At 68.7% G+C, this 45847-nt stretch carries 43 protein-coding genes (1 of these 43 running past the window's edge); 25 read left to right on the top strand and 18 right to left on the bottom strand.

Annotated elements, in window-relative coordinates:
* The 3 genes from KDK95_RS05960 to KDK95_RS05950 form a co-directional block, all read left to right on the top strand.
* Positions 1–1241: MFS transporter (locus tag KDK95_RS05960; RefSeq protein ID WP_212517003.1), on the top strand; the 1241-nt coding region annotated here is incomplete at its 5' end.
* Positions 1241–2566, top strand: coding sequence for an ATP-grasp domain-containing protein (locus KDK95_RS05955; RefSeq protein WP_212517002.1), 1326 nt, complete (start codon positions 1241–1243; stop codon positions 2564–2566). The genes KDK95_RS05960 and KDK95_RS05955, both read left to right, overlap by 1 nt.
* A 233-nt stretch (positions 2567–2799) precedes the next feature.
* Positions 2800–3609, top strand: coding sequence for an IclR family transcriptional regulator (locus KDK95_RS05950; RefSeq protein ID WP_212517001.1), 810 nt, complete (start codon positions 2800–2802; stop codon positions 3607–3609).
* An 86-nt stretch (positions 3610–3695) separates the two neighbouring features.
* Here the strand turns inward: KDK95_RS05950 and KDK95_RS05945 are convergent, their stop codons facing one another.
* From KDK95_RS05945 to KDK95_RS38135, 17 genes are all read right to left on the bottom strand, one after another.
* The gene (locus KDK95_RS05945) at positions 3696–4283 is read right to left on the bottom strand and encodes a hypothetical protein (protein WP_212517000.1); all 588 of its coding nucleotides are present in this window, start codon (positions 4281–4283) and stop codon (positions 3696–3698) included.
* A 193-nt stretch (positions 4284–4476) separates the two neighbouring features.
* Positions 4477–5451, bottom strand: coding sequence for an NUDIX domain-containing protein (locus KDK95_RS05940; protein WP_212516999.1), 975 nt, complete (start codon positions 5449–5451; stop codon positions 4477–4479).
* 325 nt (positions 5452–5776) lie between these two features.
* Entirely contained in the window at positions 5777–6166 is a 390-nt protein-coding gene (locus KDK95_RS05935; RefSeq protein ID WP_212516998.1) for a hypothetical protein, read from the bottom strand.
* A 30-nt stretch (positions 6167–6196) separates the two neighbouring features.
* Positions 6197–7792 carry a restriction endonuclease fold toxin-2 domain-containing protein gene (locus tag KDK95_RS37605; protein ID WP_212516997.1) on the bottom strand — a complete coding sequence of 532 codons (1596 nt, stop codon included), beginning with the start codon at positions 7790–7792 and terminating at the stop codon, positions 6197–6199.
* A gap of 119 nt (positions 7793–7911) precedes the next feature.
* Positions 7912–9057 carry a hypothetical protein gene (locus tag KDK95_RS05925; protein ID WP_212516996.1) on the bottom strand — a complete coding sequence of 382 codons (1146 nt, stop codon included), beginning with the start codon at positions 9055–9057 and terminating at the stop codon, positions 7912–7914.
* Positions 9054–10391, bottom strand: a complete 1338-nt coding sequence (locus tag KDK95_RS05920; RefSeq protein WP_372463269.1) for a helix-turn-helix domain-containing protein — start codon at positions 10389–10391, stop codon at positions 9054–9056. The genes KDK95_RS05925 and KDK95_RS05920 overlap by 4 nt, the downstream gene beginning before the upstream one ends.
* A 183-nt stretch (positions 10392–10574) precedes the next feature.
* Positions 10575–11483 carry an aminoglycoside phosphotransferase family protein gene (locus KDK95_RS05915; protein ID WP_212516994.1) on the bottom strand — a complete coding sequence of 303 codons (909 nt, stop codon included), beginning with the start codon at positions 11481–11483 and terminating at the stop codon, positions 10575–10577.
* Entirely contained in the window at positions 11480–12160 is a 681-nt protein-coding gene (locus KDK95_RS05910; RefSeq protein ID WP_212516993.1) for a 3'-5' exonuclease, read from the bottom strand. Before KDK95_RS05910 ends, KDK95_RS05915 begins: the two co-directional genes overlap by 4 nt.
* On the bottom strand, positions 12157–13437 hold the full coding sequence (fxlM, locus tag KDK95_RS05905) for a methyltransferase, FxLD system (protein WP_212516992.1): 1281 nt from the start codon (positions 13435–13437) through the stop codon (positions 12157–12159). Before fxlM ends, KDK95_RS05910 begins: the two co-directional genes overlap by 4 nt.
* A 121-nt stretch (positions 13438–13558) precedes the next feature.
* Positions 13559–15232, bottom strand: coding sequence for an NUDIX domain-containing protein (locus KDK95_RS05900; RefSeq protein ID WP_212516991.1), 1674 nt, complete (start codon positions 15230–15232; stop codon positions 13559–13561).
* On the bottom strand, positions 15229–15909 hold the full coding sequence (locus tag KDK95_RS05895) for a 2'-5' RNA ligase family protein (RefSeq protein ID WP_212516990.1): 681 nt from the start codon (positions 15907–15909) through the stop codon (positions 15229–15231). Before KDK95_RS05895 ends, KDK95_RS05900 begins: the two co-directional genes overlap by 4 nt.
* 155 nt (positions 15910–16064) lie before the next feature.
* A complete protein-coding gene (locus KDK95_RS05890; RefSeq protein ID WP_212516989.1) occupies positions 16065–16991 on the bottom strand; it encodes a GNAT family N-acetyltransferase in 927 nt (308 codons plus the stop codon).
* A gap of 179 nt (positions 16992–17170) precedes the next feature.
* Complete coding sequence (locus KDK95_RS05885) at positions 17171–18703, bottom strand: amino acid permease (protein WP_212516988.1); 1533 nt, start codon at positions 18701–18703, stop codon at positions 17171–17173.
* A gap of 109 nt (positions 18704–18812) precedes the next feature.
* Positions 18813–19985, bottom strand: a complete 1173-nt coding sequence (locus KDK95_RS05880; RefSeq protein WP_212516987.1) for a hypothetical protein — start codon at positions 19983–19985, stop codon at positions 18813–18815.
* Entirely contained in the window at positions 19978–20646 is a 669-nt protein-coding gene (locus KDK95_RS38140) for a helix-turn-helix domain-containing protein (protein ID WP_212516986.1), read from the bottom strand. Before KDK95_RS38140 ends, KDK95_RS05880 begins: the two co-directional genes overlap by 8 nt.
* 629 nt (positions 20647–21275) lie before the next feature.
* Positions 21276–21560, bottom strand: a complete 285-nt coding sequence (locus KDK95_RS05870) for a hypothetical protein (protein ID WP_212516985.1) — start codon at positions 21558–21560, stop codon at positions 21276–21278.
* A gap of 113 nt (positions 21561–21673) precedes the next feature.
* Complete coding sequence (locus KDK95_RS38135) at positions 21674–22888, bottom strand: helix-turn-helix domain-containing protein (RefSeq protein WP_212516984.1); 1215 nt, start codon at positions 22886–22888, stop codon at positions 21674–21676.
* Between the two features lie 101 nt (positions 22889–22989).
* On the opposite strand from KDK95_RS38135, the gene KDK95_RS05860 reads away from it, so the two are divergent.
* The 3 genes from KDK95_RS05860 to KDK95_RS05850 are packed head-to-tail and all read left to right on the top strand — an operon-like array spanning position 22990 to position 26130.
* On the top strand, positions 22990–23652 hold the full coding sequence (locus tag KDK95_RS05860) for an HAD family hydrolase (protein WP_249160391.1): 663 nt from the start codon (positions 22990–22992) through the stop codon (positions 23650–23652).
* A 20-nt stretch (positions 23653–23672) separates the two neighbouring features.
* Positions 23673–25193 (top strand): helix-turn-helix transcriptional regulator, encoded by a 1521-nt coding sequence (locus tag KDK95_RS05855; protein ID WP_212516982.1) that lies wholly within the window; start codon positions 23673–23675, stop codon positions 25191–25193.
* Between the two features lie 40 nt (positions 25194–25233).
* Positions 25234–26130 carry a phosphotransferase family protein gene (locus KDK95_RS05850; RefSeq protein ID WP_212516981.1) on the top strand — a complete coding sequence of 299 codons (897 nt, stop codon included), beginning with the start codon at positions 25234–25236 and terminating at the stop codon, positions 26128–26130.
* Positions 26131–26258: 128 nt separating this feature from the next.
* Here the strand turns inward: KDK95_RS05850 and KDK95_RS05845 are convergent, their stop codons facing one another.
* Positions 26259–27020 carry an XRE family transcriptional regulator gene (locus KDK95_RS05845; RefSeq protein WP_212516980.1) on the bottom strand — a complete coding sequence of 254 codons (762 nt, stop codon included), beginning with the start codon at positions 27018–27020 and terminating at the stop codon, positions 26259–26261.
* Between the two features lie 601 nt (positions 27021–27621).
* Here KDK95_RS05845 and KDK95_RS05840 point away from each other — a divergent pair.
* The 19 genes from KDK95_RS05840 to KDK95_RS05750 all read left to right on the top strand — a co-directional run.
* Positions 27622–28059 (top strand): NUDIX hydrolase, encoded by a 438-nt coding sequence (locus tag KDK95_RS05840; protein ID WP_212516979.1) that lies wholly within the window; start codon positions 27622–27624, stop codon positions 28057–28059.
* A 52-nt stretch (positions 28060–28111) separates the two neighbouring features.
* Positions 28112–29974 carry a radical SAM/SPASM domain-containing protein gene (locus KDK95_RS05835; RefSeq protein WP_212516978.1) on the top strand — a complete coding sequence of 621 codons (1863 nt, stop codon included), beginning with the start codon at positions 28112–28114 and terminating at the stop codon, positions 29972–29974.
* On the top strand, positions 29971–30594 hold the full coding sequence (locus KDK95_RS05830) for a hypothetical protein (RefSeq protein ID WP_212516977.1): 624 nt from the start codon (positions 29971–29973) through the stop codon (positions 30592–30594). Before KDK95_RS05835 ends, KDK95_RS05830 begins: the two co-directional genes overlap by 4 nt.
* Complete coding sequence (locus KDK95_RS05825) at positions 30591–31319, top strand: 2OG-Fe(II) oxygenase (RefSeq protein WP_212516976.1); 729 nt, start codon at positions 30591–30593, stop codon at positions 31317–31319. Before KDK95_RS05830 ends, KDK95_RS05825 begins: the two co-directional genes overlap by 4 nt.
* Before the next feature lie 35 nt (positions 31320–31354).
* Complete coding sequence (locus tag KDK95_RS05820) at positions 31355–31987, top strand: nucleoside/nucleotide kinase family protein (protein WP_212516975.1); 633 nt, start codon at positions 31355–31357, stop codon at positions 31985–31987.
* Entirely contained in the window at positions 31977–32834 is an 858-nt protein-coding gene (locus KDK95_RS05815; RefSeq protein ID WP_212516974.1) for a protein kinase domain-containing protein, read from the top strand. Before KDK95_RS05820 ends, KDK95_RS05815 begins: the two co-directional genes overlap by 11 nt.
* A 116-nt stretch (positions 32835–32950) precedes the next feature.
* Positions 32951–33115, top strand: coding sequence for a hypothetical protein (locus KDK95_RS05810; RefSeq protein WP_212516973.1), 165 nt, complete (start codon positions 32951–32953; stop codon positions 33113–33115).
* An 88-nt stretch (positions 33116–33203) separates the two neighbouring features.
* Complete coding sequence (locus tag KDK95_RS05805; RefSeq protein ID WP_212516972.1) at positions 33204–34133, top strand: aKG-HExxH-type peptide beta-hydroxylase; 930 nt, start codon at positions 33204–33206, stop codon at positions 34131–34133.
* Entirely contained in the window at positions 34130–35413 is a 1284-nt protein-coding gene (locus KDK95_RS05800) for a serine hydrolase domain-containing protein (RefSeq protein WP_212516971.1), read from the top strand. The genes KDK95_RS05805 and KDK95_RS05800 overlap by 4 nt, the downstream gene beginning before the upstream one ends.
* Positions 35414–35640: 227 nt before the next feature.
* On the top strand, positions 35641–36996 hold the full coding sequence (locus KDK95_RS05795; RefSeq protein ID WP_212516970.1) for a radical SAM family protein: 1356 nt from the start codon (positions 35641–35643) through the stop codon (positions 36994–36996).
* Positions 36993–38012, top strand: a complete 1020-nt coding sequence (locus KDK95_RS05790) for an aminotransferase class I/II-fold pyridoxal phosphate-dependent enzyme (protein ID WP_212516969.1) — start codon at positions 36993–36995, stop codon at positions 38010–38012. Before KDK95_RS05795 ends, KDK95_RS05790 begins: the two co-directional genes overlap by 4 nt.
* 1023 nt (positions 38013–39035) lie before the next feature.
* Positions 39036–40256, top strand: coding sequence for a cytochrome P450 (locus tag KDK95_RS05785; RefSeq protein ID WP_212516968.1), 1221 nt, complete (start codon positions 39036–39038; stop codon positions 40254–40256).
* Entirely contained in the window at positions 40253–40765 is a 513-nt protein-coding gene (locus KDK95_RS05780) for a dCTP deaminase (protein ID WP_212516967.1), read from the top strand. The genes KDK95_RS05785 and KDK95_RS05780 overlap by 4 nt, the downstream gene beginning before the upstream one ends.
* The gene (gene dcd, locus KDK95_RS05775) at positions 40746–41285 is read left to right on the top strand and encodes a dCTP deaminase (protein WP_212516966.1); all 540 of its coding nucleotides are present in this window, start codon (positions 40746–40748) and stop codon (positions 41283–41285) included. Before KDK95_RS05780 ends, dcd begins: the two co-directional genes overlap by 20 nt.
* A complete protein-coding gene (locus KDK95_RS05770; protein ID WP_212516965.1) occupies positions 41278–41925 on the top strand; it encodes a YqcI/YcgG family protein in 648 nt (215 codons plus the stop codon). The genes dcd and KDK95_RS05770 overlap by 8 nt, the downstream gene beginning before the upstream one ends.
* Complete coding sequence (locus KDK95_RS05765; protein WP_212516964.1) at positions 41922–43694, top strand: amino acid--tRNA ligase-related protein; 1773 nt, start codon at positions 41922–41924, stop codon at positions 43692–43694. The genes KDK95_RS05770 and KDK95_RS05765 overlap by 4 nt, the downstream gene beginning before the upstream one ends.
* 6 nt (positions 43695–43700) lie before the next feature.
* On the top strand, positions 43701–44543 hold the full coding sequence (locus tag KDK95_RS05760) for a class I SAM-dependent methyltransferase (RefSeq protein ID WP_212516963.1): 843 nt from the start codon (positions 43701–43703) through the stop codon (positions 44541–44543).
* Positions 44540–45397: a class I SAM-dependent methyltransferase gene (locus tag KDK95_RS05755; RefSeq protein ID WP_212516962.1), complete on the top strand. Its 858-nt coding sequence runs from the start codon at positions 44540–44542 to the stop codon at positions 45395–45397. The genes KDK95_RS05760 and KDK95_RS05755 overlap by 4 nt, the downstream gene beginning before the upstream one ends.
* Positions 45398–45415: 18 nt before the next feature.
* Positions 45416–45847, top strand: the 5' portion of a protein-coding gene (locus tag KDK95_RS05750) for an AAA family ATPase (protein WP_212516961.1). 129 nt of this gene lie beyond the right edge of the window; 432 of the gene's 561 nt are visible here — the first part of the coding sequence; the start codon lies at positions 45416–45418; its stop codon lies off the right edge, out of view.

Here is a 45847-nt window from a genome sequence, read left to right as displayed (position 1 = left end):
GCGGCAGCGCCGCACGGAGCGGCGTCGTCGGCCCGGCGCGGAGCGCGGCGCGCGCGATGCCGGCGCTGACCGCCACCTTCTACCTGGGCCAGGGCCTCTACACCGTCAGCCTCCTGTACCTGACCGGGCCGCGCCACCTTCCGGTCGGCGCCGTCGGCGCCTGCCTGAGCGCTGCCGGTGTCACCGGATTGGTGTGCGCGGTCCCGATCGGGAAGCTCGCCGACCGTGTCTGCCCCCAGCGCGTGCTGTGCGCCGCGCTCGCCGTCATGGCCGCGGCGGCGATCGCCGTGCTGACCGCCGTCGACACGGTGGCCGGCGCGCTGATCGCCGGCTGCCTCTACGCGATCGCCTGGCAGAGCGCGTATACCGCCCGGGCGGCGCTGGTCGCCGCGCTCGCCCCGCACGCCCCGGCCGAACTCGCGGCCCGGCTCTACCGCATGGGCAACCTCGGGTTCGGCGCGTCGATGCCGCTGGACGGCGTGGTCCTGTCCGTCGGGACGGTCGGGGCCTACCGGTGGGCGCTCGCGGGCGCGGCGGGCTGCTTCGCGCTCGCGGCTTCGCTGGCCGCGACCGTGCCCGCTGTAGACGCGGTGCCGCCCCCGGGGTCGCAGCAGCCTGCCGGCGCCAAGCCGTGGCGCGATCGCCGATATCTGACCGTCACGGCCCTGTACGCGCTCACCTCGGTTCAACTGGCGCTGTTCGAGTTCGCGCTGCCGCTGTGGGTGGTGCGCGTCGGCGCGCCACGGTGGATGGTCGGGGCCAGCGCGCTGCTGTCCACCCTGACCGTCGTGGCGCTGCAGCCCGCCGCCAGCCGCAAGGTCACCGGCGTGCGCCGGGCCGGGCTGGCGATGGCCGCGGCCGGCCTCGCGACCGGCGCGGCCTGCCTGCTGCTGGCCGCCGCCGACCACCGCGGCCCCGCCGGCGCCGCGGCCCTCGTCGCCCTCGGCGCGGTCGTGCTCGCGGTCGCCGAAGTCAGCCAGGTCGTCGGATCGATGACCCTCAGCTACGCCCTCGCGCCCGACGGCGCCCACGGCGCGTATCAAGGCCTGTTCAGCACGGGCCAGGGCCTGGCCGTCGCGGCCGGCCCGCTCCTGCTCGCGCACACGGTGCTCGCGCACGGCTTCGCCGGATGGGCCGCGCTCGGCATCGCGCTGGCCGCCGCGGGCCTGGCCGTCCCCCCGGCCGCCGCACTGCCCCGCACCACCCCGCCGCTCCGCAAGATCCGACCTGGGAGAATCTGATGACCACGAACACCGCCGAGCCCTCCTCGAAGCTTCTCGCCCCACGCACGGCGCGTGCCGGGCAGCGCGCGCGCACCGGCCGGGTCGCGGTCGTCGACCCGTTCTCCACCGCCACCGACCTGGCGGGCGCCTTCGCGCGCCGCGGGTGGGGCGCGGTAGCGGTCCTGTCCGGGCCGCCGCCGGCCGGGCTGCACGCCGAGATGCGCGCGAGCGACTACCTCGACGTACTCACCCCCGACCCGAGCGATCTCGAGGCGGCCGCGCGGCACCTGCGGACCCTCGAGGTCACCCACGTCGTGGCCGGCAGCGAGAGCGGGGTGATCCTCGCCGACGCGCTCGCGCGCCTTATCGGGGTGCCCGGCAACGACCCGGCCACCAGCTTCGCGCGCCGCGACAAGTTCGCCATGTCGCTCGCGCTGCGCAACGCGCGCGTTCCGGGCCTGCGCGGGGTGTGCGCCGGCACCGTCGCCGAGGCAGTGGCGGCTGCGCGCGGCATCGGGTCCTGGCCGGTGGTGCTCAAACCGCGCTCGTCCGCCGGCAGCGACAACGTGCTGTTCGCCGCCGACCCCGACGAGGTCGCGGGCCACGCGTCGGCCGTGCTCGGCACGCGCGACATCTTCGGCGAGGTCATCGACTCGCTACTGGTTCAGCAGTGCCTGATCGGCGAGCAGTACGCGTGCAACACCGTCAGCCGCGGCGGGCGCCACCGCGTCGTCGAGATCTGGCACGACCGGCGCACCCGGCTGCCCGACGGCCGGCTGATCTACGACCGGATGGACCTGCTCGACCCGCGTGACACCCACGTCGCGATCATCGCCCGCTACGTGCTGCGCTGCCTCGACGCCCTGGGCATCGAGCACGGCCCCGCCCACTCCGAGGTCATGCTCACCGAGGTCGGCCCGATCCTGATCGAGACCGGAGCGCGCCTGCAAGGAGGCGACTCGGTGGAGCTGATGCGCCGTACGAACGGGACGTCCCAGACCGACGCCCTGGTCGAGGCCACGCTCGGCTCGGCGCGCGAGCACGCCGAGCGCGCGCACCAGCCCTACTACTACCGGCGGCCGGTGACCCAACTGCTCCTGCAGTGCCCGGCCGACGGGGTGATCGGCCCGGCCGAGGTGGTCGAGGAACTGATGGCCGTTCCGGGGGTGGCCGGCGCGGTCCACCCCCTCGTGCCGGGCACCGCGGTTCGCCGCACCGCTGACCTGCTCAGCTCCCCCGGAACCCTCTACCTCGCCGCCGAGAATCCCGGCGAGCTCGAGCAGGCCTACGCCGCCGTGCGGAAACTCGAGTCGGCCGGGCTGTACGTTCCGTCAGAACCCTGACCGGCTCGATGCGGATAGCCGCGCCGGCCCGGGCGAGCCCGGGAGCCGGCGCGGCCACCGAAAGAACCCTCACATCCGCAGCCGTCGGCAACCGGGGCCGGGCCGCGCGCGGCGGCACGCAGTTTAGACCGTAACGGGTTGAAAGCAACCAAGGGACTGACCTAGTGTCGGATCGCGGGAGGTCGCACTGCACGTGACGGGCGGGTCCCGCGCAATCACGGGGAGGTCCGAGGGTGGGCGCAGTTCAGCTGACTTCGATGGCGGGGGCTCCGGCGTGGGCTCACACGGAGGCCTCCGCGCGCGCCTTCCAGGTGCTGGCCGGTCTGGACAGCCTCGGGCCGGGCACCCACGAACTTCGCGAGATCAGCGAGACCGTTCCGCAGCTGCATCCGAGCACCCTCGTTCGCGTGCTGATGACCGGGACGGAGACCGACACGTTCCGGCGGCAGGGCCGCGGCGTGTACGAGTTCGGGACCTGGCACGAGCCCGGTGCCCGATTCGCGCCCGCAGGCGCGGGCGGGAAGCTCGAGGGAGCGGCCAGGCTCGCCCTCGACGCCCTGTGCGAGCAGACCGCGGCGATCGTCATGCTGCACGGGACCTGGACGAGGGGCACGATCCGGTATTTCAGCGAACGCGCATCGACCGGCGGACGGCGCGAGCTCGACGTGCTGCTCGCCGAGCGCGGCGTGGCACGGCGCGGAGCCACCTCGCTGCTGCTCGGCGCGCCCGGACATGCGATCCTCGCCTGGCTCGCGCCGCACGTCGCCGAGCAGATCCGGCGCGGATCGCCGCTCGCGCCGTACGGCGCGCTGTGGTCGGAGCCGCTGCGCGAGGATCTCGCCCAGATCGTCAATCGCGGCTATGCGCGCACGGTCAGCCCGGACGGGTGGGAGACACTCGCCACTCCCCTGCTCTCGGCCGCGCACGTCATGGGAGCCCTCTCGCTCACCTTCCCGGCCGGCCAGCCGCCGCAGCGGCACGCGGAACTGGCACGGGCCTTGCAGGCAACCGGGCCGTTCGTGCAGACGCTGCTCGAGAGCTAGTTCCGGCTCGTGGCCCGGCGCCGTGGCAAGGCCGACAAGCCCGGCCCCGGATCGCGTGTTCCGCGCGACGCGACGGGCCCTGACGCTTACGCCTCGCCGTGTAGGGCGAGGTAGCGTGTGAGCGCGCCGCAGACCTCGTGCGCGAGGAACATGACGGCCTCTGTCAGACGCAGCCCCATTTCCTCAAGGTCGGCGTGCGCCAGGCTGCGACCTTCAGCAACGGCTCGGCTCACCCCGAGGCCGTTCGGCGCCGCGTCGAGCGCGAGCAGCCTTTCGAGCATCTCGTTGGCCTTCTGCGCTGACTCCCCGGCGGCATGAGGAACCCTGCGTAGGAGGGTGTTGAGATGCCGTGTCAGCGATCCGAGGGTGGTGTACGCGGACATCCGGGCTTCGAGGATGCCCGGGTCGACTTCGGCGCCGCGAGCCCCGTCGCTGCGCATGCACCGTGCGGCGAGACGGATTGCATCCTTGACCGCCAGTTCCGCGCTGGTGCGGTAGGTGTCGATGGTGGGCCAGGCCAGCGCCTCACGCGGGTGTGCGCGCCAGTGCTCGGTAAGTGCGCCGGCGGCCTCGAGGTAGGCGAGCGAGCTGCGCGCAGAATATGACGCGGTGTCACTCGGGTTGCCGGTGCCCGCGGCGGACTCGGTGTGAAGCAAGACCTGATTAGTCGCCATCGTCCAATGGTCCCACTATCGTTCCTGCTGATCCAGGGCTTTGTGAATGCTCCGACACAGAACCGCCGTGCCTTCGCCACCCGACAGCGTGGTGCGAAAAGGATTTCGCGTCGCGCGGACGCAGCCTGACGGCGGATTCGAAGATGTCAACCGTGGTGTTGTCTCGCTCCCTTGCAGCGTTGCGTTGGGCCCGTCAGAAGGTTTCCGTAAGAGCGCTGTGCAGCGTGCTGGCCAGCTCGGCAGGCTCAAGCGGGCCGTCGATGTGGTCGAGGGCCTCGAGAATCATCACGGCGTGCATGCGCGTGTCGGGCAGGCAGTCCTCGCGCGATGCGAGCTGCGCGGCGCCGAGCCAGTGCGGTTCGCATTCACCGTCGCCGTGCGCGGCGCCGAGGGGGACGGCGAGGAATTCGAGGTCGATGTGCACGTGGCGGATTGCGCACTTGCCGTCGGGGCTCGCCGGGCCGCTCACGGTCCACCACGGCGCGGCAAGCACCTGGTGGGGGTAGCCCTCCGGAAGGCGGGGTGTCGGCGGGGCGACGAGGACGACGTCCAGGCCGGCTTCCTCACGGGTCTCACGGACTGCGGCGTCCGCCGGCGTCTCGTACCGCTCCTGCTCGACGTGCCCCCCGGGGATGGTCAGGGCGCCGAGTCGCTCGTGCCAGATCAGCAGGACCTGCCATCCCTCGGGCGCGTGGCGCACGACGAACACGGACGCGGTCTGGTGCCGCACCGCTCCAGGCGCCCCCTCGCCTCCAGTCGCCCCGGCCGACGCCCGAGACGTCATGACTTCGACCTTCAGACGGCTGCGATCCTCGAAATAAACTGCGTAATATCCGGGTTCGTAGTCGTACCCGGCGGGTCCGCCGTACAGCGGCTCGATGCCGCGGGGCCTGAGAAACTCGGCGACGAACGCGTCCACCGCCGCCGGGGACTCCACGCGCACGGCGAGGTGGCCGAGACCGGTGTTCCGGCGGTGGAAGCCCGCCTGCTCGAAGCCGGGCTTGGTCGCCGTGACGCAGACGGTCACGGCTCCGACCGCGTCGAAGTGGTTGCCGTCCGGCCGGATCTCGAAGCCGAGGTGGCGAAACATCTCCTGCCAGAACGCGAAGTCCCGCTCGGGCAGGTTGAGACCGACGTGGTCGATATGCGCGGCGGCATGCGTGTTCAAGGCGACCTCCACTTTCCACGACCATCGCCCGCGTACCGGGATGATCGACGCAATCCGAACTCCAGTTCGAGGGAACACTACGCCGGACGGGGGACACGGCTGGCGACCGACGCGCCGCAATCCCCGCGGCCAGTGCGCTCGTGTGGGCTTTTCTGCCTGGACATCAGCTTCGGCCGCCGCCGACCGTACCGTTCGTCTGACGAGGTTCAAGACAAGCCGGGCCGGCTGCCAGAGCGGCGCGCTCCGAAGCAGGTCCGCCAGGTGCGACCGGCAGGGCGGTGAGGCTTAGTCCGAGCGGCTCGGCACGGCGTCGAGCCTTGCTTCCTTACTCGGGTGCGATCTGTTCGAGGATCTGCTGGATCTGAACGGGACTCGGGTCCGCGGGCAGCGGTGTGATCGCTTCCGGATTGGATTCGCGCATGGCCACGGCCGGGGTGCCAGAAGGCAGGAGGCTGAGGAGCCAGGCGATGGTCGGCGCCCAGTCCTCGGCGTCGCCGTCGTTGAGGATGAGCGGTCCGCCGCCGTAGTAGGAGCCGGTGCGCCGGGAGCCGTCGAGGACGATGTCGAAGTCGAGGTAGTCCTGCCCGAGGGCAGGAGCGTTGCGGATCCAGCCGTTCATGCCGGGGAAGCGCTCTTGCAGGTGCTGGTCGAGGGTGTCGATGTCCAGCGGCCAGCGGGCGCCTTCGGGGGCGTTGACGAAGAAGGTGTCGAGCATGGGCGGTCTCGTTCCTGGTGGTCCGGTCCTCTAGGGAACATACCGGACGTTGCTGGTGACGTGCTGTTCGGCGAGCAGGTATTGCCAGTAGCCGACGGTCTCCGGGTCGTTGGTGTCGAGTTCGAGGAACTGGGCGTGGTTGTTGGGGTTGGCGATCGCCTGCTGGTAGCGGCCGAGTTCGCTCGAGTCCTTCGCGGTGAGCATGGTGGTGGCGAACGAGTTCTCCTGCAGGCCTTGCAGGGTGCGGGGGCTGCAGCCGAGGTTGCGTACGTTCTTCGCGTCGATGATCGCGCCGTCGGCGGGCCGATATCCGTCGGCCCACACGTTCGAGCCGTCCGCGCCGGTCAGGTTGCGCTCGGGTTCGCCGGCCACGCGGACCTGGTAGGCCTGGTCGGCGGCGGTGCCGTAGTTCGCCGGGCGCTGGGGCATCGTCTGGATCCATGCCGCCGCGGCCTTCTGCTGCGCCGCGGTGTAGAGGGGGTAGGCGGGCGGGTTGGCCGGCGGGATCGGGCCGACGAGGCCGCCGCCACCTGCGGCGGTGCCGGTCGCCCCGGCCCCTGTGCTGCCCGATCCGGTGGCGGCGCTCGCGCTGGTGGAGCCGGCCAGGGCTGTTGCGGCGACGATGCCCCCGGTGACCACGAGTTTCGCGGCGAGCTGCGCGACGATCTGCTCGGCCTCCTGGACCGCGGCGACGGCCGCGGAGCTGGCCTCGCCGGCCTCGAGCGCTTCCGCAGCGGCGCCGGCCTCGGAGGCGATCGCCCCGTCGGCGACGCCGGCGCCTTCGTCGGATCCGCCGAAGGTGAAGACCGACAGCAGGATCCCGCCGACGGTCACCAGTCCGGCCGCGGTCGCCAGGCCCTCGATCACGTGCTTACAGTGGTCGATCGCGTCCGCGTAGCTTTCGCACTGCTTGCCCAGGAGCCGGCAGGCGGCGGAGAGGTTCTCGAGCAGCGGCAGGCTCGGGGACAGGTCGGTGCCGCCGTGCGGATTGGGGGTGTAGACGGTGGCCGCGTATTTCTGGAAGGCGGTGAACGCGGCGCCGGAGCACTCGTAGATCACCGGCAGGGCGTGCTGGCCGGCGTTGGTCTGGGCCTCGTCGATCAGGTGCGCCGCGCTCGCCCACACCTGCGCCGCTGAGCGCAGCCGGCCGGTGTCGCCCTGGGGCCAGAACCGGCCGATCACCGGGATCGAGCTGTGCTGACCTTCGCCGACGGCCTCAGGGAGTTTCGCGGCGGCGCCGGTCGGCTCGCACTCGGAGGTATCCGGGCTCAGTCCGGAGGAGACGTCGATGCTCGAGCCGAGCGACTTGCTGATCTGGTTCTCGGTCTCCAGGTAGTTCACGGCCATCGTCAGCAGCCGCGAGGAGATCGCGGCCATGCCCTGGCCGGCCTTGTCGATCCCGGCGATCACCGATTGGGCGGCCGGCTGGTAGCTTGCGGCGAACGCGTGCCCGGCCTTGTCGCCTCCGGCCATCCCGCCGGTTCCCGAGAGGTCTCCGGCCAGACCGGTGGCGATCTCGAAGACGAACTCCTTCGTCGCCAGGAAGCCGGTCGAGGCGGAGAAGACGAGGTCGGGGTCGACCGCGTAGCCTCCCCCGCCGTCGAACGGCATCGCGATGTGGTTCACAGTTTCCCTCCCATGCCCAGCGCACCCCGTCGCTGCGACTATCAGTGATATCGGTATCAGCTCTCTGTGTCCAACGGCCGGGGCTGGGGTCGACCATGCTCGACGGTGCCGGGCGCGAACTATGCGGTCGCGTCGGCGTGCGGCGTCCACAGCGCCGGCCGCGGGTCGTCGGTGGCCAGGAACGCGCCGTCGGCGCCGAGCTCGACGGCCGGACTCGTGCAGTGGACGAGGACCGCGTCCGGGAGGCCGACGGCGTCGCATGCCGCGCTCAGCGCGGCCGGGACGTTGTAGTTCTCGAGTCCGACCCGATAGACGAGAGCGCTGGTGCGGCAGCTCGTCTCGCGCCGCAGCCCGCCCAGCGAGGGCGGTGTGCGCCGTTCGATCCGCACGCCGATCTCTTCGGCCGCAGCAGCGGTGAACGCCTGGAACAGTCCGGCTTCGATGACGCGGTCCGCGAAACGCGGCAGCCCGTCGTCGGCGCCGCTGTCTCGCCCGATCTCGATCAGGCAGGCGCGCAGCTGCTGCGCCCAGTACTGGGCAGCGGCGTGGATCGCGCGCGGGTCGATCGCAGTGGCCTGGAACATCGGATGCCGCGGCCCGAGGACCGCCAGGTTCGCGCCCCTCGGGCCGAGAAGGGCGGTGATCCGGCGCCGGGTCAGGCGCCGACGTTCGAACAGGGATTGGGCCAGCGTGAGAACCGCGTCCCGGTTCTCCTCCAGGAAGCCTTGCACGTGGAAGTGGATGTGGTCGGCGTGTACGGCCCGCCCGGTCCAGGAATGCGGGGCGCGAGCGCCGGCGCCGCACAGCAGCAGCGCCGGGGGCGCGAACCGGTCCGGCAGTGTGATCAGGCCCTCGACGCCGAGAACCCAGCACGCCGTGATCCTCAATGGGTCGCGCAGGTAGCGGCGCGCGAGGTAGGCCTCGGCCGCCGTGGGGCCGGCGAGCGCGAACGCCGTGTGCTCCGCCGCACTCGAGTCGGGCGCCGCATCCCGTGCGACCCGCCAGCCTCCCGCACCGATGGCGAGTTCGCGCAGCGTGTGGCCGCGCGCGTGCAGCACCGCGGCCGATCCGGCCGCCGACAAAGCCCTGATCCATTGCATGTCGCGGCGTCCGAGAGCCTCTTCGATCTCCCGAGCCGTGGTCCGGTCCGGCAGCTCGGGTCGCGCGGCGGGCGAGGCGAACAGCACCCGCCCGTCATCGTCGACGCTCGTGGCCCACTCTCCCGCGACCACCCACCGCTCGTGCGCATCGCGTGCTGCGGTCATTCGCTCGCCTGCGCCGCCGCCGGGTCGGCGGACTCGCTGAGATCGCTGGATGCGGCGGTGCGGGCGGTGGCCTCGATCTCGGCCAGAGTGCGAGCGGTGCGCGCCTCGTCGCCGATCTCGGCGTAGATCCCGTGCGCCTCGTACAAGAGCGCGAGCGCGACGCGCAGGTGGCCGCGCCGTGCCTGGATCCGGGCGCTTTCGATCAGCGGGCCGGGCAGGAACATCGGTATCCCGGCCGAGACGGCCGCTTCCACGCCCTGCTCGGCGCAGTGCGCGGCTCGTTCGAGGTCTCCCGCGCCGTACCAGGCGAGCGCGAGGTCCTGGAGGGCGTTGGCGATGTACGGGTCGCGTCCGGCGGCGCGCAGCCGGGCGATGGCGCTCTCCAGTTCGGCCGCGGCGCGCGCGTGCTCGCCCTCCGCGGCGTGCACGGCGCCCAGGTTGAGCAGCGCGAAGGTCTCGAACTGCTCATCGCCGAGGTTCCCCGCCATCTCCAGCGCCCAGTCGAACACCTCGGCGGCCTCGCGCCAGGCCCGCTCGCGTAGGAAGATCAGCCCGATGGCGTTGAGCGAGCGCAGCACTCCGAGCACGTCGCCGCCGGTGGCGCGGATCGTGAGCGCGCGCTGCTGGTGCTCGAGGGCTGCTGCCCGGTTGCCGGAGGTCAGTTCGAGTTTCCCGGCGAGCTCCTCGAGCATCGCCTGTGCCGGACGGTGCTGGCCGCGCCGCGCCGCGGCCAGGCCGCACTGGTGGATTCCGCGCCAGCCGTGCCACGGGCCGGTGAAGCAGGTCAATCCGAGCACCAGCAGCGCCAGGCGCCACGCGAGGTGGTCCTCCCCGAGTTCGTAGGCGCTCTCGACGTCGGATGCCAGCGCTTCGCGTTCGCCGGTGAACCAGGCCAGCGCCTCTGTGCGGCCGGCGGGTAGGTGCGGTGGCCGGTCGGGGTCGGGCGGGATCTGCTCGCCGTTCGGCAGCACCTCGGCACCGAGCAGGCGCGCGGCCTGCCCGGCCGACTCCAGCCGCCACGCGAGTACCGCGGTGCGCCCGCGCGCGCTCAGCAGGGCCGGCCGCACCGGGCAACGGCCCGGTCCCGCCTGGTAGCGGGTCGAATCCGCCTTGTCGGGCGCCGCCAGGCCGAGGCGGGCAAGGTGCTGCAGATGCCGGAGCGTGACGGCGCTGGGAAGATCGGCATGCGCGGCGATCTCCGGCACCGGCGCCGGCGCCTGAAGGGCTGCGAGCACCGCCAGAGTCCGGCGGGCCGGGGCGAGCAGCGGCACGATGCCGGGCAACTCGATCCCCGTCTCCCACACGGGGGCCGCTTCCGGTATATCCGTGGTCATGGACACGACCTGTGTTCCTCTCCTGGTTCTGATCGTTCGACGTCGTAGACCCGCCGGCCCCGGCCCGTCAGGCCGAGACGCCGAGCCTGGGCGGCGAACCGGCCAAGCGGTGGGAACCGCCCGGCCCTGGGGCCTGCTCGAAGGCCGCGAGGGCGCCGTGGCCGGCGTCCGCAGGGTCTGTGCTCACCGGGGCGGATCCGGTTCGAGGTCGGTGAACCGGGCGTCGGTCAGGGCGGCGCGGGCGCGGGCGACGATCTCGTGGTCGCCGTTCGGGATGCCCCAGGCGAGCGCGGAGACCGAGTCGAGCACCACCCACGCGCGCAGCGCGAGCGTCTCGACCGGGTCGAGCTCGCGCCCGTAGCCGTCGTAGAACGCGTCGCGCAGCTGCGGGCGGCCGGTGAAGATCCCTGCTTCGAGCCGGACCAGGTCGCGCACGGGCGGGGCGATCCCGGCCTTCTCGAAGTCGATCAGTGCGAGCGTGCCGGATACGCGATCGAGCAGCAGGTTGCGCGGCTGGATGTCTCCGTGGGTCGGCACGCCCCGAAGACCCGGGGCGGCTTCGGCCAGCAGTTGCGCGGCGCGGCGCGCCAGGGTCCGCTGGCCGGCGTCGAGCTCGGCGGCGGCTTTGGCCAGCTGCTGCTCCGCGCGGTCCAGCAGACGCTCCAGCAGCGCGGTCTCGGCCGCGGGCGGCTCGGCTGAGTGCAGCAGTGCGAGCAGGCGCCCGGCCTGCCGGTAGGCCCGCGCCTCCAGAACGGGTTCGATCTCGCCCAGCATCGGCGCGCCGGGCAGGAACGAGACGATCACCGCGCGCAACGCGCGGTCGGCTGCCTCCAGGATCGGCGCCCGGCCCGGCCCGAGAGCGGGGGCCCATCGGTACCCGGCCACTTCCATGCCGTAGAACCGGTCGTTGATCAGGCGCTTGAGGATGTGGTCGACGCCGTGCGCGTCGCGGATCCGGTAGACCTCAGAGCCCTCATACGGCCAGGAGAGATCCGCGACCAGCGTGCAGGACCCCACGGCGGTGGCGGCGAATGCGGCCAGGTCGGCGGGCACCGCCGTCGCGACGGCGGGAACCGGCTCAGGGGTGTTCATGCGGCCGGTACCTCGATTTGCGTCTGCTCCCCGGCCTCTGGCCGATGGGCGGGAGCGCGTCCGGCTGCGCGTTCAAGGCCTGCCAGGTCGCTCCAGCGCCCGGCGCGCTGCCCGTCGGCCAGCAGCCGCAGGAAGATCTGCGCGGTCAGCGCGACGTCCGGGCCCGCACGGTGCCGGTCGGGCGGGATGGGCACCTCGTAGTGCGCGAGCACGGCGTCGAGCCGGAAGGAGTCACGGCGGCCGAGCACGGCCCGGGCCATCGCGACGGTGTCGATCAGGGGTGTCGCGGCGAGGGTCGGGCAGTGGGCGCGCTGGGCGCGCAGCAGCAGCGCCTCGGTGCCCGCGCCGTGCGCCACCAGCCGGTAGTCGGGCATGGACAGGCGCCGGTCCAGCTCGCCGAGCACCTGCGCGGCGCCGCGGGCGTTTTCGAGCATCTCCTCGGTGATCCCGGTGATGCGCGTGTTCGTCTCGGGGATCGGGGTGCCTTCGGGCGGGCGGATCAGGGAAGCGAAGCGGGCGGACTCGTACCAGTGCCCGCCGATCCAGCGCAGCGCGAGGGCGGCGACCTCGACCGGCTCCGGGGTGCGCCCGGCCGGGGTGACCGCCTCAAAGTCGATCACCACCAGGCCGCAGGGCAGGTGCGGGCCGGGCCCCTGAATCCTTCGGCTGCCGTTCACGACGCCGACCGGATACTCGGGGCCGACTCGTGCGCGCCGCCCGCGGGGGCGGAAGGCTCGGGGTAGCACAGCACGAGCGTGCTGCGCGTCTTCGCCAGCAGGTGCCGGCGCGACCCGGGCACCACGCTCTGTGCGGCGAAGGCGATGGTCACCTGCGGCTGGAGACGTTCGGCTCGCAGCTCCCGGTCCCAGGCGCGCACGAGGTCGCGCAGCTTTGCGGCGGCGTTGGCCGCGTCAGGGCCCAGGCCGCACGCGACCAGTTCGAACCTCGCCGCGTCCCCCTCTCCGTGCTGACGGACCGTCATGTACGCGATGGTGCCGCCGCCGTAGGCGAAGACGGGGAACCCGGCCTGCGGGTCGGGAAGATCCCGTCCGGCGCCCGGACTGGCGAACACCAGGGACGCGGTCGAGGGCAGCACCGCGGCGAGGTAGAGCTGCAGCGAGTCGTACGGCTCCTGCCGCGCGACGCTCACCCCGCTGCCCGCCGTCACGGGGTCGTTGTCCAGCACGGTGCGCAGCAGTCCGGCATCGACGGGTCCGCCTTCGTCGAAGTGCAGGGTCGCAGCGTCGTCGAGCCCGAGGGCGAACGCCTTGCGGGCGCCGGCTCCCTGCATCGGGACGAACCCGCCGTAGATCATCTTCCGGCTCACCAGGTCGGCCCCATCGCGCTCGAACGCGATGATCCGCTGCTGGCCGCGCATCACCAAGGGCAGCACGATCCGCCCGCCCTCGGCCAGTTGCGCGACCCACGCCGGCGCCACCTCCCACGCCGCGACCGTCACGATGACCCGGTCATACGGCGCGAACGCGGGCACCCCGTGCTCGGCGTCGGCGAGCACGAGCTCGACCCCGCCGATCCCGGCCGCCGCAAGGCCGGCCGCGGCGCGCTCGATCGCCTCGGGGTCGATGTCCACGCTCACCACCCGCCCGGCCGGTCCCACGAGTCTGCTCAGCAGAGCGGCGTTGTATCCGCCGCTGCCTACCTCCAGCACCCGCATGCCGTCCTCGATCCCGGCGGCCTCGATCATCTCGGCCTGGATCCAGGGCGCGGAGACCGAGCTCAGGCACACCCCGTGCTCGTCGGTGCGGTAGCGCACGACCTCGTCGACCGCGTAGGCGGCCGTGAGGTTCGCGCCCGGGGTGAACAGGTGCCGGGGCACCTCGCGCATCGCGGCCGCGAGCCGCGCCGAGGTGAGCGAGCCGTGGGCCAGGAGCTGGTCGACCATCGACGTCCTCAGCTCCGGTGCGCCTTGTTCCACCGCGGGTTCCTGGGTCATGGCTGGTGCTCTTTCTCTCGGTGGTCGACGGCGAGATCCGTCTGCTGGCAACGAGTCGGACTCGGCCCCGGTTGCGCGGCGCGCGAAGCGCGGAAGGCCGGGCCCGGGCGCCGGTTGCCGGTCACAGCAGGACGTCCCAGGTCGGGGAGACGTCGGCGAGCTCGGGGTCTCCGTTGTCGCGGTAGGAGGCGGCGGCCGGCCGGTCGGCGGGCAGCCCGAGCTCGAGCGCCGCCTGCTCGGCCGCGCGGGTCTGCGCCTGTGCGTGCGGGCCCCAGTCCAGCAGGCGGGCGGCGTGCCGGATGTCGCACAGGTACCGGCGGTAGGGCGCGCGGGCGGTGGTGAGCTTCGGGTCGGTATCGGGGGCGATCGGGAGGTAGCCGAGGAGCGGGGCGACGTACCGGGCCTGAGCCAGCCCGTTCGGCAGCCGCGGGTCGCTGTAGGTGACCTGGAAACCGATCAGCCGCGCTTGGCGCTGGTCGATCAGGATCTGGCTCTCCTCGAACGCCTCCCTGGCCGCGGTGCAAAGCCAGTCCCGGTCTTCCGGTTCCGGGCTGCCGGCGGGCAGGCCGAACGCTCCGCCGCGCTCGATCCGGTGCTGGAGCACGACCCGGCCGTCGCGGTCGAACGCCCACACCCCGGCCTGGGTGACCGGCACGCCCGCCGGCGGCTGCTCGCTCGCGAGCCACTCCCACTCGGGCTGCCGGCCGACGCGGTATCCGTGTTCGAGCAAGACCGCGCCCGTCACATCGGCCAGGACGGTGTCGATCACTCGGGCGGTGCGGGGGGTGACGAGCCTGTGGAGCTTGTCGGGGTCGGCGAACACGAGCCGGGCGCCGTCCGCCGAACCGGTCTTGAGCGCGTGCGCGGGCTGCCCGGGCTCCACGGTCCCGGCGTCGAAGAGGTATTGCATGCTGGCCGTGTCCGGGTCGCGGTCGAGTGCGAGCAGGCGCTCTGCCCCGAGGGCGGTGCCGAACAGCTCCTGCGCGTGCCGTACGGCCGCCGCGAACGGCTGCTCGCGCGGCCCGACCGGCGTGCGCGGCAGGCTCAACGTCCCGCACGGGTCCCGTTCGAGGGCGACGGCTCCCTCCCGGCCGCGTGCCAGCAGCATGACCGCCGGGCCGTGCGGCTCGGCCGGCTGCGGCTGCCCGCTGCCTTGCTCTCCGAGGAATTCGAGCTCGAGAGCCACGTAGTCCTGCTCGTCGCGGCCGGGGTAGTCGGTGCTGAGGTTCTGCGCGAGTTCCTCGGTCCCGGTCCCGGGCAACGCCCGGGCGGGATCGATGGCCGCGGCGAGCGCGAGTACGCCGGGAAAGCGGTGTACGTCGGCGACGCGGAACCACGCGGCCCGCCCATCCCCGCCGACGGGTCTTATGTGCAGCACGGTGCCGCGGGCGAGCTGCCCCGGCAGGCCGTCGGCGGGCCGGAGCGCGAGGTCCCGGATGCGCCCGACGTACCCGCCGTACTCCTCGGGCGCTGTTTCCAGGACCGCGGGGTCTTCGAGGAACATCACCGTCTTGCCGAGTCTCATCGCGCGCGCGATCTCCTGGCCGGTGCCCGGCCCGGTGTACCCGCCGACGTTGGCGACCACGACGATGTCCGCGGCTTCGATCTTGCGCAGGTGCAGGGCGACCAGGCGGGCGCAGTCGAGCGGGCTGATCTCGCCGGCGTGCGGTACCGGGGCGAGCACGCTCGCGCCGGCCAGCCCGAGGCGCCGCTCCAGCTCGAGTACGTGTTCGCCCGCGCGTGTGGACGCGCAGATGCACACGGTCGCGCCGTTGAGCGCGTCATACCTGATCATGCGTCACTTCCTTGCGTAGAGGAGGCGGGCGCGGCCGGGTTCGGTTCGCGAAGCGGTCGGGTCACGCGCAGTGGAACCGAGAGGGTGGGCGGCGCGAGCCGGTAGCCGTGCAGCGGGGCGTTCTGCCGGACCTGGACCAGGTGGACCGCGTCGATCAGCACCTCGGCGCGCTCGCCGGCCGCGGCCGCGCGCAGCACGGCTTCGATCTCCGCCGATGCGCAGTGCCCTGCTCCGTGGGCGACGGTCAGGTGCGGACGTTTCTGCATCGGGCCGAGGCCGTCGGCGTCGAGGACTGCACCGAGGCCGGCTCGAAGACGTTCGGTCAGTTCGAGCCATCGCGGGTGGGGCTCGAGTTCGAAGGCCACGCTGCCGGTCCCGGAGTGAGCGGGGCCGACGGGCATGGCGAACGGCGCGAGGCCGGCCAGTTGCTCGGCGAGCACCGCGGCGATCTCGCGCAGCATCCGCCGGGCCGGGACATCGGGTCGCTCCAGCGGGCAGATGCCGATGTTCAGGTCGTCGTCGGCGACCTCGGCCAGCGGGAACGGGGCGAGCGCCTTGCGGGCGCGGTCGAGCAGCGGTTGCAGGCCGGGATCACGCTGCGGCCGGGGAAGCAGGCATATGCGCCAGCGGACGCTGCCTTCCGGCCAGACCTGGTCTGCGGCCGGGAACGGGATCATGAACTTGCCTCCTCGGTCGAAGCTCGGGGATCGGTGTTGGGCCCCGCGCCCCGGGGGTGATGGACATCAGGAGCCGGAGACTCGTGTCGGTAGAGTCGCCGTTCGCCCCGGGGCGCGGGAGTCGGAGGGCTGCGGCGCGTGCGCGGCGGGTCGGGTCAGCCCCAGGCGAGGGAGGCGATCGAGTAGCAGTGCGCGAGAGCCGCCGGGCGCACCGGGTGGGAGTACATGCGGATCGTGTGCGAGGCGCGCAACAGGCCCCGCTCGCGCGCGAGCTCGCATCCGGAGGTGTTCGGCTCGGGGACGTTGAGCACGACGTCCTCGCCCTCGAGCGGCGAGGTCAGCGCGTCGAAGAGGGCGCCCGCGGCTTGCGGCGTCTCGGCGATCAGCGGCCCGATCCGGTAGCCGGAGCGGCTCGGCCGGATCGCACCGAACCCGACCACCTGGCCCCTGCGGTCCTCGTAGACCAGGGTGCGGGTGCCGCTCGCGGCGCACCACACCGCCAGGAACGCCGAGCGCTCGAACGGCGAGCACAAAGCGTCGAGTCCCGCCGCGGCCGCGCTGTCGCCCGCCTCGAGCGGGCGGATCCCTCGGGCGTCGGCGATCCGGCCGGCCCGGATGGTGCCGTGGTAGCCGATCGTGGTGTGCGCGGGGGTGAACCCGGCCGCCTCGTAGGTCCCGACCCGGTCCGGGACCGCGTCGAGGGCGACGACGCGGGATCCTGCGTGCGGCAGGGCCGCGCGCCAGGTCGCCAGGCCGAACCCGCGTCCGCGGTAGTCGGGGTGGACCAGGTAGTTGCCGAGGACCGCGTACAGGCCGCTGACCTGCAGAACGGAGATCGCGGAGATCGGGGTTGCGTCGAGCAGCCCGATCACCAGGGCTCCGGGGTCGAGTGCGAGGATCGCGCTCGCGTCGCCGAACCCCGGGTCCCAGCCCTCGCGGCTCATCCAGTTTTCGATCTCGGTCCAGTCGCTGCGGCTCGGGTGCAGTTGCAGGGTGAATCGGTCTGTTTCGATCGCCTGCTCGGCGCTCAGGCCGGCGTGGTCGGCGGCCAGGGTGGTGGGCATCGCAGTACTCGCTCTCATCTGTGCACGATCTGAAAACGGTGGGGTCCGGGCCCTGCCCCGCCGAGGGGGGATGCCCGGCGGGGCAGGGCTGCGCCGGCTCGCCCGCTCCCACAAGCGGGCGGTTGGGCGCCGTCCGCCCGGTGGCTGGTGCGGGCTTCGCGCATGCGCGCGGCCACCGGGCGGGGCTCAGGGGCCTGTCACAGCTCGGCCTCGATCGCGGCGATCTCCTCGGCGGTGAACTGCCGGGTCCCGGTGTAGCTGCGCCGTCCGCCGATTCCGTACCACGCCAGCACGAGCACGAGGGTCACGGCCAGGCCGACCGGAGCCCAGTTGAAGTCGTGCAGCGTGATCGGCCAGGTCGTCGGCAGCAGCGCCGCGAGCCCGAACACCGTGACGAACCCCACCGAGATCGCCCCGATCAGCTTCGGGCGGCGCAGCGTGAACGGTCCGGGGGTGAACCGGTCCCCGGCCTTGATCCGCAGGAACACCGGGATGATGTACGCGCCGAACAGGCCGGCCGAGGCCAGCGCGGTCAGCCCGAGGAACGCGTAGTAGGACCAGAACGTGCTCAGGCCGAGCACGGCCATCCAGAAGATCGCGAACCAGGTCGCGAACACCGGGCTACGGAACCGGCGCCAGGTCGAGTGCAGGTACCTGCTCAGCGGGTAGACCGAGTCGCGCCCGGCGCCGAAGAACTGCCTGCTCGTCGCAGTGACGCAGGCGAACAGGCAGAACGCGGTCCCCACGAGCAGGCCCGGGATCAGGACGGTCGCCATCCAGTTTGGCAGGGCGTCGACCATGATCGAGGCCGGGGCGACGCCGAACTGCCCGGCCGCCTCCCCGTTGTAGTCCTTGATCGCGAAGGTGAGCGCGAGGATCAGCGCGAGCCCGAGGAGCCAGGTCAGCCACGCCGAGCGGACCATGGCCTTCGGCGCGTTGACGGTCGCGCGCTGGGTCTCCTCCGACATGTGCCCGGGGGCGTCGAGGCCGGTCATGGTGTAGAGCAGGGTGAGCGGGGCCAGCAGCAGCGCGTAGCCCATGTGCGACTGGCCCGTGTCGTTGACCAGCTTCGTGAACGCGAACGACGCCGACTGGTGGTGCGCGGGCACGAACGCGAGCGCGGCCACGATCGCGACGGTGACCAGGACGTGCACCCACACGCTGACCTCGTTGAGCCACATCACCAGCCGCACCGCGAACGAGTTCACCAGGCCCGCGAGCACCAGCAGCCCGAGGAACATCGCGAACGTCTCGTGCAGGGTCGGGGACCAGCCGGTCTTGAAGCCGATGTACGCACCGAGGAACAGCGCCATCGAATACGCGGCGCCGGCCGTGCCGGCGATCTGGCCGATCCCGTTGACCCACGCCGTGACCCAGGAGGCGATCTTGTGGTGCTTGGTGGCGAGCTTGTCGCTCCAGAAGTACAGGGCGCCGGAGGCCGGGTAGGCCGAGCAGATCTCCGCCATCGAGTACGGCACGCACAGCACCAGCGGGCCGCCGATCAGCCACGCCCAGATCAGCGCGGCCGGGCCGCCGGTGACCATGGCGAAGGCGAACATCGCCGGCACGCCGGTGAGCACGCTGGTGGTCGAAAGCGGCACGGCGAACGCCCCGAACCCGGTCATCCGCCGGTTGAGCTCCTGCGGAATCCCCAGCTCGTGCAGCGTCTCCCGGTCGGCGGCGGCGACCGCGTCCGCCGGGGCCCCGGTGGTTTCTATCGATGTTGACATCAGTGATCCTTGAAGGTGTCGTTGGAAGAGGCGGGCTTGGTAGAGGGCAGATGGTCGATGAAGGGCAGGTGGCAGTTCCGTGCGGCCTGGAGCCGCGGGGAGCTCGGGCCTAGGGCTCGGCGCTGGGGCCGGCCCGCAGCGTGGTCGGGGAGGTAACCGGCAGGTGGCTCTCGGCGGAGCATTCGGCGATGGCGGCGGCCAGCACGGTGGCCGGGTCGCCGTCGAGCTTCCACGGGTAGGCGGTGGCCAGCGGCAGCAGGTGCCGCAGTACGCCGCCGGCGCGGCTGTACTCGCCGCCGAGCTGCAGCCCGCGCGCCAGCAGCGAGACGTCGGCGATCGGCACGTATTCCTCCGGCCCGGAGCGGTGAACGAACCAGAGCGCGTGCAGGTCCGTCAGCTCGCCTACCATCGCGCGGCGCGGGACCCGCGGTGCTGCCTCCGCCTCCTGGGTCATCGCTTCGATCGAGCGCATCAGCCGTTTGCGTCGCTCTTGCAGATCGAAGTCCGCGGTGTAGCCGTCGATGCCGCCGCCGGTCTTGAGCCGTTCGTCCAGGCCCGCGACCAGCTTGCGCAGGCCGTTGATCCGCTCGTACCGGTCGAGGTCTGCTGCCTCCGCTTCCTCGCCCGTGAGCGGGTATTCGAGGAACGCGGCCAGCGGCAGCAGCCGCAGCGGGCTGGCCAGGGGACTGCGCGCGGCCAGGCTGAGGGCGACCTGGGTCGGCGCCGCGGCCGTGCGGCTCGTCCCGAAGTAGGTCAGAAGGTGCCGGGCTGTTTCGCGGTTGTGGGGATCTCGCGGCCAGATCTCCTGCTCGACCAGTCCCCACGGTCCGGGAAGGCCGCCGAGTTCCGGCAGCGCATCCGAGGGCGGCACCTGCTGGCATTCGAATCGGGCCAGGCTGAGCGTGATCACGTACGGGGTCGGGTCCTCGGGCCGCGCGAGGGCGCACCGGCCGGCCAGATCGAGGGTCTGGTCCAGCAGCTTCCGCGCTCGCGCATGCCGCTTCCGGTAGGCCGCCGCGGCGTGCACCGCGGCCACGCGCGCGGCCAGCAGCAGGGCGTCGGGATCCTTAGGCTCCTCGCGCAGCCACTGCTCCGCCACGTCCGTCCGCGCGGCCAGGGATCCGAGCACCGCGCTTGCGTAGCCGCGGCGCGCGTGCTGTCCGGCGTCACGGGTCTCGGCCAGCACGAGCCGCGCCGCGCCGAGCAGCCCGGCCTGCACATCCGTGCACGCCGCGTCGAGGCGATGATCACGCCATGCCACGGTCCAAACGAAGTCAGACACGACCAGCCGCCCGTCCTGCGATGCCAGCGGCAACGCGGGCGGAGGAACCGGTGCGGACATCACGTGCCAGTGTGCAGGTCGGTCTCCCACGCGCCCCAGGCCTTAGTCCAGCAGGTAGGCGCGAGCGCGATCGCGGGTCCGACAGCACACGGCCAGCGAGCGAAAGCCGATGCCACGCCGGCAGCGTCCTTCCAGGGGCAATGGTCCGTCGAGAATCACGGCGCCAGACAAAGTCTGCGCATCCATGTATTGAATTAGATGCGGCGTGCCGGTTGGCTTGCACCGTCAAACTGCCGCCGGAAGCTAAATCCTGAGCGCAGCGAGTCCGCAGCGCGAACGAGCAAAGGCTACCCACGCACAGACCCGAGGCGTTTCCACGCTGGATCCGCTGTGCCTTGGTTGCACAACCCGAGTCGGCTCTGCGCCATGTGCTGGTCAGCACTCCGTTGGCGCTGAACAGCGTGTCGCATGCCTCGGCCAGATCACGGGGCAGCAGTCGAACGCCGGTCTCAGCACGGCTGAGAGTCGACTTCGAGGTATAGATCTTCGCCGCGAGCTCGGGCTGGGACAACCCAGCCTCAATCCGCAGGTGGCGCAACACCGCACCGAACCGGTGTACTGCAGAAGAATCAGGTGTCAAAGGCTTGAGCCGAGCGACCATCAGACACCTACCAGCTCAACTACGGCCGCTTGTACACGTGCAGCCAGCCAAACAACAGCCGCGCTCATACCGCAACCGTCGACGTCGGGCCCGATGCCACACACAGACAACTCGTCATGACGCACCGAGCCGCGCGCTCCGGGCCGTAGCGCGGACGTGTGAGTACACGCCGGTGTCCGGCGCCGACTCTGAATCGTCGGTCCGCTCATCGCGAAACTCCCCTAAGACGATCTGCGAAGTGGACTACCTGTCCGAGCGGCCTTCGACCGATTTGTGGGTGCCGAATCGCCGCACACAGAATCCAACAGGCGGATGGCGAGCTAACCCAGGGCATCGACCGGACAAGCATCGGACAGCCATCAGACATCGACGCCGCTGACCTGCTTCTATCTGTATTCATGCCCTGCTTCAGCCGATCATGCAGGTTGGAGGCCTTGACGGCCGGCTCGTGTCGATCTGGAAGCTGTACGCGCAGCCGGTGGAGCGTGCCCTCGTCCATTCGCGAGGCTTACGGCCTTCGGCATCGCTTTCGCCGAGCGGTCCGCGCAGGCCCGGTCGCACGCGTCTCAAAGAATCCATGCCTCGAATCGGATTCACATCGACCCGAGCGGGCCTCAGCAAGCTGGTCGTCATGGCTGGCCATCCGCATCCGAGGGAGCCTGCGACAGCGCGCCGATCTGATCTCGCTGCTGTTCCTGCGGACCATCGGCTTCCGCCTCGCAGAGCGCGTCGACGAGCCGTTCTCCGTCCGAGGCACCGATCACCCCAACGTCGATGACCGGCTCGCCCATGGCATCTACGCCAGCAAAGCCGCGTTTAGCTACGATGCCCATTCGGCCAAGAGCGCGCTCGAGGCGGAGATGCACGCGCGAGGCGCGAACAATCGGCGCTTCAGACTCTTCGGCATTCGGCATCTGCGTCTCCCGGGCTCGGCGTGGACGAGAGCAGATTCTCGCTACGCGCGCGCACAGAAATACAGAAACCTGATACTTCGCGTCCTACTAAGCAAAGAAGCGGTCAAGTGGGGCTAGTGCCCGCGGCTTAGCCCCAGCCATGCTCCAAGGCTCATCGCCTCCTGGGAGCGGCGCGGCAGCCGGTCGAGTATGGACTCGACCATCGGCTTGACCAGCGGGTGCGCCCGGGTATGAAGGGGAGCGATCCGCCGCGCCTCTAACAAGGAAGCAACCGCGCTGCCGTATGCGCCGACCCACACCTCTGCCCGCGCCCGGTCGATCAGGAAGTGGCTCGATCGCTCCGCCGGCAGATCTGCTGGCAGGCGCCAGCTCGAAGCCGCTGCTAAAGCACCGGGGCCGTCTCCGAGTTCGACGCGCGCGGCCAGCTCATGGATCTGAAGCTGGGAGGGCCCAAAATAGGTGTAGAGCAGCGCTCTATCACGGCCCACCACTCCGGCGGCGCCGCGGGCGATACTGAGGTGTGCATCGGCTGCGTTGGCATTTCCGCCCTTGGCTGCGAGGACGGCGGCGCGAGCGTGCAGCGCACCGTACACGCTCGCTGTGCGCACATCAACCGCCGCGTCCATCGCCAGCGCTTCCGCCGCACGCGAGAGTAGGCGCACTCCGGCGGCCGGTACATCGCTGTCGAAAAAGCCCTGCGCCCGCACATACACCGCGGTGGCCTCCATCAGCGGGTCGTTACATCGCGCTGCCGCCCATCCGATCCGCTCAATCACGCTCGTGGACAGGTCTAGGTGACCGCTTTTGTACACCAATGCGTCTGCGCACCGGTATGCAGCCGAGAGCAGCCAGAATGCCCTCTCCCTGTCCTGGCCGCTGAGCGTGTGCGCCGCGTAGCATACTTCTTCGATCAGTGGTGCGATCACATCTGCTAGCTGGCCGTAGCGCGCCTCGAGCCGCATGCGGCACGCCTCGTCCACCGCGTCACCAAGCTCGTTGAGTCCCCGCGGCGGACTCTCAGGCTCACGTGGGCAGTCGTAGGTCATCACAACTCGCCTGATCTCAGGCAGGGCGGCCTCGACCGCGCGCACCGGTCCCCCGCCCACGCCGTCGGCATCGTTCCCGAGGAGCGCGAGCGGATCGACGCTCAAGGCCCGTGCCACCGCCACTGTGAAGGACCATGACGGCCGCTGCGCCCCACGCTCAACTTGGCGGATCGTGGAAACGGACGCGCCGCGGCCCGCGTGCACCGCCAAGTCCTCTTGGGTCCAGCCACGAAGTTTTCGCAACGCCCGCAGGGACGAGGCTATTTGATCGAGCGTTTCCACAGCCCCTCCGCAGAAGCTCTGCACCTGCTGACACGACGTTACCCGCTCGTATACGCCACCAGTATCCTCGGGATCTCGACCCCGAGACGAGGATGGGACCGATGGAGACTGAAGTGTGCGCTGTGGTTTTCGATGTCGGAGAGACGCTAATGAACGACAGCACCTTCTGGGGCTCCTGGGCCGACTGGCTGGATGTCCCACGCCACACGCTTTCCGCCCTCGTCGGAGCCGTCACAGCTCAGGGCCGAGACAACGCCGACGCACTCGCGCTGGTGAAACCAGGCTTCGACCTCATCGCAGAGCGCGCAGCGCGCGAGGCGGCCGGCCATGGTGAGTCCATCACCGAGGCAGACCTCTACCCCGATGCCCGCCCCGCGCTCGGGGCCCTGCGCGAAGCTGGACTGTGGGTCGGAATCGCTGGCAACCAGACCGAACGCGCAGGACACCTTCTACGTGCACTCGAGTTGCCCGTCGACGCCGTGGCCACCTCCGGCGAATGGCGGGTCGCCAAGCCGGACCCACGATTCTTCGAGCGAGTGTGCACCTGGGCGGGTTGCCGGGCCGAGCAGATCGTCTACGTCGGCGACCACCCGGAAAACGACATCATTGCCGCGCGCAACGCCGGCTTACACGCAGCCCACATCCGGCGAGGGCCCTGGGGCTATCAGCATGCGGACGACCCGGCTCTGCAAGCAGCAGCCACCTGGCGCATCGACTCGCTCACCGAACTACCCGCACTCCTGTCGCGTTCGAGTAGAAAATAAGCCCGATCACGGCGCCCCCGATGGCCAGCCGAATCCTCGCCGAGATTGCCAACAGTTCGCGCCGATCGAGCCCGACCGCTACAAGCGGTATCAGCATCTCTTTACCAAGCCTTGGCATTGGCGCGCGTGGTGCGCGTGGTGACGAAGCAATCGCAAGCGGTAGCCTACTCGGGGCTGATGGCCTGCCGATGGGGATGCGTCTCGAAGCGCAGCCAGCTGCGGGGGACGGAGGGCGGATGAGTAAGGGTCGGCGGGAAGCGCTCGCAAAGAGAAGGCGCGCGTGCGGGATCTCCCAGGAGGAACTTGCGGCTCTCCTAAACGTTGATCCGAGAACCGTGGGCCGCTGGGAAGCTGGCGCCGCCGAACCCCAGCCGTGGCTCCGGCCGCACCTTGCCCGGATCCTCGCCCTGACGCTCGAAGAACTCGACAGCATCCTCATCGCTGCCGATGAAGAGCCCATCGCGGGGCATCTCGTAGTCTTCCCAGCCGATCCGGTTCAAGGGCCATATCGCTTTGGAGTGAGGCCTGCCGAGGGCGTTGCCAGCGCGCTAGCTGTGTCGATTCGCCAGAACGACCCATCTGCAGTGCTCGCCGACGCGGAGTACGTCCGAGCGCTCGCAGAACGGTCCTTGGTATCCGCATCCGCTTCCCACGAGTGGATCGACCAGCACGCAGACGTCTTCGAATGGCGCAAGCGCGAATACTGCAGAAATCCGCCCCTGAAGATGCTTGCTCTGCTACTTGGGGAGTGCCGGGAGGTCCAGGAGGTCGCAAGCCATCACCATCCAGCCGCCATCCAGCGGCGCCTGTCCGCACTCACCTCGAACTACGCCACCCTCATCGCCGATGCACTCATGAAAGTGGGCGAACAGCGCCACGCCAGCAACTGGTATTCCACCGCGACCGCTGCGGCCGACGATACGGGAGATGCCCTGCTGCGCGCCCAAGCCAGAGCGCAAGCGGCGATGCTGCCTTACTACTATGGTCGCGTCGCTGAAGCCCTTCGCCTTACCCGCGAGGCCCAAATGATCGCCCGCGGACGCACAGGCTCCCCGGTCGCTCTCGCCGCCGCCGGCGAAGCACGTGCTCTTGCCCGCCTAGGAAACTCGCACGACGCCGAGGACGCACTGCGCCGCTGTCAAGAGGCCTTCGAACACGTCGGCGAGCCCGACGACGAAGTCGCCTTCCGCTTCACCGAGCGCCGCCTGATGCTCTACCTATCCGGCACCCTTACCAACCTTGGCGAAACCCGGCGAGCCTCTGAGATCCAACACGGCGCGCAAATGCGCTACGGTGCCGACGGCGGCATCGACCCAGTCCTGATCGACCTCGACCAGGCCATCTGCCTTGTCCTCGATGGCGCGCCGGCCGATGGTTGCCAACTTGCTCAGGAAGTCTTGAGCTCTCTGCCTGAACAACAGCGGACAGGCGTGGTCCTGGCCCGTACCAGTGACTTGCTCGCAGTCGTCCCTGATGGACACAGCTCCAACGGGGCAGTAACCCAACTGCGCGAGACGCTGGCGCTGCTTCCCGGCAACTGACTCTCGCCCATCGCCAACGCGCTCTGCGAGACTCGCTAGTGTGAACCGACAAGCGGACGCCTTCAACTCCGCCACGACCCCGCCAATTCTTGAAACCGCCTGCCTTAGCGCCGGCTTCGATTCCTCCGGCGCCCGGCTGCTGCGGCACCACACAAACGCTGTCTACCTTCTGCCGCAGCCCGGGGCCGTCGTCAAGATCACTAGGCGCGGAACGAGACTGCCGCGTATCCGCCGTACGCTGGAACTCGCCGGCGAGCTCGTCGCACTCCACGTTCCCGTCACCGGGCCCTACCCCGGCATCGTCCAGCCGATGACCGTCCATGGCCACCACGTGACCTTTTGGACGGCCATCGATCCTGTTCGTGCCCCGCATGCGGCGGACCTTGCCTATCCCCTGCACCAACTGCACAACACCCGCATCCCAACCGGACTAGACCTTCAGCGGCTCGATCCGTTCGCGGCCGTTAGCCGGTCCCTCGCGCGTACCAGCCTCCTCGACGACGAAGAGCGAGACTTTCTCACCGACTATGCAGGCCGTCTGGCCAAGGAGTACGAGCGACTGGAATATGCCGGATCTGCACGCCTAATCCACGGCGATGCTCACCACAGCAACGCTCTGGTCAGCGCGGGAGGCCCCGTACTTGCGGACCTCGAATCAGCTTGCATGGGCCACGTGGAGTGGGACCTGACCACTCTTGCAGTGCACTGTGAAAGGTTTGGCCATCCCTCGAGCGAGTACGACGAGTTCGCCGACTGCTACGGTCGCGATATTCGCAACTGGCCTGGCTACACGACCCTCAAGGCCGTCAGGGAACTGCGCATGATCACTACTAATTCCTGGAAGGCCCAAGCCGACACGCCGGCTGCGCATGAGGTGCACCGTCGCATCGACGGACTCCGCGCTGGCGTACTGGACCAACCATGGAATCTTCTCTGAGCGCCACCAGGAGGTCGCCCACGAGCCGCCCTTCAGGTCGCCGAGGATGCGCTCTTCTATGACGAGCGACTGCTCGCACGACTGAGAGTGTGGTCGCGGGGGCGAATGGTCGGCAATTATACTTGATCCTAGCCAAGAGGGATACCTTCGTCAGCATTCAGCCGTCTTGCCGACTTCCATACCCCCTCGAAACTCTCATTGTACAAATCAAACCAGCCCCCCTCTTCGCCGTAGCGCAGGTGCAGTAGCGGATTGGCGCTCGCGGGTTGCCCCCAGACATGAGGATTGATCAGGGCCTGACTGTCGAATCGGAACAGCGAAGCATAGAGGGTTGCCCCGTGAAGGCGGACTTCGCACCCCTCTGTGCTTAGAAGGTCGAGATAGTAGGTCAGCGACGCCTTAATCTTCATCGAGAGCGTGCCGTGCAGCTTCTCCTCGGTGTCGCGGATCGCGACGGCGTGACTCGCCGGGTCTCCAAAGCACAGGCGGATGCGAACGCCCTCTGCGGCGCGGCGCGCTAGCGTCGCAGCGATTCGGGGGACGACCTGAGCGAAGAACGAGCCGGAGTACACCAGAAGATCGATGTTCTCTTCCGCCCCTTCGAGGAGAGAAATCCAGGTTTCCCGCGGAACGCAGGCTCGATTCGGGTAGGTGGCGATCAACTCCACAGCCTGGTACCGGTAGGCCGCTGGGCCAGTGTGCTCGTCGGGCCAGAGTTCGACCTCTTTCACACCAAGGGCAGCGGCGGCGAGGGCGCGCTGCCTGGCCCGGGGTCGGCGGCCGGGGTTGATCCAGCGCTCGACGGTCTTGCGGTCCACCTGGCAGGCCTCGGCGAGGCGCGTGGCCTCCACGCCCCGCTCCCGCATCACTCGCCGCAGTCGATCGTTCACGCTGGTATTGAAGCGAGTCGGCGATCCACCGGCCAAGGCCGCGAAGTTGCAACCTGCGATCGTCGATTGTCCAGGCTCTCGAAGCGAGGCAACCTCGGGGTGCCTACGCTGTAAGGAGCGCGCGTAGACCGGCAGCCGCGAGACACGGGGCCGCGCGCCCACGTCTTGGAGCAAACCTCTGCAACTTGCCAAGCTCAGCATCAGTCAAGGGCTGGCAAGGACGCTCCAGGGACACTCGGAGGCGTTGAGAGCGTGACGCGGACGTCCTCGGAGTCGTCGAGCAGACCCTTATCATCAGCCTCTTTCAAGCCGCACCACCGCTGCAGTACAGGTTGACCTCGGGCATTTCGGAATGGTGCTTCGGCCGCCGAAGGTCAGCCCGCAGCCCATAGGTACAGCAAGGGACGTGATGGGGACGCCTAACGGACGCTTAGGGACACTTAAAAGGCCGCCAGTCAGCGGTTACAGCGTCCCATGCTCCGGGGTGATGATCGGTGTGGCGGCCAGGCGAAGGACGCTGGGATCCGCAAGACTCGGCGTGTCACCGCGTCGCCCGCCGGGCCGACGCGATCCGTTGATCGATGGAAAGCAGAGTCATCCCATGCCTGAGAAAGTCGTCAAGGACAAGGTCCTCGTCTACGTGGTGCGCGACGGGAACCTGCTGGTGTTCCGGCACACCGACTACTCGTACGAGGAGGTCGGGATCCAGGTTCCGGCCGGCAGTATCCGCCCCGGGGAGTCGCCGGAGGACGCGGCGTTGCGTGAGGCCAGCGAGGAGACCGGTCTGGCCCAGTTCAAGATCGTGAAGAAGCTGGGCGAGGTCGAGTACGACATCACGCCCTACCGGTTCGAGATCCAGCACCGGCACGTCTTCCATCTCGAACTGCTCGAGGAGGCGCCGGAGCGGTGGGCCAGCCAGGAGGACCACGACGGCCAGGGCGATCCGACGCACTTCGAATGCTTCTGGATTCCGCTGGAGGCCGCGCACATTCTTCAGTCCGGGCAGGGAGCCCTGCTCGGCCGCTTATACGAGAGCTGATAGCCGGACGCGCCGAAAGGCGGCGCCGCCGGGCCTTCCGGGGAGGCAGTAGATGACCAGCACCGCCGTGGACGAGGAGATCGAGCAGCTCTACCGCTCGCTCAACCCAACGGAGCTCGACAGCGCAGTCTCCGTGATCGTGAAGCTTCGCGGAGAGACGTGCGACATCGACTGCGTCTACTGCTACGAGAAGCGCAAGGAATCGCCCGGCGGTCTGCGGATCGCCGCCGACCAGGTCGGCCGGATCACCGAGCTGTTCGGTCAGCGGCCCCTTGCCGTGGAACTACACGGCGGGGAGCCGCTGACCATCGGCAAGGTCGGCATGCGAGCAATTCTCCAGGAACTGGCCGTTTCACCGACGGTCGTGCGCGTGAGCATGCAGACCAACGCGGTCGCGCTCGATGACGAGTGGCTCGACCTGTTCGAGGATTACTATCCGCAGCTGAAGCTGGGCGTGTCCCTCGATGGAGACGCGCACGGAAATGCGTGGCGCGTCGGTTACGACGGCGCGCCGGTCTACCCCCGGGTCGTTGCGGCTCTCGAGCTTCTCGCACTGCGTGGCTGGAAGGTCGGGATCATCGCGACCGTAACCTCGGCGCTTCTCGGTCGGCCCGAGGCCGTCATCGACCACCTGGCGTCGTTCGACGCGGTCAACGCGGTCAAGTTCGCTCCGTGCTTCGACGGGGCGGTGCGCCGGCCGACCGCCGCCGACTCCTCCAGGCTGCCAGGCAGCCGGGTCCTGCAGCGCAGCGCCGTCTCCGATCAGGCGGCACCCGCGTGGTCGGTCACGCCCGATCAGTTCACCGAGTTCGTTCTGCGGGCCGGGGCGCGCTGGGTCGAGGCCGGGTACCACCGGCGGATGAGCCTGGAGCCGGTTGTCTCCACGATCCGGCGCCTGCGTGGACTGCCGTCAGGGTACTGCCACTTCAGCGATCTCAAGTGCCAGCACGTGTTCACCCTCTATCCGGACGGCCGGTTCGGGGGATGCGACGAGTTGGACTGGCCTGCCGCAGAGCTCGGCGGTCTCGAGCGCCTCGACTCGCCGGCGGCCGTGTCTGCAGCTCAACTCGCTTCCCCCCTGAACCAACGCCTGCGCTCGCTGATGGCGAAGTGCGTCGGGTGCTCGTATCGGGACACCTGCGTCGGCGGATGTTTGGCCACGCGCCTGCGCGCGGCCGAGCCGGAGCAGGACGAGGACTACTGCGCCCACCGCATGCGCCTGATCGACGGGGTCGCGGGCCTGCTCGCTGCTCCCGGGCAGGTGGGCGCCGTGACCTGCCGTACGCTGCGCTGGAGGCCGCGCGTAGTCAACTCCATGCGCGATGTCGCCGCGTTCACCCGCCGGTGGGACGACCCGGCCGCCGAGCGGGCCCCGGCGCGGCTCGTGCACAGCGCCTACGGCAATATCAACACCGTCGGGCTGCCAGGCATCCACGAGGCGGACGATCTCGACCCGCGTCACCCGCAATGGGACGCCGCGATCGAGCCGGGCGTCAAACCGCTCGTGAACCTGGCTGTGGCGCGGTGGAACGCAATCACATACGACAGTTGCGCTGGCCACGCCTACGACGGCCTCGAGTTGGACCCGCGTATCCGCCAGCTCGGCATCATCCCGCGCGGCCGGCGCGAGTACCAAGCGGTCGCGAACGCGCTGTGCCGCGTTGCGACGAACGTCGCGGGGCAGCTTCCGAGCCCGGTCGCGCTCGTAATCGGCCGTGCCGAACTCCAATGCGAGTCTGCAGGCACCCGCAGCCCCGTGCTCGACCTTCGGCTCGAGCCGAGCTGCCCGTCGGCGTGGCAGGACTACTTCGCCCACCTCGACGCGGCCACCGCGCTCGTCGCTGAGGCGATGCGCATGACCCGCCCACAGGACGCGGAACCGTGCCCGTGCCGGCAGGAGGGGCGCGGCGCATGACTCCGGAGCAGATACTCGGCCTCCACCAGCTCCTTGGGAGGATCGGCTACTTCCACGCGCTGTTCATCGAGCCGGTCATCGTCGAGCATCCCGACGCGGTGGCCTTTGCGCCCGCCCGGACCTGCTGTCTGCACAGCGGCGCGCATTTGGATCGCCCGGTACCGCGGGACGTGCTGTGCTCGAGCGCGTGGGAGCTACTCCCGCGGATCGCGGAACAGCACGGCGCCGGCCCTGCCTGCCCAGCCGACAACCTGGGGTGTTGCGCGCCGTGCACGGTCGCGCGCAGCGCCGAGACGATCGCGGCCACCTGGATCCTCGCCCAGGCCGCCGCGCTTAGTGCCAGCGTCCCGCACGACCACGCCGCCCAGGCCATTGCACGCGTCCTGGCCCACGCCTTCGCCACGCAGTATGACGCCGACTGCGAGCAACTCGACCGCGACACTACGCCCGCAGCGACGATCCACCTGGCTGAGGCGCACCCGCTGCCTCTGACCGCCGAGCTCCTCGGCTGCTGGGCCGACCCGGCGACCGCACCGAGTGGGCGCCTGTACACGTGGCTCAACCACTGCTCGGGCGTGGACGATATCCGCCGCATCACCCTCTTACGGAGCGCTGCATGAATCGAGCACCGATCCACCTCGCCGAGACACTCACCGTCGGCAGCATCGAAGGATTCCTCACCGCCCCCGAGATCGCCCGCCTCGAGACTGTGATGACTGAGCACATGCGGGCCACAGGCGGCGACAGGTTCGGAGCCGGACGTACCGAGAGCATCCACGAGATCCCCGGGCGCACCGCGGCCGAAGCGATGGCCTTCTACGAGCCGGCCGGGCGGATCGAGGTACGCCAACTGCCGAGCGACGCCGAGGCCCTGCTGCAGAGCGCGTTCGAGCGCGCGCGCGAGCCCCTGTCGCGAGCGTTGCCCTCGGTCACACTGTGCCGTCCCTGGACATACGTCGAATACGGTCCCGGCCAGCACATCACCGCGCACCTCGACGGCATCGCCCCCGACCCCCTGAGCTGGCCGCGGCAGATCGCCGGCATCAGCGTCTTGATCACCGAGGCCGAGCAGGGCGGCCGGTTCCAGGTCGAGACCACCGCGGACCCCTGTCTGTGGACCGATAAGGCCGCCGAACCCGGGGACGGCTACGCCCCGGGCATGGCCTTCGCACGCGATGGAGCCGACCGCTCGGCCGCGTGGTTCACCGCCGCTTCGCGCACTGCGTGGACGGCCGAACCTGCAGCGGGGACCGCGCTGCTCTACGGATCCCAACTCGCCCACGCCACCACCCCCGTCCTCGCCGGCCGCTCACGCAAGTTCATCAGCTGGCTCGCCGCGGCCTAGCCGCTCACTCGCATTCGCCCAGGAGGCAGGAACCGATGCTCCTCGCCCTCGAAGGAATCGCCGGCGCAGGCAAGAGCACCGTGCGAGACCGCCTTCTCTCGCTCACCGCCGACCGGTCGCAACCCGCCGTCGACCTCGGCCAGTTCTCCTGGCTCGACCCCGACGCCACCCGTACACTCATCCAACTGCGCGCGGGAGGCAAGCCGGGCGGGGCCCTCGACGCCGCACGCCGCGACCTCGGCCTTCACGTCACCTACAACCTCGCCCCGGCCCGCGCCGCCGGCCTCGTCCTGGCCGACAGATGGATCATCTCTACCGCGTGCCTGCTCGCTCTCTCTGGTCGGCGCGGCGTCGACTACCACCTCGCCGAATTGGCCGCGCAGACCTCCGCCCATCCCGAGGTCACTGTTCTGCTGACCACGCCGGCGCACGTCTGCCTCGCCCGGATCTGGCGACGCGAAGCCGGTCGGCGATTCGTCGAAGAACCGCGCATCGCTTCGCAGCTCGCCGAACTCTACGAGCGAGCAGCCTCGGCTTGGACGCGGCTGACCGGCGCCACCGTCGTTCGCCACACCTGCCGCACCGAAGAGGACCTGGAATCGATCACCAGCCGATGTCTCCATCTCATCGGAGAGCACACCATGCCGGGAGAACCCGATGCGCCTTGACCCTCTGCACCCTGCCGCGTGGGTCGTCGACCTGGTGGCCCGAGAAGGCTGGGTAGTGCACGACCTGCTCGCCTTCACCCGCTCGAGCACTCTGCTGTACGCCTCTAAGCCCGACGCTCCCGCGATTGTCATGAAGGTCGGATTTGGCAGCAACCACGTCCTGCACCAGATGCCGGAGCCCGAGCGGCCCACCGCTTACGGCTTCTACTGGTACAACCAGCTCACCGAGCCGGAACGGGCACTCGCCCGCGAGGACTTCCTGCACGAACGCGAACTCGCGCTCGAAGCCTCCGGTACCTGCGGCATCGTCCCCGTGATCGACGTCGGCGAATTCGACGGCTTGCCCTGGTACACGATGCCCCCCTGCGACGGCGGCAACTTCCGGACCCATCTGCTCGCACCGGACCGGCCGGCAACCGACCTGGAGATGCTCGCGGACGCTGCTAACGCAGCCGCCGCACTGCACGAGCACGGCATCGTCCACCGTGACATCTACCAAGAAAACATCTTGATCCATCAACGCCGGGGCCTGATCACCGACCTCGGCGCCGCCCACCGCATCGGAGAGCCGCGTGGGCCGCGCACCCGGCCCCCGGAGCCCCATTGGCCGCCGGAGTACTGCTCCGACTATGCCGCCGCCGCTCCGGCCGCCGACGTCTTCAGCCTCGCCGTCCTCGCCTACCGGTTCATCGTCGGGGACCTGCCCCGACTCGGCAGCACCAACGAGCTGGGCCGCATCCCGACCGAAGCACGAGACGCGATCACCCGATCACTCGACCACAATCCTTCAGCCCGGCCGAGCGCGCACGAACTCGCCGACGCCCTCAAGCACGCCGCCCACCTCTGAGCAGGAGGAGTTCGCTGATGCGACCGCGGGAGCGAGCACCGCCCCATATGTGCCACCAGCCCCTTCCGAGCACGACGCTCCATCCCGTCCGACCCACCCGACAGAAGGAGATCAGCATGTCGCAGACCCTCGAGCAGACCGACGACACGACGATCGAGGAGTTCCTGGCCGCCGTCGACGACCTGCGCGGCGACGACACCACCGTTCGCACCACCGCGCACACCTCCAGCGTCTCCGCCGAAGGCTGGAGCCTCGAGCCGGCCGCCACGGCCGCCAGGTAACAACACGCACCCGGTCGACCCGACCATCGGCACACCGGCCGTCCGCCACCCGCACGTGGCGGACGGCCCCGGTCCCAACGGAGCACCCATGACCGAACTCAGTACCCTGACCGCGCCGATCGACGCAGAGGTCGCCCGCTGGCGCGCCGACCAACTCCCGCGCATCCATCGCGTTCTGGACTCCAGCGCCGGCGGCACCGCAGCGACCGCCAACGCGCCGGGCAGCCTCGCAGTCGAATTCGCAATCGACCACCACCGCCTGCAAGGCGCCGAGGACGCCGCACGTTCACGCGACGCCAGCTCCCTGGGCTGGTATCGCAGCCACGACGCTGCCAGCTTCGGAAACCTGCGGCTCCCCGAGCCATGGCAGGGACACATCCTGCCTCACATCGATCCGGCGAGCCTCGAGAACTCGCCCATTGCCGATGCCCCGTACTACCTGTTGGGCCAAGAATCGCGCCCCGCAGAAAGCGAACTTCAACACTTGGCCCTGGCGGCGCTGAGCGCCGCAGCACGCGAAGGGTTCGGACCGCTCATCGACCAGCACGCCGCGATCATCTGCCTCCTGCGAGAACGCGTGATCGGACAGACCATGGCCAGCTGGTCCATCACACGGCTGCCCGGCACGGTCTACACCGACCACGCCGGCGACCCGTACATCCTCGGCCGCGACCTCGTCCACGAAGCCGCACACAACTGGCTCAATTCCGCGCTCACGCTTCGTCGCATCAGCCTCGACGACCAGACCTGGTTCTACTCGCCCTGGAAAGAGCTCAAGCGGCCGGCCTTCGGCTACCTCCACGCCTGCTGGGCGTTTCCCCTCACCATGATTTACGCCTCCGAAGTCCTCCGCCATCTAGACGGCCCCGTCGCCGACTTCCTCGCCACCTACCTGGACAAGCAGACGGCGCTGCTCGCCCACACCGACACAGACCACGAACGCGCCGTGGCAATGGTAAGCGATGCGTCCCTGCAGAATGTCCTGCGGACGGTGTACGTCAAGGCGCGAGCCCTGTGATCTCGCCCGCGATCAGCGTCTCCGTCTCCCTGCCCGACGACACAAACTTCAACGTCGCCCGCGGCCACTCCATCATCGAGCACGGCCTCCCCGCCGACCCCGATACCCGTTTCAACGTCGGGTCAGTGGCCAAGCAGATCACCGCCCACCTCGTCATCGACGCCGCTCGGCAGCGAAAAATCGATCTGACCGCCCCAGCCCGCACCTTCCTACCCAGACTCGTCGTCGACGACGTCACCGTGGCCGATCTCATCACCCACACCTCCGGAATCCGCGACACCGAAGCCATGCTCTCCCTGTGCGGATACCGGGACCTCGACCACTACACGGCCACCGACCTGCTGACCCTCGCCTACCGCCAACAACGGCGATGCGCCCTACCGGGGCAGTTTCTCTACAGCAACACCAACTACCTCCTCCTGGCCGCCATCCTCGAATCCGTCCACGACCCTGGATTCGACGAACTCGCCGGAAGCAGCCTCTTCAAGCCGCTGGGCATGGCCGCCACAGCTTTCCGGCCAGATGCCCGGGCACCGATCGCACACGCGGCCTCGTCCTACGAGGCGACGGGATCCGGCTTCACTAGCGGCCAGCGCCCGGTCGCCATCGCCGGCCCAGGCTCGCTCTGGACGACCCCGTCCGACCTGCTGATCTGGCTCCGACACCTGACCTCGGTGATAGCACCTCACTGGCCGGCACGACTACCGCGCGCAGCAGAGATCGCATACGTGCCGTGCGGGCGCGGCCACACCTACGGCCCGGGCCTGTTCGCCATAAACAACCAGTCCCAGCCGGCCGTCTTCCACAACGGCCACGAGCACGGATATTCAGCATCGACATACCTGCGAGGCGACAATCTCGCCCTCGCCTGCGCGAGCAACGCGGACTGGATCCCGGCCGACAAAGTCATGGCCGAACTCGTTCGCACCCGATGCACCCCCGAGGATGTCGAGATGCTGGTGGGCGAGTACATCACCCACCAGCCGCGTGAAGGATCGTTCGAAGCGCCCACCGCATCTGGGGAGCCGCTCGAGGATCTGGGCCGCTATCACGCACGCGAACTGCCGGGCTCCATCAGACTCGGGCGCCACCCCCACGGCCTGTCGGTCATCAGGCGCGGCACCGTCGACAACCTCCAGCCAGATCCCACACGGCCGCGGAGGTTCACCGGACGAGGGATCGCCATCACACTGGCCTCGCCCGGGATTCACCCGCCTGACGAATTCGTCCTGGATCTCGACCGCGCACCAGGCATCCACTATCTGCGGGCTGGCGGATAACAGCCGTCTGGCGCTCCGCTCAGCAAGACAGCGGGACAGCTACGGCGCCAGCCCACTACAAGCAAGCCGGCGTCCACGAAGGAGGGGCTGCCGCGATACACGGCCGCAGTTTTCGATTTTCGTACAGCCCGGCGCCCAGAGCCACAGAGACCGTCGGACGCTCGCCCACCACCGAGATTCCTGCAGCGGCCAAGTTCTGGAAGTGACATCAAGCGAGAGGAACGCCGATGCACGATGGCAAGCAGAGTCCCAACAGCAAATATTTCCACGTCATCGTGCTCTCGAACTTCGCCAGGGGCTTCGACAAGTACGCCTTCACCTACGGCAAGGCGGGGATTCCGGAAAGCACCTTCCCCGACCGGTTTCACCTGCTGACCCGCTCGGAGCTGGGTATCGGCATCGACAAGGCGCGAACCCTGCTCGAGCGCCTGGCCATCCCGGGCGACCGACTGCTGGTACTTGAGACGACAGTGGACCCGCGCGAGTTGGTGCCGAACGTGGCAACCGGCCTCGGCAGAGAACTGCATCAGGATCGCATCCGGTTGTCGGCCGTCCACGAACTCGACGAGGACTGCGACACGTCCGCTCTGTTCCCAACGACCGTCGAGGACGCCATGGCGGCCTCCCTCGGGCTACACCGCATCGCGCTGCCCCGGTACGCCGACATACGACCGCGCTCGGTGTCACTCCTGCCAGTCGCCTCCGCATGCCAGGCTCGATGTCCGTTCTGCTTCTCCTCGGCGTCGATCTCCAGCGATCAAGCAGCCTCACAGATTCCCTGGGATGCGAATGCCCGCTGGATCGAGCGTGCTCGTGCGGCCGGTGCCGAGCGCGCCGTGATCACCGGCGGAGGCGAGCCGACGCTTCTGCCGTTCGATCAGCAGCTTCGGCTGGTGTCCGCGTGCTCGCAGGCCTTCCCGAAGGTCGTGCTGATCACCAACGCACACTCTCTGTCGAAAGGCGAGCACACCGACCGGGCCGAGCGTCTGGAAGCCCTGAGCGCCGCGGGCCTTAACGTGCTGGCGATCTCCCGGCACCACCAGGACGAAGCCGTCAGCGAGCGGCTGATGATGCTGCGCACCCCGGCCAGCGCCCTGCTCCAGACGGCGCAGTCGGAACGCGACCGCTGGCCTGGACTGCGAATAAGGCTGATCTGCGTGCTGCAGCGCGGCGGCGTGGTCGACGCGGCCGGCGTCGCCGACTACCTTTCGTGGGCGGGGACGGTCGGTGTCGAGGAAGTCTGTTTCAAAGAGCTGTACGTCTCCACCAGCACCGAGTCGCTCTACTTCGACCGCGCCGCCAACCTCTGGAGCAGAGAGCACCAGGTCTCGCTGTCCGTGGTCACCCGGTTCGCCGAACAACACGGCTTCGAACTAGCCAGTCGCTTGCCCTGGGGCGCACCTGTCTATCGCGGCGACTGGGACGGGCGACCGATGCGGATAGCCGCATACACCGAGCCGAGCCTGCTGTGGGAACGCACCAACGCGATCGCACGCAGCTGGAACGTCATGGCCGACGGACGCTGCTACGCCTCCCTGGAAGACCGAGCCAGCGAGATCGTCTCGATCGGCCAGGCGGCATGAGATTCGACGAACTCCAGGCGCTCCGGCGAGGTCAAATCGGCGCCTCACCACCGCTTCTCGACGCCGCCGAGACCAACGTCTACCGGACACTTGCCGCCCTGCGGCCCGAACCGCCCCGGGACACGAGCGGGACCACCGTGCACCGCTGTGACCTCGCCCGCACATGGCTGCGCCACTTCGAACTTCCGGCCGAGCTCGCCGCCCAAGCCGTGATCAGTCGAGGGGTGCGCCACGGGCTCGGCATGGTCTTCCAGTGGCTAAGCGCCTTGCACCCGCGTTTGTGGCTGCCAAGCGACGTCTACCCGGTGTACTTCGACCTCGCGCAGGCTGCAGGTATCTCACCCGCCACCTACCCAACGCTGCCGAAACCGACCCTCCCGTGCACCACGCCGGACAGCTCTCCCGAGTACCTGCTGCTCACCAACCCCAGCAAGCCCCTCGGCCGACACCTCTCGGACGCTGAGTGCACTGCAGTAATCGCATGGCTGCAGGAATCTCCCAACCGCAGACTCCTGATAGACACCGTGTACGACCTCGGAGTCCCCTTCGCCGCCGGCACACGACGGCTGTTGGGTACCGGCCGCGCAGTCATACTGCATTCGGTCACCAAGGGCTGGCTATGGCCACGCACGTTCGGCGTAGTCTTACTGGGCCCGGAGGACACAGAACTAGCCGACACGCTCCGAGCGGACCCGCCATCGCCAGCTCAACTACGGCTCGCCGAGCACCTCCTGACCGAACACGACTCCACACCCCAGCGAGTCGTCACCGCGCTGGCCGCGAGGGCGCATCGGCTGTTCGAACGACTGCCTGAAGAGGTACTCGCAGCGATCCCACCAGTGACCCGAACATATCCCGGAAACTACTTCTTCCCGGTGGAAATCCCGGCAGAGACGCTCCGACACGAGTACCGCATACTCGCCATGCCGATCAGCGTGTTCGGCGAGAACAACTGGCCTGGCTCGGTCCTGACCAGCCTCGCCGTGACCTTCGACTCCGAGTCCGCCGCGGCGTGAGGACGCCGAAACTCAAATACTGCATTGGAGCCGCTGATGGTTGAAGGATCCAGCCGCCCTAGTATCAGAACTTGTGGCACCGCTCGGCGCGAGGCACTTTCGGCTAGAGTCGTTCTCAAGCCGGACGGGTTTGCCAGAACTCTCTCTGTCTCTGAGGCACTCGCGGTGGCAACAGAGTGGAACGGCCTGCTGGACGCACTAGCCGCCACATCAACGAGTGACACTGCCGGTCCCGGACTTGTCGCCGAACTTCCGTTAATCATCGCCGGACGCCAGAGCTACAGAGACGGCTACAGCCTCGGGGCATGGCGGGCTCAGGCTCGTGAGTGTCAAAGACTGACGGCCCCTTCGGCCTCCACAAGTGTGCATGATATGCATACCGCGATACTCAGCAGTCTTAACCTTGAGTGCTCTTCGCGCATCACGATGCGTCTAAGCGTCGAGGAAATCGAGGCCATCTACGGACCAAGCCAATGGTTCGCGGAGGACCCGGCCGCGTTGACTTCATACATGCGCAGCGGCCCCGTTGTTAAAGAAACGTGGCGCGGGGTGCACATAGAAATGGCACTTCTTGTGAAATTCGCGATTCGATATGCACTCGGAATCGGCGGCCGATACAACCTTGTCCACTGCGACCTCGTCGCCACCAGTTCGTAGCTGGCCTGAGCGTCGTGCGCTGCGGCGACACCGAGGCGGCGCCCCCCTGCTGCCGTAGCCTCAGTCGTCACTGCGGGGCACCTTTCTGATCTCGGCCTGCGGCACGATCCCGCCGCGCGAAGGGCTGAAGCGGGCAATCTGATAACAGAGTGCTAAGGGATACGCACGTGCTGTACAATCTGGGTTCTGATTCTCAATCCTCACACCGATTGGGACTCAATCCACGAAGCACCCTGGGCCGTCGGCGGGCGGAGACGTGAGGATCTCCCAGCGGATCGGCCTCTGTGCCGCCTCCGTCGGTCCGGCTGGCGTCGTTCGGCTCTCCGAGGCACATCGAGTTGGCGAAGCAAATGGGGAGGAGCGTATATGAACGAGCGAACCGTACTCGAGGCGCTGGAGCCGATCGGATCCAGCACGGCCCTTGACACCTTGGCGGGAGGGCCGCGAGCGATCGAGTGTCCCAACCTGGGAAGCGGCCGTCTCGTGTTCCCGCGGTATCGGGAAGTTCGCCAACTGATGCGCGATCCGCGATTCCTATGCGCGCCGACTGCTCACGGCATGCTGGAGGAACTGCCAATCGACCTGCGCGAACTCTTGGGGCCGGTTGCCTCGTGGATCCTCTACACAGACCCCCCGGCCCACGCCAGGCTTCGCAGCGTCATGTCCAAGGCCTTCACCCCACGCCACATTTCCATGCTCCGGGAGCCGATAGCCGCGGAGGCTGAGGGGCTCGTCTCGTCATTCGTGCGGGCAAGCGGCGGCGATGCGGCTTCCGGACCGGCCGACCGGCTGCCGGTACTAACGATCAGCAGACTGATGGGTCTCGACCCTTCTGCGTCGGCGCAGCTCAAGAACTGGTCAGACGATGTCGTGCTTCTGACTGAGCCCAAGCTCTCGGCGAGTGAGCAGGCCCGCCTGGCAGAAGCGTGGCTTGGGCTTAGCGGCTATTTCGCCGAACTCATCAATTCGCGGCGGCGCTCTCCGGGCCAGGACGTCGTTTCCGCGATGGTGCACGCCGAAGCGGACGGGGCGCGCCTTGGCGAGGACGAACTCCTAGCGAACTGCATCGCGCTACTCGTCGGCGGCCACGAGACCACCAGTAGTCTGCTCTCCTCCCTCGTTCTGGCGGCCATAGAGCATCGAGATGCGCGCGAGCGAGTGACGCACGACCCCGCGTATGCGGCGGGCTTCGTCGAAGAGGTGCTACGCCTGTCCGGCCCTTCGAAGATTACGGCCCGCACAGCCGCGTGCGAAGTTCTGCTGGCCGGCACACGCGTGAGAGCAGGGCAACGGGTGATCCTTTTGCAGGCCTCCGCGAACCGGGACCCGGAGGCGTTTGCAGACCCAGCCGAGTTCCAGCCGGCCCGAAGTCCCAACCCACACGTGGGCTTCGGGCTCGGAGCTCACGCGTGCTTCGGCGCCGCCCTGGCGCGAATGCAGGCCGTCGCCTTCCTGCGGTCCCTTATGAAGCACATTGACAGCTTCGAGCTCGATCCATCCCAGGTCAGGTGGAAGCCATCCCAGGTGCTCCGCACTCCCGCGTATATCCCCTTACGGGTCACATCTCCTAACCGGAGCCACACATGATCCTTACCGGTCAGCGGATTGCACAAGGTATCGAGGCTGGGCAGATCTTGATCGACCCGTTCCGGCCAGAGGCGCTTAACCCGAATAGCTACAACTACCAACTCGGCCCGCTCATCAAGGTCTACGACGCGAGCCGCCGCGCCTTTCACGACTCTGTGCTGCCAGAGGACGGCTTCGTGCTGGATCCCGGCGTCATGTACCTCGGACACACCGCGGAGGTCATCGGGAGTACGCAGTACGCGATGAAGTTGATCGGGCGGAGCTCCATTGGCCGGCTCGGGCTGTTCGTGCAGGTCTCGGCGGACCTGGGGCACACGACCTCATGTCATCGCTGGACGCTCGAACTGGTTGCCGCGCGCCGGATCCGGATCTACCCGTACATGGTAATCGGGCAGGTCTCTTTCTGGCTCAACGCTGGCACGATCGAGCCTGCCCCGGCCGTGTACGCGCGATTCAACGGTCCACACGAGTCGATGATAGGAGCGAGCGGTGATCCTCACTGGAGCTGAAATCTCCAAGCAGGCCGGGCTGGGGCGAATCCGCATCGAGCCGTTCCAGCGGGAACGGTGTACGACCAACTCCTATGATCTCGCTCTCGGGCGTCGGTTGATCATCTACCGGGAGCAGGTGCTCGACCCACGGCACCAGGCGCAGTACGACGAGGTCGAGATGAGGGATTCAGGATTCGACCTTGCCACGGGCGATTTTGTCCTGGGCGAGAGCGCGGAGTCCTTCGGCAGCGACCACTACGTTCCGATGATCCACGCCAAGTCCGGCATCGCGAGACTCGGCCTGTTCGTCCACGTGACAGCCGACCTGATCGACCTGGGATTCTTCGGACAGTCCACGCTGCAACTGCACGCGACTCTCCCGGTTCGCATCGTCCCCGGCATGTTGATCGCCCAGGCCACCTTCTGGGTACCGCACGGCGAGATCTCGCTCTACCAGGGCAAGTATCAGCACGCTCGTGGACCGCAGATTTCCCGCAGCTACCAGGACCAACGCCCAGCGGAGATCACTCATGTATGACCAGCCATCAGCCGAATTCGTGGCCATCCAGCAGGCGGCGTCCTGCCCGTTCGCGGGCCGCGCTAAGGTCCACAGTGCCGCGCCCTTCGCAGGACGGGACGCACGAGCTGCCGGCGCCGCTGCCGTCACGGCGCTCAAGGCATTCGCGGCGCACGTCGAGGAGGAGGAACTCGACGGCTTCCTCATCGAATTGACCGACCCCGAACACGGCGAGAGCGCGGCGTCGCTCGCGGTAACGACCCGCGAGGTGATTAGCGGGCTTCTGGATGCCTCGGGTATGAGCGTTTCGGAGGCCTTCGCCGATGCCGACAACGAGCACTGGTGGTTGACCCTGTCGGGTACCCGATGGTTCGTTCTTGCCTTCGCCCCTTGCTATCCGGCCACTTCGACTCGCGCCACCTTCGGTTCTCAATCGACGTTCCTACTACTGCAACCAGTCGCTTCTTTCGACCGGCACGCAACGCCTCGCGGCTCAGTGATCCCCGAGGCCGTTCGCCGCGGGATCCAAAAGGCTTACACGACCTCCGGGCGCCCGTACGACACGGAACTGGCAATGCAGGACGTCGAGGCCCTGAAATTCGTTTGGCCGATGCCCGGAAGCGAGCGAAGCCCGATCCGCTGGTGGCTGGCGGCACGATGAGCACCATTCCCGAACTTGCCAGGCGCGCCGCGCAGCTACACGCGTCTTCTCCGCCTCGAAGTTGGAACGCCGCCAGGGAACTGCTGGAATCGGCGCAGTACCTGTTCCCGCCGCACTTGGACCAGACCCCGGCTGAGGCAGTCCTGATCATGGCCGGCATTGCCCGGCTGCTGGAGCGCGGCCCGGTCCCCGCCGTCGAGCTCCTTTCGCATCGGATGGAGGCCCAACAGCCCAGCGCCCTAATCCCCGCCTCGGCGAGCGGCCCTGCCGAGTACGACGTCCTGCTCCTGTCACTCGCGGCAGCAACTCCGCAAGGCGAACAACCGTGGCCAGCAGGCGAGGTGGACCACGATGCGCTGCGGGATGTCCTCACAGCACTGACCGGGCCGATCTCGTGCCGCGCAGCTGTACTTCGCGCGTGCGCCGTCGTATTCCTTCTCCGCCTTATGCCGTCGCTCGAAGATGACCGCCGCAGAATCGCCCTACGCCGCCTGGTGTGGCTGGCTGACCCGCGCTCCGAGAGCCCGCAGGAGCTTCTGCTCGCCCTGACTGGCCGTGGCGATCCGCTCGCTCCAGCACTCGAGACATTGGATCGCGACCCGTCCGGGCACGTACTTAACGCCTTCCCCCTCAAAGACTGGGCGCGTACTAGCGCGACTGGCGAACACCTCCGACTCGCCGGCCGGGTTCTCAACGTGCGCCGGCACAGCAAGGTGACGTTCGCAAATCTGGCTTGGGCGCAGCAGTCGGTCCAACTGTGTCTCGAATCTAAAGTCGGCCTGCGTTTACGTCCGGGCGACTTGGTCGTCGTTGATGGACAAATCCGCGCGACTCGGTCAGGGCAGCAGGCAATGTTCGTTGAGCACCTCGAATGCGGAATCCGGGGCGCAATACCTCGGCGACCCGCCCCGATGGACACGGTCGACGTGCTTGACCCGGTCCGTCGCTACCTCCAGAATGCCGGGTTCACTGAAGCCGTGACGCCCATCCTGAGCGATGGCTATCGCGGCGGCGCAGCTCGACCGTTCACGACCTGGGCTCACTCAGCGGAGAAGAACCAATACCTGCGTGTGACCACCGAACCAGCTCTCCTCGAACTGATCGCATCGGGCTATACCCGCTGCTACGAGATCGGCCCAAGCTTCCGCAACGAAGGACTACGCGGCCGGCCGGTCAAGGAGTTCACGATGCTCGAGGCCTATGCTGCCGATCTCGACCGGCCAGCCATGCTCGAACACGTCAGCCGCCTGATCACCGCAGCGTACCCCGGCGCACCAGCGCTACAACAATGGACATTCGACGACGCATTCCTGCACCTCAGCGGCCTGCGCACCTGCGACACGTCCGCCATAAGCGCCCTCGCAGCAACTCGAATCCCCGAGTACGCAGCCAGAACGAGCGATCCCGATCTCCTCGTTCGTCGGCTGTGGCGCAACGAGCTGCGCAGCCAGCTCACCGGACACATCGCGATCACCCAGATTCCCGGTCCCTCATCGCCCCTCATCGAGGGCGAGGGCCGAGCCGCCGCCCGCACATGGATCTACCTGCACGGTGTCGAGATTGCCGAGATCAGTCGAAATGAGCGGCGGCCAGACGTCCTGGCCGCAGCCTTCGCCCAGCAATTCGCGCGAGACCCCCACCCGGTCCACCGCGAATACCAGCAAATCCTCGACACCTTCACATCCGGCCTGCCTCCCGTGGTGGGCGTCGGCCTCGGCATGAACCGACTTGCCCACGTCGTAGATCGTCACCGAACCCGCCGGAGTTGACATCCCGTGACCACCCTGGATCCGAGGCCGCAGACTGGCGCGGCGCCATGGATTGCATCCAACCAAGCCATGTGGGATGCCCGCGTCCCGATCCACGCCGAGAGCGCCTGGTATGACCTCGCCGGCTTCCGGGCTGGCGCTATCGCGCTCGACGACCTCGAGCTCGGAGGGGTCGGCGACGTGAGGGGGCGCACGCTGCTCCACCTCCAATGCCACTTGGGACTCGGGACGCTGTCCTGGGCCAGGCAAGGCGCGCAGGCAACGGGTATCGACTTCTCCTCCGCTGCGATCGCCGCAGCCCAGGCGCTGGCCGCCGAACTCGAACTGCCCGCACAATTCCAGCAAGCTGAAATTAGTCAGTGCCGACTGGGGCGACTGTTCGATATCTGCTTCACCTCCTGGGGCGTCTTGATGTGGCTGCCAGACCTAGCCGCCTGGGCGCAGACCATCGCCGCTCACCTTCGCCCGGGTGGAACCTTCTTCCTCGCCGAAGGCCACCCCCACCTGTTCATCTGGGACGACGAACGAGACGGCACCGGTTATCTGCCCCGCAATCCATACTTCCGGCACAGCGAACCGGTCACTGACCGGGAAGCCAGCACCTACGTGGACATGACCGTGCAGCTCGGGCACCCGCAGCACCGCTGGAATCACCCGATCGGCGACGTCGTCACCTCGTTGGCCGACGCCGGGCTTCGCATAGTTGAACTCGCTGAACACGCCCGGCTGCCCTGGAGGCCCCTGAGCTGGATGATTGAGGACTCCGACCGACCGGGCTGGTGGCGAATCGAGAACGACCCATTCCCCCTCAGCTTCACCATCAAAGCCACGAAGGAGACCTCCCGGTGACGACGACACAGGGCTTCAACCTCACATGGCCGCTCGCCACGCCGCCGACTGGACCCGAACATGTCTGGGCAGCGAGCTATCCCGACTTCGTCGCCATGATCAATCAGACAAACGTCATGCCCGGCGCGTTCGCCACCATCAATGACTGGGCCTTGCACGCGCGCATGAGCGCTAACTCCACGCTGCTGGACGTGGCCTGCACCACCGGATTCACCTCTCGGGAGTTGGCCCGGATCACCGGCTGCCGAGCCTTGGGCTTCGACCTGTCGGCCAATGCGATCGCCCTCGCGCGTTACAACCACCTTCAAAGCGGCCGCGCGACAGACGTGGAGTACGTCCAGGCGGACGGCATGGACTTCGCCCCCGGCCGCTCCTTCAGCCACATCGCCGTCGGCGCGGCCCTCGGGTTCTTTCCGGATCCTCCGGGCATGGCCCGTCGGCTCGTGGATCTGCTCGAGGACGGCGGCCACATACTGGCCGCGCCGTTCTGGTGCGACTACGAACTTCCCGAAGAAGTCCAGACCTTGCGGCGGGATATCTTCGGCATCACCAGCCCGATGGAGACCCGAGCCGACGCCCTCGACCTGTTCCGCGGACTCGATGTGATCTACCAGGCCGATCACACCCTCACCCCTGAGACCGACGAGCAGGTTGCGCACTACTGCTACTCCACGATCGAGCGGGTCTGCCATGACGCGGAAATCCGTGACCCACGAGTGAAAGAGGCCATGACCGAACGGCTCAAATCGGTCAAGAACGCAACCAACCGCCTCCGCGCCCACCAGCGCTACTCCGTCTTCGTCTTGCGCTACGACGCGACCACATACCCGCACCGCTACGTGGAGCTTTTTTAAGCAAACTCAATGCCCCAGGTGACCCAATTGATCATTTTTGTGAACGGGCCGTTCGGCGTCGGCAAAACCACAGCAGTCGCCGAACTGAACAAGCTCATTCCTGACGCGCTCATCATCGACCCCGAGAAGGTCGGACACATGCTCTGGGCGCAATTACCCGAAGTGATGCGCATGGAGGAGTTCGAACTCGAACCAATATGGCCAGCGCTCACTCGTACATTGATCGAACAAGTCCACCGAACGTACGGACGGGACCTGCTCATTCCAATGACCATCGTCCGACCCCGTGTGTTCGGCGAAATTGTTCAGCCTATCCGAGATCTCGGCATAGCCGTCACCCATGTGACGCTGCTAGCGCAGCCCGAGACGATCAGGGAAAGGCTGCGCCAGCGCGGTGAAGGACCTGATCGCTGGGGTGAGCTGAGCTGGGAAGGCCTCCAAGTCGAACGC

This window comes from Actinospica acidithermotolerans, from assembly GCF_018139625.1.
In the GTDB taxonomy this organism is placed as follows: domain Bacteria; phylum Actinomycetota; class Actinomycetes; order Streptomycetales; family Catenulisporaceae; genus Actinospica; species Actinospica acidithermotolerans.
This window is presented reverse-complemented; position numbering and strand designations above follow the sequence as displayed.

Coding starts and splice junctions, on each gene's coding strand:
- KDK95_RS05955 (WP_212517002.1), top strand. CDS start 1,241: ATGACCACGAACACCGCCGAGCCCTCCTCGAAGCTTCTCGCCCCACGC.
- KDK95_RS05945 (WP_212517000.1), bottom strand. CDS start 4,283: ATGGCGACTAATCAGGTCTTGCTTCACACCGAGTCCGCCGCGGGCACC.
- KDK95_RS05935 (WP_212516998.1), bottom strand. CDS start 6,166: ATGCTCGACACCTTCTTCGTCAACGCCCCCGAAGGCGCCCGCTGGCCG.
- KDK95_RS05925 (WP_212516996.1), bottom strand. CDS start 9,057: ATGACCGCAGCACGCGATGCGCACGAGCGGTGGGTGGTCGCGGGAGAG.
- KDK95_RS05920 (WP_372463269.1), bottom strand. CDS start 10,391: ATGACCACGGATATACCGGAAGCGGCCCCCGTGTGGGAGACGGGGATC.
- KDK95_RS05915 (WP_212516994.1), bottom strand. CDS start 11,483: ATGAACACCCCTGAGCCGGTTCCCGCCGTCGCGACGGCGGTGCCCGCC.
- fxlM (WP_212516992.1), bottom strand. CDS start 13,437: ATGACCCAGGAACCCGCGGTGGAACAAGGCGCACCGGAGCTGAGGACG.
- KDK95_RS05900 (WP_212516991.1), bottom strand. CDS start 15,232: ATGATCAGGTATGACGCGCTCAACGGCGCGACCGTGTGCATCTGCGCG.
- KDK95_RS05895 (WP_212516990.1), bottom strand. CDS start 15,909: ATGATCCCGTTCCCGGCCGCAGACCAGGTCTGGCCGGAAGGCAGCGTC.
- KDK95_RS05890 (WP_212516989.1), bottom strand. CDS start 16,991: ATGAGAGCGAGTACTGCGATGCCCACCACCCTGGCCGCCGACCACGCC.
- KDK95_RS05885 (WP_212516988.1), bottom strand. CDS start 18,703: ATGTCAACATCGATAGAAACCACCGGGGCCCCGGCGGACGCGGTCGCC.
- KDK95_RS38140 (WP_212516986.1), bottom strand. CDS start 20,646: ATGGTCGCTCGGCTCAAGCCTTTGACACCTGATTCTTCTGCAGTACAC.
- KDK95_RS05870 (WP_212516985.1), bottom strand. CDS start 21,560: ATGCCGAATGCCGAAGAGTCTGAAGCGCCGATTGTTCGCGCCTCGCGC.
- KDK95_RS05860 (WP_249160391.1), top strand. CDS start 22,990: ATGGAGACTGAAGTGTGCGCTGTGGTTTTCGATGTCGGAGAGACGCTA.
- KDK95_RS05855 (WP_212516982.1), top strand. CDS start 23,673: ATGGCCAGCCGAATCCTCGCCGAGATTGCCAACAGTTCGCGCCGATCG.
- KDK95_RS05840 (WP_212516979.1), top strand. CDS start 27,622: ATGCCTGAGAAAGTCGTCAAGGACAAGGTCCTCGTCTACGTGGTGCGC.
- KDK95_RS05835 (WP_212516978.1), top strand. CDS start 28,112: ATGACCAGCACCGCCGTGGACGAGGAGATCGAGCAGCTCTACCGCTCG.
- KDK95_RS05830 (WP_212516977.1), top strand. CDS start 29,971: ATGACTCCGGAGCAGATACTCGGCCTCCACCAGCTCCTTGGGAGGATC.
- KDK95_RS05825 (WP_212516976.1), top strand. CDS start 30,591: ATGAATCGAGCACCGATCCACCTCGCCGAGACACTCACCGTCGGCAGC.
- KDK95_RS05820 (WP_212516975.1), top strand. CDS start 31,355: ATGCTCCTCGCCCTCGAAGGAATCGCCGGCGCAGGCAAGAGCACCGTG.
- KDK95_RS05815 (WP_212516974.1), top strand. CDS start 31,977: ATGCGCCTTGACCCTCTGCACCCTGCCGCGTGGGTCGTCGACCTGGTG.
- KDK95_RS05810 (WP_212516973.1), top strand. CDS start 32,951: ATGTCGCAGACCCTCGAGCAGACCGACGACACGACGATCGAGGAGTTC.
- KDK95_RS05805 (WP_212516972.1), top strand. CDS start 33,204: ATGACCGAACTCAGTACCCTGACCGCGCCGATCGACGCAGAGGTCGCC.
- KDK95_RS05795 (WP_212516970.1), top strand. CDS start 35,641: ATGCACGATGGCAAGCAGAGTCCCAACAGCAAATATTTCCACGTCATC.
- KDK95_RS05790 (WP_212516969.1), top strand. CDS start 36,993: ATGAGATTCGACGAACTCCAGGCGCTCCGGCGAGGTCAAATCGGCGCC.
- KDK95_RS05785 (WP_212516968.1), top strand. CDS start 39,036: ATGAACGAGCGAACCGTACTCGAGGCGCTGGAGCCGATCGGATCCAGC.
- KDK95_RS05780 (WP_212516967.1), top strand. CDS start 40,253: ATGATCCTTACCGGTCAGCGGATTGCACAAGGTATCGAGGCTGGGCAG.
- KDK95_RS05770 (WP_212516965.1), top strand. CDS start 41,278: ATGTATGACCAGCCATCAGCCGAATTCGTGGCCATCCAGCAGGCGGCG.
- KDK95_RS05765 (WP_212516964.1), top strand. CDS start 41,922: ATGAGCACCATTCCCGAACTTGCCAGGCGCGCCGCGCAGCTACACGCG.